The 45,371-nt window shown below is 58.7% G+C and carries 38 protein-coding genes; 23 read left to right on the top strand and 15 right to left on the bottom strand.

Annotated elements, in window-relative coordinates; all coding sequences use genetic code 11:
* Positions 1–248 precede the first annotated feature (248 nt).
* Both VEH04_19430 and VEH04_19425 read right to left on the bottom strand, forming a co-directional pair.
* Positions 249–1,610, bottom strand: a complete 1,362-nt coding sequence (locus VEH04_19430) for a putative oxidoreductase C-terminal domain-containing protein (protein ID HYG24947.1) — start codon at positions 1,608–1,610, stop codon at positions 249–251.
* Positions 1,607–3,007: a Gfo/Idh/MocA family oxidoreductase gene (locus VEH04_19425; protein HYG24946.1), complete on the bottom strand. Its 1,401-nt coding sequence runs from the start codon at positions 3,005–3,007 to the stop codon at positions 1,607–1,609. The genes VEH04_19430 and VEH04_19425 overlap by 4 nt, the downstream gene beginning before the upstream one ends.
* 122 nt (positions 3,008–3,129) lie before the next feature.
* Here VEH04_19425 and VEH04_19420 point away from each other — a divergent pair, with 122 nt between their 5' ends.
* The gene (locus VEH04_19420) at positions 3,130–4,080 is read left to right on the top strand and encodes a DUF6807 family protein (GenBank protein ID HYG24945.1); all 951 of its coding nucleotides are present in this window, start codon (positions 3,130–3,132) and stop codon (positions 4,078–4,080) included.
* Between the two features lie 219 nt (positions 4,081–4,299).
* Here VEH04_19420 and VEH04_19415 read toward each other — a convergent pair whose 3' ends face one another.
* On the bottom strand, positions 4,300–6,261 hold the full coding sequence (locus VEH04_19415; protein HYG24944.1) for an endo-1,4-beta-xylanase: 1,962 nt from the start codon (positions 6,259–6,261) through the stop codon (positions 4,300–4,302).
* Positions 6,262–6,485: 224 nt separating this feature from the next.
* Here VEH04_19415 and VEH04_19410 point away from each other — a divergent pair, with 224 nt between their 5' ends.
* Together VEH04_19410 and VEH04_19405 are read left to right on the top strand one after the other, a co-directional pair.
* Positions 6,486–11,291 (top strand): 2-oxoacid:acceptor oxidoreductase family protein, encoded by a 4,806-nt coding sequence (locus VEH04_19410; protein ID HYG24943.1) that lies wholly within the window; start codon positions 6,486–6,488, stop codon positions 11,289–11,291.
* A gap of 86 nt (positions 11,292–11,377) precedes the next feature.
* Positions 11,378–12,337 (top strand): MBL fold metallo-hydrolase, encoded by a 960-nt coding sequence (locus tag VEH04_19405; GenBank protein HYG24942.1) that lies wholly within the window; start codon positions 11,378–11,380, stop codon positions 12,335–12,337.
* Positions 12,338–12,375: 38 nt separating this feature from the next.
* On the opposite strand, the gene VEH04_19400 is transcribed toward VEH04_19405, so the two are convergent.
* A complete protein-coding gene (locus VEH04_19400; protein ID HYG24941.1) occupies positions 12,376–13,749 on the bottom strand; it encodes a dipeptidase in 1,374 nt (457 codons plus the stop codon).
* A 63-nt stretch (positions 13,750–13,812) separates the two neighbouring features.
* On the opposite strand from VEH04_19400, the gene ispF reads away from it, so the two are divergent.
* A complete protein-coding gene (ispF, locus tag VEH04_19395) occupies positions 13,813–14,316 on the top strand; it encodes a 2-C-methyl-D-erythritol 2,4-cyclodiphosphate synthase (GenBank protein HYG24940.1) in 504 nt (167 codons plus the stop codon).
* 8 nt (positions 14,317–14,324) lie between these two features.
* The gene (locus tag VEH04_19390) at positions 14,325–14,594 is read left to right on the top strand and encodes a hypothetical protein (protein HYG24939.1); all 270 of its coding nucleotides are present in this window, start codon (positions 14,325–14,327) and stop codon (positions 14,592–14,594) included.
* 140 nt (positions 14,595–14,734) lie between these two features.
* Here VEH04_19390 and VEH04_19385 read toward each other — a convergent pair whose 3' ends face one another.
* Positions 14,735–15,139 (bottom strand): hypothetical protein, encoded by a 405-nt coding sequence (locus VEH04_19385; GenBank protein HYG24938.1) that lies wholly within the window; start codon positions 15,137–15,139, stop codon positions 14,735–14,737.
* 151 nt (positions 15,140–15,290) lie between these two features.
* Here VEH04_19385 and VEH04_19380 point away from each other — a divergent pair, with 151 nt between their 5' ends.
* Positions 15,291–16,763: a right-handed parallel beta-helix repeat-containing protein gene (locus VEH04_19380; GenBank protein HYG24937.1), complete on the top strand. Its 1,473-nt coding sequence runs from the start codon at positions 15,291–15,293 to the stop codon at positions 16,761–16,763.
* A 21-nt stretch (positions 16,764–16,784) separates the two neighbouring features.
* Here the strand turns inward: VEH04_19380 and VEH04_19375 are convergent, their stop codons facing one another.
* The 4 genes from VEH04_19375 to VEH04_19360 all read right to left on the bottom strand — a co-directional run bounded on the left by VEH04_19375 (position 16,785) and on the right by VEH04_19360 (position 20,537).
* Positions 16,785–18,023 carry a DEAD/DEAH box helicase gene (locus tag VEH04_19375; GenBank protein HYG24936.1) on the bottom strand — a complete coding sequence of 413 codons (1,239 nt, stop codon included), beginning with the start codon at positions 18,021–18,023 and terminating at the stop codon, positions 16,785–16,787.
* A gap of 237 nt (positions 18,024–18,260) precedes the next feature.
* On the bottom strand, positions 18,261–19,001 hold the full coding sequence (locus VEH04_19370; protein ID HYG24935.1) for a LysE family transporter: 741 nt from the start codon (positions 18,999–19,001) through the stop codon (positions 18,261–18,263).
* Positions 18,967–19,839: a CDP-diacylglycerol--serine O-phosphatidyltransferase gene (gene pssA, locus VEH04_19365; GenBank protein ID HYG24934.1), complete on the bottom strand. Its 873-nt coding sequence runs from the start codon at positions 19,837–19,839 to the stop codon at positions 18,967–18,969. The genes VEH04_19370 and pssA overlap by 35 nt, the downstream gene beginning before the upstream one ends.
* A gap of 11 nt (positions 19,840–19,850) precedes the next feature.
* A complete protein-coding gene (locus tag VEH04_19360) occupies positions 19,851–20,537 on the bottom strand; it encodes a phosphatidylserine decarboxylase (protein HYG24933.1) in 687 nt (228 codons plus the stop codon).
* A 129-nt stretch (positions 20,538–20,666) separates the two neighbouring features.
* Between VEH04_19360 and pgsA the strand changes: the two genes are divergently transcribed.
* The gene (gene pgsA / locus VEH04_19355; protein HYG24932.1) at positions 20,667–21,260 is read left to right on the top strand and encodes a CDP-diacylglycerol--glycerol-3-phosphate 3-phosphatidyltransferase; all 594 of its coding nucleotides are present in this window, start codon (positions 20,667–20,669) and stop codon (positions 21,258–21,260) included.
* Positions 21,261–21,454: 194 nt separating this feature from the next.
* Positions 21,455–22,084 carry a superoxide dismutase gene (locus VEH04_19350; protein HYG24931.1) on the top strand — a complete coding sequence of 210 codons (630 nt, stop codon included), beginning with the start codon at positions 21,455–21,457 and terminating at the stop codon, positions 22,082–22,084.
* A gap of 50 nt (positions 22,085–22,134) precedes the next feature.
* Here VEH04_19350 and glnD read toward each other — a convergent pair whose 3' ends face one another.
* Positions 22,135–24,927 (bottom strand): [protein-PII] uridylyltransferase, encoded by a 2,793-nt coding sequence (gene glnD, locus VEH04_19345; protein HYG24930.1) that lies wholly within the window; start codon positions 24,925–24,927, stop codon positions 22,135–22,137.
* A 224-nt stretch (positions 24,928–25,151) separates the two neighbouring features.
* On the opposite strand from glnD, the gene VEH04_19340 reads away from it, so the two are divergent.
* The 5 genes from VEH04_19340 to miaA all read left to right on the top strand — a co-directional run bounded on the left by VEH04_19340 (position 25,152) and on the right by miaA (position 29,096).
* Positions 25,152–25,763 (top strand): sigma-70 family RNA polymerase sigma factor, encoded by a 612-nt coding sequence (locus VEH04_19340; protein HYG24929.1) that lies wholly within the window; start codon positions 25,152–25,154, stop codon positions 25,761–25,763.
* A 39-nt stretch (positions 25,764–25,802) separates the two neighbouring features.
* On the top strand, positions 25,803–26,294 hold the full coding sequence (locus VEH04_19335; protein HYG24928.1) for a hypothetical protein: 492 nt from the start codon (positions 25,803–25,805) through the stop codon (positions 26,292–26,294).
* Positions 26,291–27,283, top strand: a complete 993-nt coding sequence (locus VEH04_19330; GenBank protein ID HYG24927.1) for a DUF3106 domain-containing protein — start codon at positions 26,291–26,293, stop codon at positions 27,281–27,283. The genes VEH04_19335 and VEH04_19330 overlap by 4 nt, the downstream gene beginning before the upstream one ends.
* Before the next feature lie 80 nt (positions 27,284–27,363).
* Entirely contained in the window at positions 27,364–28,152 is a 789-nt protein-coding gene (lgt, locus tag VEH04_19325; protein ID HYG24926.1) for a prolipoprotein diacylglyceryl transferase, read from the top strand.
* A gap of 5 nt (positions 28,153–28,157) precedes the next feature.
* Positions 28,158–29,096: a tRNA (adenosine(37)-N6)-dimethylallyltransferase MiaA gene (gene miaA / locus VEH04_19320; GenBank protein HYG24925.1), complete on the top strand. Its 939-nt coding sequence runs from the start codon at positions 28,158–28,160 to the stop codon at positions 29,094–29,096.
* Here the strand turns inward: miaA and VEH04_19315 are convergent.
* Both VEH04_19315 and VEH04_19310 read right to left on the bottom strand, forming a co-directional pair.
* Positions 29,086–30,255: an aminotransferase class I/II-fold pyridoxal phosphate-dependent enzyme gene (locus VEH04_19315; GenBank protein HYG24924.1), complete on the bottom strand. Its 1,170-nt coding sequence runs from the start codon at positions 30,253–30,255 to the stop codon at positions 29,086–29,088. The two genes, miaA and VEH04_19315, sit on opposite strands and share 11 nt — an antisense overlap.
* A gap of 36 nt (positions 30,256–30,291) precedes the next feature.
* On the bottom strand, positions 30,292–30,774 hold the full coding sequence (locus VEH04_19310; protein HYG24923.1) for an Lrp/AsnC family transcriptional regulator: 483 nt from the start codon (positions 30,772–30,774) through the stop codon (positions 30,292–30,294).
* A gap of 190 nt (positions 30,775–30,964) precedes the next feature.
* On the opposite strand from VEH04_19310, the gene hflX reads away from it, so the two are divergent.
* The 4 genes from hflX (at position 30,965) to VEH04_19290 (ending at position 35,147) form a co-directional block, all read left to right on the top strand.
* On the top strand, positions 30,965–32,263 hold the full coding sequence (gene hflX / locus VEH04_19305) for a GTPase HflX (GenBank protein ID HYG24922.1): 1,299 nt from the start codon (positions 30,965–30,967) through the stop codon (positions 32,261–32,263).
* Positions 32,264–32,419: 156 nt separating this feature from the next.
* Positions 32,420–33,127: a DNA repair protein RadC gene (gene radC / locus VEH04_19300; protein HYG24921.1), complete on the top strand. Its 708-nt coding sequence runs from the start codon at positions 32,420–32,422 to the stop codon at positions 33,125–33,127.
* Between the two features lie 165 nt (positions 33,128–33,292).
* Positions 33,293–34,363, top strand: a complete 1,071-nt coding sequence (locus tag VEH04_19295) for an alpha/beta hydrolase (protein HYG24920.1) — start codon at positions 33,293–33,295, stop codon at positions 34,361–34,363.
* A gap of 49 nt (positions 34,364–34,412) precedes the next feature.
* Entirely contained in the window at positions 34,413–35,147 is a 735-nt protein-coding gene (locus VEH04_19290; protein ID HYG24919.1) for a sulfite exporter TauE/SafE family protein, read from the top strand.
* A 10-nt stretch (positions 35,148–35,157) separates the two neighbouring features.
* On the opposite strand, the gene VEH04_19285 is transcribed toward VEH04_19290, so the two are convergent.
* The gene (locus VEH04_19285) at positions 35,158–36,024 is read right to left on the bottom strand and encodes a helix-turn-helix domain-containing protein (GenBank protein ID HYG24918.1); all 867 of its coding nucleotides are present in this window, start codon (positions 36,022–36,024) and stop codon (positions 35,158–35,160) included.
* A 207-nt stretch (positions 36,025–36,231) separates the two neighbouring features.
* Here VEH04_19285 and VEH04_19280 point away from each other — a divergent pair, with 207 nt between their 5' ends.
* From VEH04_19280 to VEH04_19260, 5 genes are all read left to right on the top strand, one after another.
* Positions 36,232–37,509 carry an L-rhamnose isomerase gene (locus tag VEH04_19280; GenBank protein HYG24917.1) on the top strand — a complete coding sequence of 426 codons (1,278 nt, stop codon included), beginning with the start codon at positions 36,232–36,234 and terminating at the stop codon, positions 37,507–37,509.
* Between the two features lie 57 nt (positions 37,510–37,566).
* On the top strand, positions 37,567–38,748 hold the full coding sequence (gene rhaT / locus VEH04_19275) for an L-rhamnose/proton symporter RhaT (GenBank protein HYG24916.1): 1,182 nt from the start codon (positions 37,567–37,569) through the stop codon (positions 38,746–38,748).
* A gap of 157 nt (positions 38,749–38,905) precedes the next feature.
* Positions 38,906–40,138, top strand: a complete 1,233-nt coding sequence (locus VEH04_19270; GenBank protein ID HYG24915.1) for a hemolysin family protein — start codon at positions 38,906–38,908, stop codon at positions 40,136–40,138.
* Entirely contained in the window at positions 40,135–41,124 is a 990-nt protein-coding gene (locus tag VEH04_19265; protein HYG24914.1) for a CNNM domain-containing protein, read from the top strand. The genes VEH04_19270 and VEH04_19265 overlap by 4 nt, the downstream gene beginning before the upstream one ends.
* Entirely contained in the window at positions 41,124–42,461 is a 1,338-nt protein-coding gene (locus VEH04_19260) for a hemolysin family protein (GenBank protein ID HYG24913.1), read from the top strand. Before VEH04_19265 ends, VEH04_19260 begins: the two co-directional genes overlap by 1 nt.
* Before the next feature lie 3 nt (positions 42,462–42,464).
* On the opposite strand, the gene VEH04_19255 is transcribed toward VEH04_19260, so the two are convergent.
* Positions 42,465–43,331, bottom strand: coding sequence for a carotenoid biosynthesis protein (locus tag VEH04_19255; protein HYG24912.1), 867 nt, complete (start codon positions 43,329–43,331; stop codon positions 42,465–42,467).
* A gap of 199 nt (positions 43,332–43,530) precedes the next feature.
* Between VEH04_19255 and VEH04_19250 the strand changes: the two genes are divergently transcribed.
* Positions 43,531–43,956 carry a hypothetical protein gene (locus tag VEH04_19250; GenBank protein ID HYG24911.1) on the top strand — a complete coding sequence of 142 codons (426 nt, stop codon included), beginning with the start codon at positions 43,531–43,533 and terminating at the stop codon, positions 43,954–43,956.
* Between the two features lie 3 nt (positions 43,957–43,959).
* Here VEH04_19250 and VEH04_19245 read toward each other — a convergent pair whose 3' ends face one another.
* Positions 43,960–44,961 (bottom strand): sodium/calcium exchanger protein, encoded by a 1,002-nt coding sequence (locus VEH04_19245; GenBank protein ID HYG24910.1) that lies wholly within the window; start codon positions 44,959–44,961, stop codon positions 43,960–43,962.
* Positions 44,962–45,371 lie beyond the last annotated feature (410 nt).

Raw genomic sequence — 45,371 nt, 5'->3', positions numbered from 1 at the left:
TGGTTGCGAATCATTTTCCGCTGTTGGAAAGAAAACACCCCTTACGACGAGGCTAGATACCTGCGGAGCTTGCAGCGCCGCGGAGTCACACTCTACGAGAGCCTTTACGCTGCCCTTCTTCCACACCAACCCGCTGCATGAAATGCGTGTGAACATCTTTCAACTCCATGATTGACGGACTACCTCAGAGGTCTCTCCCGCTCCTGCGTCGCAGGCGAGGGGAGAAAGGAGTGGTCCGAGAGGAGAGATCAGCGGCTCAGTTCGTAGGCCTGCATGATCGTGGCGTATTTCGTGAGCATGTTCGGCCGCTCCCACGACGGCAATTGGCCTGCGCGCACGTAGTTCAGGAAGTTCTGCGTGACCTGCGCGAAGTGTGCTTCGTGTCCGGCGTTATAGTGCTCGGGAACGACAATTCGCCACGTCGCGCCGTCGCGCTTGAATGAGATGGCGCGAAAGGGAATCGCTGCGAGCGCGCTTTGCAGGGCGGCTTCGAACTCCGCCGCCGGCGCGCCGCCAGCGTTTTCAACGTGGAGCACGGGTTTGAATTGTTCGTTCGCGCCTTGTCGAATAACGAGGTTGGCGCGGGTGCCGCGCATGATTGACGCGTGCGTGTCTCCTGTTCCAGGGGGAGCCTCGAAATTCCAAATCACCGAAACCTTCGCATGGACTCCGCGCAGCGTGTAGGTGAACTCGCCATTTGAATACACGTGCAACAGGTCATCCTTCACGTCCTTGCGCAGAAAATTAGGAAAGGTTTCGGCGCCCGTGACTTTGCGGAACTGCTCGCGCGTGAGCGGAGTGCTCCAGCGGCGCGCTTTCATGACCTTGACGTCGCGGGGTTGCAGCGCCTGGTCAGGAAACGCTTCCCATTGAACCAGGTCCACAAGGTGCGTCGTGACGTCCACAATGCCTTCACCTTCTTGCTGCACATCGAAGAACCATTGCGGCCGCTTGAGCGGCATGCCAGCGACCGTCTTTGAAAAGTGATGAACGCTCTCCTTGGTGATCGCCGGGTTTTCGGCTGTTCCCCGGACAAGCGTTCCAAACAACGCTTGGTTCCGGGAAAGCTCCCGCTGCAAAGCCGTGGTGATCTCGAATCGCTCCGTCATGATGTCGTAGAGCAGGACGCCCTTTGCTTCCGCGACGATGAAGGCTTCCTGCAGTTTTGTAAAATCTGCTGTCGTAATGGCCATCGGTTTGTCTGCGAGCACGTGCAGTCCCGCCTGCACGCACTTCAAGATGTACTCAGTTTTCCTGGCGTTGTTTCCAGCCAGCACCACGATGTTTCCCGGCTTGGTTGTCAGGGCTTTTTCGAGGAAATCGTCGCCCGTATAAAGCTCCTGCTGCCAGGCAGTCGGTTCGTTGGTCCGGCTGTTGAATTGCTCGATGCGCTTGAGGTGTTGCTGCAGATCATCGCCCGCCGGAGCGTACACCTGCACGCGCGGATCGACATCGGCGTACATGAACTTTTGAATCAGCGCGGCATGGAAATGGCCGGGATCAATGGTCATCAGCCGAAAACGCACCTTTGGTTCGCTTCCTTGACCCGCGGCGGAAAGTGTCATCGCGATGATGGATCCGATGAGCATCATTGTGAGGGTGTGTTTCATGCCTGCGCTTTTGATAGTCGCACTGCGCCATAGGGAGCGCGTTCCACACGAGAGAGCATTGCATTGGCCTCAACGTCGTTCACGAAGTTTTCCGCCTTTGCATCCCAATTCAGCGGACGCCCAAGTTTCATCGCAATCCAAGCCACAATGCACGCGGTGTTCGCGTGGTGCGCGACGGGCGCGGGCACCAGCGTTGTCTTGCGTGACTTCACACACTCGAGCCAGTTCTTGTGGTGCGAAGTGCTGTGCTGGAACTCGACTGCGAGCCCGCGAGGATCGAGCAGCTTCTCGTTGCTGGCGTCCAGAGGCTTCAGTGGAGTTGCGCGCGACGTGGGATCACTCGCCGTTGCGGCCTGCGCATCGCGCGAAACGAAGATCCAACCTTCGCCGCCTATGAAACGGATGCCGTTGGGGAATTTGTCCGACACCACCATTTGAACGTTGTTGGGATAGGTCAGCTCGATGCGATACGCGCCGTGCACGTTCCAGATTTTGTTTTTCGGAAATTCGCCCGTTCCTTCGACCTTCGACGGTCCGCTGAGTTCCGCATTCATGCCCCAATGCGCGGTGTCAAAATGATGCGAACCCCAGCCGGTGATCATGCCGAGGCAATAGGCGTCGTTGCGCAGCCAGCCGGGTCGCGATCCAATGTCGGTCTGCGAATGCACGCGCTGCTCGGTGTAATAAACCTTTGGCGTCGGTCCCAGCCACATGTCGTAATTCAGGTTTTCCGGGACGGGCTGCTCGGGACTGTCTGGCGCGGTGGGATCAGTGGGTAATCCAATTTCCACCCGCTTCAACTGGCCCACGCGGCCGCTGCGGACAAGTTCACAGGCTTTGCGGAATTGTTCGTTGGGACCCCATGACCGTTGCTGGCTGCCGAGTTGAAAAACCCGGCCCGACTTAACCACTGCGTCGCGGAGCAGGACGCTTTCCTCGTGAGTCATTGTCATGGGCTTTTGCAGGTAGATATCCTTCCCGGCGCGCACCGCCGCGAGGGCGATTTCCGCGTGCCAATGGTCTGGCGTGCTGATGACGACGGCGTCAATGTTCGACGCCGCAAGCAGCTCACGATAGTCGCGAAAAACCTGCACCTCGGGTTGTGGCGCTCCGCTGCTGGCTCCCAACTCGCGGGCCTTTTCGCGACCTGCAGTTCCGCGGCGGGTGTCGAGATCACAAACGGCAACGATGTCCGCAAGGCCGGAACGCGCGACGCCCGGCATGTCGTGCGAGAGCGCGATGCGGCCGCAGCCGACGTGTCCCACGCGGATGCGGTTACTCGGCGCATCGGCACCCAGCAATCGTGCGGGAATGATGAGGGGCGCGGCGACTGCGGTGGTCGCGAGCGCGGTTGCCTGGACGAAACGGCGGCGGGACAACGGGCGATTCGAAGTCATGCAAACGTTATGCCTTTCGAACGGTTGCAATCCAAGGGCAAACGGTGAAAACAGAGGATCTTCCATGGAATTCAGCGCTGGCATGGCTTGATCGCCTTCCCGTTGTGAGTAGCCTGTAGCCCATGAGAAATCCCGCGCCGGAAATTCGTGGTGTCCTCACCAGCTTTGCGTTTCTTCTCTTCGCCACAATGGTCCCGCACCTTCAAGCCGAATGGGAGCGCGATGACAAATCCATCGCGTGGCGGCAAGGAACGAATGTCATCTGGCGCTTTAGCTTTGATCCGTCCAAGGGCAAGACGTTCTTCGATCCGCTCGCGATCGGGGGCACGACATTGACGAACTTCAAGCCTGAAGATCATCCCTGGCATTACGGTTTGTGGTTCTCCTGGAAATACATCAACAAGGCGAACTATTGGGAAGAGAACCGGCAGACCGGAAAGGCGGAAGGTGCAACGCGGTGGACGGCGCCTGAAATTCGAGCCAACCCGGACGGCTCTGCTGTGATCAAACTGGAAGTGACCTGCGTTCATCCAAGTGGACGCGTTGATTTAACCGAGCAGCGCGAACTCGAGATTTCGGCCCCGGACGCGAATGGCGGCTACTCGATCGGCTGGCGCGCGAATTTTACTGCGGGAAAGGATGGCGCCGTGCTCGAACGCACGCCCATGCCGGGCGAACCTGATGGGCGTGTGAATGGCGGGTACGCGGGACTCGGCTTGCGTTTGGCGGGATCGCCACTGGGCTTTTCCGTGGTATCGAGTTCAGGGCCGGTGGATCAGTTCGCAAGCGATCGCGCCCGCCCGAGGGCATCAGCCCTTGCGTGCAACTTCACCGACGGTTCTCGGGACGTCGGCGGAATTGCAATCTTCAGTGATCCGGTCAATGCGGGCAAGGAAGCGCCGTGGTACGTTGTCAATTCAAAGGAAATGCGTTTCGTGTGCGCGGCAATATTGGCGCCTGCAATTCGAACGTTGAAACCTGCCGAGGAAATGAATCTGCGCTATCGCATCGTGATTCGTCCGCAGGCGTGGACGACGGAAGCACTGAAGCGCGAAGACGACCGCCGCCCGTAGCGCAGGTGTCGCAACCCCAAATTGAAGGGATGAGGAACGTAACCACGGATGGACACGGATTCGGAAACAGCCTCCTCTGCCTTTTCTCTGCTGCCTCTGCGTGCTCCTGTTAAACATCTTCTCTTCGCGCTGTTTGTGGCCTTCGCATGGCGTGGTTCCGCAGTCCCCTTTTTTCCGCGCGCCGGGGCGAGAGACCAGAGCACCCATCACACTCAAAGGTTAGTCCAGGACCTTCGCCCGGAAATAAACCGGCCCAGCCGCGGCTGCGTGGGTGAATGAAATGGTTCCGTGAGCGTTGAGCACATTCGTCAGGGGCGTCCAGGTTGCGAGGTTCGTCGACATCAGGATCTGAATCAGGCCGCCCGCGTTTCCGCTTACCTGAAACGAGAACTGTCCCGGCATGGGCGCATGGTTGACGGAATGCAGGACGGGCGCGGGATTTCCCGGGTTCACCACAATCGTCTGCGCGCTCACCCCGCTCCCAGGCTCAAGCGCAATTTTTCGCAATGTGGATTGCCCTCCAACCGTGATCGCGACGTCATAATTGCCGTGAAAACCGCGAAACGAATACTCGCCGCTTGCTAATGTCCCCCCATTCGTCCGTGTCGTCCATTCGGCGAGCAGCGCTTGATAACGCCTGCCCGCTTCATTCAAGGTCCAGTTCAGGTTCACGATGGCCGCATTGCTGCCGCGCCAATGGGAACCCGCCCAGAAACCCCACATGATCACGCCGTCGACAGATGGTTTGCTAAACGCAATCCGGTAAAGCTTCTCCAGGTTGTCCGCGCGCACAAATTCGTCCTCGTTCACCGAATCATATTCCGTGATCCAGATCGGCAGGCCGAGTTCCGCCAGGCTGTCGAGACGGCTCTCTGTCGTCGTTGTGTTGATCACGGACCCGAAATGTCCCTGCGCTCCGATTCCATGGATCGGGGCGTTCGAGGCAAGGAGGGATTGGATCTGTTGCTTGTAGGCATCGGTTTCATTTGCGGAAACCACATTGTAATCATTCACGAAGAGCCGAACGCTGGGATCCAGCGCGTGCGCATGCTTGAACATCCATGAATTAACCCAGGTTCCCAGCCGATCTCCGAAAAAGTCCCCGTGCAACATCTCGTTGTTCACGTCCCAATGCACAAATGTTCCCTTGAAATGATTCACAGCACTGTTCAAGCGATTGGTGAGAGCGATGAGAAGGTTTGCGTTGGAAAGGTTTGTCACCCAGGGCTGAACCCATCGGTCGACTGCCCAGAAAATGGTGTGTCCGCGCAGCGTGATTCCGTTCAAGTGACAAAAGTTCGTGATGGCGTTGGCAGAGTTATACGTGACCGAACCCTGGGACGGTTCGTTGGCATACCATTTCGCCTCGTTCTCCATGACCGCCCATTGAAAGTTCGTCCGGAAAAATGCGGCATACTGCGGATTGGAGATGTTGCCATTGATCGCCGAACCGAATCCAAACCGGTGGCGAGTCTGCGCCACCGACACCGTTGCGCCAGACACCGGTTTGCCCGTGGCATCGATCACATGCAGAAGCACGTCGCGTTTCCGAATCGATTCAATGCGATCGTTCGCAGCCGCTTTCCAGTCATGCCCTTCCACCGCGAAATCGTCCGCATAAAAGTCCACGCCTCCCTCGGGACCCTCCATGTAAAGGTTCAGGGCGGTCAGCGTTCCGGAGGCAGCATGAGTGTAACTGCCGCCAAGTTGCGTCCAGGTGTTGGGCGTTGCGGTGGCGCTGGCAACGCCATGGTACGAAGTGCCGCTTCCGTCCGTCCGTTGGATCGTAAGCCTCACTGGCTGGGGGCTGGCGGCAACCACGCGAACAGAAGCCCGAACGCTGTATTGTTTCCCGGGTTCCAACATGCCGGCCAGCGATTGCGCAACGCCGTTCCAGCTGTCGGACCGATTTTGAATCCGGGCAGCGTTGCCGCCTGAATTCACAGGGCTTGCGACCGTGGTGAAGTTCACGGGACCGAAGCCAAACCAGGCGGCTGTGCCTTGTTCGAAGCCGGGATTCTGGAGCAGGTTTGGGCCCTGTGCGCGGGCATGAAGGATCAACACGAAACAGAGGAGCACAACAATCGCGAGCGCTCGCTGGGGGAAACAGGGCTGCATTGCGGCGAGGATATCCCTCCAGGACCGATCGGGGCAACCGGGTTTGCCGATTAGTTTTCTCATTTGTTTGGCCGCAGTTTCGCGGGACGATTGCATGCGCTCGTGCAATGAGGCAGCTGAGCACGGTCGCATGGTGCCTCCGTCCCAGTCTTCGGTGAAATCTGCGCCACTATTTCGTTTGTGTCCTTGGTGGGGAGGCGTATGCTCTGACCACATTTTGTTTTCGGCTCGGGAACTCTTGGGGAGTCGGGACGTGCCGGGCCGGATTCAGTTTCAATCAAGCAAACATGAATCAGCCATCCTCCACACCCTCCGCCACCCACCACACACCGCAGGCAGCGCCAGCCGCCGCACCTCGCTATCCCGGCGTCCGTGTCACGTGCAACGGGAACCAGCTGGTCGCGCAATATGTTGAAACGCGGATTACCCAGGGCGGCATTTTTTATCCGATCACGCCATCCACGGAAGGAGGCGAGATTTACCAGGGTTCGTACGCGCAGGGGGAACTTAATGTCTGGGGAGAGGCGAAGATCGCAGTGGAAACCGAGGGCGAGCACGCCGCGCAGGGCGGGGCGACCGCCTTCGCTGTGAGCGGCAAGCGGGCCGTGAACTTCACGTCGGGGCAGGGGATCGTCTACGCGATGGAGCAGTATTACCACGCGCCCGGCAAACTCTCCACCATGGTGCTGGAGGTCGGCGCGCGCGCGTTGACCAAGCACGCTCTGAACGTGCACTGCGGGCACGATGACTTCTATGCCGCTCTCGATACAGGCTGGACCATGCTGGTTGCCAAGGACGCGCAGCAGGCGGCCGATCAGGCCATCGTCCTGCGCAAGGTGTGCGAGCTGTCGCTGAACCCAGGAATGAACATCCAGGACGGCATGCTGACGACGCATTCCGAACGCACCTATTTCGCGCCCGAGGCTGAATTGCTTCGCGAGTTTCTTGGGGCGGCGGGGGACGTCATCGATTGCCCAACGCCGGCGCAGCGAGAATTGTTTGGGCCCAAGCGGCGGCGCGTGCCCGAGATGATGGACCTGAAAAACCCGCTCCTGCTCGGGCCCGTCCAGAATCAGGAGCATCACATGAACGGCGTGATTGCCCGCCGGAACAATTTCAACGAACACATCCTGCCGATGCTCGAGGCGGCTCTCGAGGAGTTTGGGAACCTGACGGGCCGCCGCTACGGCCTGTTGCATCAATACCGATGCGAGGATGCGGACACCGTATTTGTCTCGCTGGGCTGCGCGGCCGACAACATCGAGGCTGCCTGCGATTACCTGCGCGACCAGCGGAATGCGAAAGTGGGTTCGATTCACGTCAACGTGATCCGTCCATTTCCCGAGGCGGCGATCGTCAATGCGCTGCGCGGCAAAAAGAACGTCATCGTGCTGGAGCGCACGGACGAGGGGTTGTCGGGTGACAATCCGCTGGCGCGGGAAATTCGCGTGGCGCTCGGCAAGGCGAATGAACACTACCGCGCAATGCCAGCCTCCGAGGCAAGTCCCAATGCGGTTGTGAATCCAGGATCCAACGCTTCGGCGCGCGTGTCCGCACTTTCGCCTGAGGAGACGCCTCGCATGTTCCGCGGTTCCTATGGAATCGGCTCGCGCGATTTCCGTCCCGAGCATTCGCTGGGCGCCTATGAATTCGCGATCGGGCAGACGCGGCGCAAGGACGGGAGAGGGCCTGCCGACGGCGAGACCTACTTCACGGTCGGCATTGATCATCCTTATTCCGTCATTTCGAAGGACACGCCGTCGTTGCTGCCGGACAAGTCGATTGCGGTGCGCTTCCATTCCATCGGCGGATGGGGAATGATCACAACGGGCAAGAACCTCGGGGAGATTATTGGCGAATTCGGCGACCTGATTTCCCATCAGAATCCCGAGTATGAAGCGGATGGGCGGCTGAAGGAGAAGCTGTTCATCATGGCCAATCCGAAATACGGATCCGAGAAGAAGGGCGCGCCGACGAACTATTACCTGACCGTGGCGCCGCAGCGCATCAAGGTGAACTGCGAATTGAACCACGTGGATGTCGTGCTCTGCTGCGATCCGAAGGCGTTCACGCATACCAATCCGCTGGAAGGAATCAAGAAGGGCGGCTGCATCGTGTGGGAATCGAGCGACACGCCCGAGACGGCGTGGCAGCGCATCCCGGCGCATCACCGCCGATTCGTTGTGGAAAACAACATCCGCGTTTACATCCTTCCCGGATTTGAAATTGCGCGAAAGGCGACGAGCAAGGGCGAACTGCAGTTGCGCATGCAGGGCAATTCGTTCCTGGGCGCGTTCTTCCGGGTATCGCCGTTCCTGAAGATCAACGGCATTTCTGACGAGGCGTATCTCGCCACGGTGAAGAAGCAGTATCAAAAGAAGTTTGGCCGTTTCGGCGAGGACGTGGTGGCTTCGAACATGACCGTGATGGAGCAGGGCTTCTCGCGCGTGCAGGAGATCAAGTATGGCGAAGCTGCGGACCCGGATCGTTCTTCGATGCGCAATCCGCCGCTGAAGCCTGTGGCGGGGGACACGCCCATCATTCCGACGGCGGGCTGCGGCACTGCGTGCGGAAGCGGGGTTCCCACTCCTGCGCAGCAAACGCCCCGCTACGCGTTTCAATCATTGTCCAAGTTCGATTCCGAATATCGCAGCGGCCTTGGGTATCACCAACCCGCGGGCGCGCTGGCATCGCTCGGTGTCATGGGCGCGGGCACGGGTGCGACGCAATCGAAGTATGTCGCGCGCCGCGAAACGCCGGTTTACATCGCGGAAAATTGCACGCAATGCATGGAATGCATCACGGCATGTCCCGACACTGCGCTGCCGAACATGGCGCAGGACGTCAGCACGGTGCTGCGCACCGCGGCGCATTACTATGTGACTGATCCCACGGACCGGCAGAAGCTGACGGCGGAGTTGAAAGGCGTGGAGGAGCGGGCGCGCGTGAAGATGAATGAAGCGGTCAAGACCCGCGCCAAGCTGCCGTTCAAGGACATCATCCGCGACGAAATCAATGCGCTTGCCACGGTTCGCGATGTGGCGAAGGCGGAGTTCACGGGCATCATCGACCTTTTGCCGCTGGCCTATTCCAACGTGCCCGCGATTTTCCGTTCCGTTGAGCAGAAGACGCCTGGCGCGGGCGGTTTGTTTTCGATCTTTGTTTCCGATCTTTGCAAGGGTTGTGGCGAATGCGTGCAGGTCTGCGGCGACCATGATGCCTTGCGCATGACGACCGAAACGGAGGATCTCAATTCGCACCTGACGACTGCGCAAATCTTTTCGCGGCTGTTGCCGGACACGCCCCAGAAATATCTGGGCCTTTACCAGGACAACGACGCAGCCAGTTCGCGGGAGGCAGCGTTGCGGAATCACCTGATGGTGCGGCGCAATTACGAGGCGCTCGTTTCAGGAGACGGCGCGTGCGCGGGTTGCGGGGAAAAGAGCGTGCTGCGCGCGCTGGCTTCCGTGACCGAGGCGTATATGCGCCCGATGTATCACAGAAAAGCCGACCGCTTGCGCGGCAAGGCAACGCGGCTTGAGAACGAAGGCGTGGCAAAGCTGCAGGCGTTGAAACTGCGCGATGAAAAGGAATATCAACTCTTCCGCCGCGCGGTCCTGCACATCATTCATGGGCTGGGCGGAGAGAACGAAGCCGACACAGCCCGCAGGATTGCTGCGTATGAGACTGCCAATGGTGCAGTGACCGACGCGCAGTTGGTCTCGGCAATTTCCGCCGTGATGCGCCAGGATGCATTCAATCATCGCGACCTGCAGGCGGTGGACGGCCGCAACGCGAACGGCATGAGCGTCATGTTCATGGGCGCAAGCACGGGATGTAACACCGTTTACGGCTCCACGCCGCCGTCCAATCCTCATCCGTATCCCTGGATGAACTCGCTGTTCCAGGACGGCGCCACGATCAGCTGGCTTTTGGGCGAATCGCTGATCCTGAACCACGCGCGCAGGTCGGTTGTCCCTGAGCGCCTGACCGACGCGCTGCTCGACTCAACGGACGACGTCATGACCGAGGCGGGTTATTTCACGCTTACGCACCTGGACGACGCATTGATGACGGACCAGGAAATTCGCGAACTGCCGAAGGTTTGGGTCGTAGGCGGTGACGGCGCGCTGGGCGACATTGGATTCCAGAACGTTTCCAAGGTCATCCTGCAGAATCGTCCGAACGTGAAGATGCTGATGCTCGACACGCAGGTTTATTCGAACACGGGCGGACAGAATTCGGATTCGTCCACGATGCTTGGCGGCTATGACATGAACCAGTTTGGCGTGGCGTCGCAGGGCAAGTTGATCGAGAAGAAGAACGTTGCTGAAGCATTTACCAGCGGGCACGGCTCCCCATTCGTTGCGCAGGTCTCGATGGCGAATGCAGCAAAGCTGTATCGGGCGATGCTCGACGGCCTGGAGTATCGGGGCACTGCGTTTTTCCAAGCCTACACGACCTGCCAGCCCGAGCATGGCGTTGCGGACAACATGAGCGCAGACCAGGCGAAGCTGGTGCGCGATGCGCGCGGCATGCCGGAATTCGTGTTCAACCCGCGGCGCGGCGAGACGTCGCAGGAAGCGTTCGATCTCAAGGGTAATCCTTCCACGGATCGCGACTGGTGGCGGACGAAATATGCGAGCACGGGCGAGGAATACAATTACACGGTCGCGCACTGGGCGCTGACGGAAGGGCGCTTCCGCAAACACGTGAAAGCGATCAAGGAGGAGGACATCTCCGAGATGATCCACTTTGACGACATGCTTGTGTTCATCACGCAGGACGACGTCATCAACCGCCGCGTGTTCAACTCGGCGCATCGCAGTTACGTCCCGAACTTCGGCGTTTACATCAAGGCTGAGATTGGCGGCAAGATGAAGTACTTCGCCGTGTCGCGGCAGATGGTGTTGTTTGCGGTGGAACGGCGGAAAGCCTGGCGCATGCTGCAGAGCAAGGCGGGGGTTGTGAACAAGGATTACCTCGCCCAGAAGGCGTTGATCGCGAAGCTCGACAAAGGCGAGCTGCAACTGGCGGAACTTCAGGCGAAGACGCGCGAGTTGTTTGCCGCAGAGCGGGCCGTGCTGAACTGATTGGGATTCTCATCAGTGCGGGGCGCCGCGGGCGTCACGCACTTTCCATTTGCGGAACGCAGAGTCCGCATCGCGCGGTTGCGGCTATGAAGAACTACATCCTGATCGCCGGGGTCGTAACTCTCATCAGTGCGATTGTCCCGCTGCTCCACGCGGCGTCGCCTGAATTCACGAGCATTCGGCAGCTCACGAACCGGGAGGTGGCGTTTACGCTGGCTGCTCCCGCTGGGAGCGCGCGCCGGGTTGAGGTGAGCACGAACGTGTCTGACTGGAGTTCGCTCGTGACGTTTTCCTCGACGGGAACGACGCTGCAGCACACGGATTCTGCCGCGCCCTTCCTGCCCGAGCGGGCCTATCGCGCCTATGCGTTTTCGGGAACTAATGTGCTGGATGGGGATCACTTGGCCACCACGAATGGCGACGTTGTCATTCGACCAGTGAACCACGCTTCTTTCGTGATGCAGTGGGAAGGCAAGTGGATCTTCAATGATCCCGCAGTGTCAGCGGCATCAACCTTTCCAGATGCGGACCTCGTGTTGATCAGCCACAGCCACGGCGATCACTTGAACCTCACGGTTCTTGCGGGGGTGACAAAGACAAATTCAATAATTGTTATTCCACCTTCGCTGCACTCAGGAATGGGCGGATTCCAGAATCGCACGGTGATTCTGCCGAATGGCGCGACGACCAATGTGCTCGGGATTGGAATCGAGGCGGTGCCCGCCTACAACGCGAATCACTCGCCGGGGACGGGAAACGGGTATGTCCTGAACATCGGCGGAAAGCGGATCTACATCAGCGGCGACACCGGCGACCAGCCAGAGATCCGCGCTCTCGAGAACATTGACGTCGCCTTTCTCTGCATGAACGTGCCGTTCACGATGACGCCGCAGCAGGCGACGAACTCAGTGCGCGCATTTCGTCCGGGGGTGGTTTATCCCTATCACTATCGAAACCAGAACGGCACCACCACGAACGCAGCGTACTTCAAGCAGATCCTCGGGACAGACTCGGGCATCGAGGTGCGGCTCCGGAATTGGTATTAAGCGCGCGGCGCCGCTGTTCACGATGGCGTGAGCTGCCATCAGAGCGGCACGCTCGACAGCTCCCGCCACAGGTGTGCAGACATCACGCGGCCTTTCTCAAAACAATCCAGGCTGAACTTTTCGTTTGGCGAGTGCGCGTTGTCGTCGGGCAGCGCCAGCCCGAGCAGCAACGTTTCGGCTCCCAGGATTTTCTTGAAGTCATTCACGATGGGGATTGATCCCCCTTCGCGCATCAGGATGGGTTCCTGTCCAAACGCCGACTTCAGCGCGCGCAACGCAGCTTGCGCCTGCGGACCTGTCGGAGAAACGAGGTAAGGCTCCGCTCCGTGCCCGGCTTCGATCTCGATGCGAACAGTGCGCGGGCAGATTTTTTGGAGGTGCTTCCGGAGGAGTTCAATAATCTTGTCCGGGTTTTGCCGAGGGACGAGACGTGTGGTGATTTTCGCACGCGCCCAGGATGGCACGATGGTTTTGCTGCCCTCGCCCTGGTATCCGCTGGTCAGGCCGTTGATCTCCAGTGTGGGTCGTGCGGAACGTTGTTCGAATGGAGTGAAGCCTGATTCGCCGAACAATTCCGGGACGCCAAGCATTGCCTTGTATTGATCGTTCGTGAACGGCAGCCGGCCGAACTGTTCCCGTTCATAATCGGAAAGCGGATCGACGTCGTCGTAGAACCCCGGAATGTCGACCCGCCCCTGGTCGTCTCGCAACTGCGCGAGCAGCTGGCAGAGCGCCATGGCGGGATTGTCAACCGTGCCGCCGAAAATTCCGGAATGCAAATCGCGCGCGGGTCCATGCAGCGTGACCTCGAACGCCGCAATGCCGCGCAGGGCGTAGGTGAGGGCGGGGCAATCGGGCGCGGGCATTCCCGTATCCGAAATCACGACGCCATCGCACTGCAGTTGCTCACGGCGATTCACAAGGAATCCGGCGAGGCTCTTGCTGCCAATCTCCTCTTCGCCTTCGATGATAAACGTAAGGTCGCAGGGATGTTCCGTTCCTGTCTTGAGAAACGATTCCACGGCCTGAATGTGGGCAAGGTTCTGGCCCTTGTTGTCGCTGGACCCGCGGCCGAACAGCGAGCGGCCTTGGACGCGGGGTTCGAAAGGCGCCGTGGTCCAGAGTTCAAACGGTTCCGGCGGCTGGACGTCGTAGTGCCCATAGACAAGAAAGTGCGGACGCCGGGCGCCGCTCCGTGGGGTGCGTGCGAGCACAATCGGATGGCCTGAAGTTCGGCAAAGTTCCGCTTCCATGCCGGCAGCACGGCAGCGATCCACCACCCATTCGGCACAGCGCATCATGTCGGGGACGTGCTTTGGCTGGGCGGAGACGCTGGGAAACCGGACGTAGTCGCAGAGTTCATCCAGAAATCGCGATTGGTTCTGCCTGAGATAATCGAGCGCGGCTTGCATCGGGGTTCTCTAGCATGTTTTCCATTCGATGAAAAGGGAACGTCCCCGAGCGTTGCGCTTTGGGTGTTTCCGTTTACCCTGCGGCGCATGTTGCATGTAGGCATTGGTTACGACGTCCACGCCTTTGCGGAGGGACGAAAGACAATTCTTGGCGGCGTGGAAATTCCACATACAAAGGGTCTCGCGGGTCATTCCGATGCGGATGTCCTGATGCATGCCGTGTGCGATGCCATCCTCGGCGCGCTGGGCGAGGTCGACATCGGACATTTCTTTCCGAATACAGATCCTCGCTGGAAGGATGCACCAAGCCGGGTGTTTCTCGAGGAAGCTGCGCGGCAGGTCACGCTTCGGAAAGGCCGGCTGGTGAACGTCGATGCAACCCTCATCGCGGAGGCGCCTAAAATTTACCCTTTCATCGCGGCCATGAAAGCGAACCTCGCGGCGGCGCTGGGCGTGCCTGATCGGCGGATCGGTGTGAAGGCGACAACGAATGAACGCATGGGTTTCGTAGGTCGCGAAGAGGGAATTGCTGCGATGGCCGTGGCGGGCGTTGAGTTGCCGGAATAGGATTTGATATGGCGAAGGCTGAAATCAGTTGGAAACGGACGACGGACGAGGGCGAGAAGATCCAGGTCTACGCGCGCCATATTGGACGCGAGTGGCTGTTCTACCATCGCAGCAAGCGATTCGACCAATGGCAGCAGGTCGCGGAACCGCCGCTAGAAGATTGGATGCTGCTGTTGGACGCGGTGCAGCGCTACATTACACGGCGCCGCTACCAGCCTGCTGATGAGGCTGATATTCGCCGCATGATCAAGGAGCGATTTCCGGACGCGGATGTCTGACTGGCGTTAACTGGCAGCGCCCTTTCAGAACCAGATGGACGCGTTCAAGCGCGCATGGCGAATCCGCACACAGACGGGCCTGGAAGCGCGGCGATACGGCATGTTTGGTATCCTGCGCTACGGAGCGCGGCGAGAGAAGGCTATGGCTGGCTCGTGATCTTGGACCACTCCAGATCCTGGCTCGCGGCGTAAATTGCAAATGCCTTCTCGTTCTGGATGAGAACGGCACGAACCACGCTGGAATCGTCCGCACGGCCGAGATTCAACACGGCGTCGGGAATAATGCCGACCTTCTTGTGCGCATAAATCAGCGCAAAGGCGGCCTGCGCAATCGCGAAATAGGGAAGTTCCTTGTAAGCGCCTTCCGATGAATCTTCGAGGGCGTTAGCCAGAAAATCCAGCTGCGCTCCCAGGTGCGGGAAGAGAGGTTCGTAAATTTGCGTGAATTCAAGCTTCCACTGCGGCAGCGCCCGCACGAGTTTCTCCACAACACCCGGCGTGATCGAGGCAGCCCCGCGATTCACAAACTCTGCGATTTCAGCCATGCGCGAACTTTATCTTGGCTGATTCCGCCAACGCAAGGCAGTTCGACTGGCGAATACGCCCTATTGGTACTGGGGCGGCAGGTCCGGGAAACCTGCGCGCACGGCCGCGCGTCTCATCCGCAGCGGCGTCGCCGCAACTTTCTTTGATCGAATGAAAAAACTTCTTTGGACGACGATGTTCTGCTGCTCCGCCGTGGCTGCCGCGGCGGCAACGTATCATTTGGACTCCGAACTCGGGGATGACAGCCACAATGGGACTGAATCGGGGCGCGCGTGGAAGTCGCTAGCGCGGGCGAACAGCAATCAATTTCAGCCGGGCGATCGGCTTCTCCTTAAGGCGGGAACGCGTTACGCGGGACAGTTGAAGCCGTCAGGCTCGGGTGCGGTGGTCGACGGCAAAACCAATACGATCAGGATTGGTGTTTATGGCGAGGGCGCGCGGCCACGCATCGATGGTGAAGGCAAGGTCCTCGACACTTTGCTGCTGCGCAACGTTGAGTTCTGGGAGGTTGAAGGGCTTGAGATTACCAATGAGGGCGAGCAGCGTGAGCCGTGGCGGACCGGCGTGCGCATTCAATCAGACGGCTTCGGGAAAATGCGCCATATAAGCCTGAACAATCTTTTCGTGCATGACGTAAACGGCGACTTGCGCAAGGAACAGGAAGGATGCGGCGTTTATTTCGAAGCACGCGGCGGCAACAACTCGCACTTCGACGGATTGATCATCGAGAATTGTCACGTCGTGCGCACTGATCGCAATGGCATCTGCCAGCGCACGTCAGGCCGCGGCCGCAGCGTGGGTGTGGTGATTCGGCGGAACCTGCTTGAAGACATCGGCGGCGACGGCATCAAGATCTGGGGAAGCAATGGGGCGCTTGTTGAACACAATGTGATTCGTGGCGGGCGCACTCGCTGCCAGGACTACGCCGCAGGCATCTGGCCCTTCGCAAGCGATGACACATTGATCCAGTTCAACGAAGTTTCGGGCTACAAGGGAACGAAGGACGGCCAGGGATTTGATTCAGATTACCTCTGCCGCCGCACGACAATCCAATACAACTACAGCCACGACAACGAAGGCGGCTTCATCCTGATTTGTTCGCCCGGCAATTCATACAACGAGGGGACGATCGTGCGCTACAACGTGAGCCAGAACGATGGAATCAATTCTGCACGCGTGTTTCATTTCGGCGGCGGGGCAAGCAATACGCTGGTGTACAACAACACGATCTATGTCGGGACAAACCAGAATTTGCCCCTGATTCTCTGCACGGAATGGGATCGCGGAAATGCGAAGGACACGAAGTTCTTCAACAACATCTTCTATGTTGATGGGCGCGTAACGTATGACTTTGGGAAGAGCACGAACATGGTCTTCGAAAACAACGTGTTCTGCGGAACGCACATCGCGCCGCCTGCCGATGTGAAAGGGATTACCCATTGTCCGCCGCTGCTTCAACCGGGACATGCGGCCTCTGGGCTGGAGACTCTGCGGGTGTATGGTTTTGCGCGCTTTGCGCCGGAATTTTTGGGGCAGCGCGCTGGCGTCCCTGCGGCGCACGACATTCTGGGAAACCCGCTGCCGGGCAATCGGCAGCCGCGCGTGGGTGCCGTGCAGCGTTGAATCTGGAAGTCGAACCGATGATCAGCGCTTGCGGCGCTTCGCGGGGCCAAAGTAATAACCGCCGTGAACGCGCACTGCTGAAACGCGGCGCTCCGCGCCTTTCGGTTGCCCGGGTTTTTCCTCTTCGAACAACGCGGTGTACCGATAATCGAAGCCTTCCATCTTGACGCGCTGCACCTTGCTCCCAATGAAACGTTCAATCGCGGCGACGTGCTTCGAATCCTCCGCAACCATCAGCGTGAACGCATCGCCCAGCGCTTCAGCACGGCCGGTTCGGCCGATTCGATGGATGTAATCCTCGGGATGATGAGGAACGTCGTAGTTGATAACGTGACTGACATCCGCGATGTCCAGGCCGCGCGCCGCGATGTCTGTCGCGACCAGGAGTTCGAATCGTCCGTCTCGAAATCCCTTCAACGCCTGTTCACGCTCGCGTTGGGTCCGGTTGGAGTGCAGGACAGCGACAGCGTGATTGTTGCGCTTCAATAGCTGGGCGATGCGATCCGCGCCATGCTTGGTGCGGCAGAAGATGATGACGGACTCATAGTTCACACGTTCGAGCAACGCGAGCAGCAGGTCCGTTTTCTGTGCTTCCGAAACCGGGTAGATGACGTGCTTGACGTTTTCGGCGGGCGTGCGGCGCATTCCGATTTCGATCGTCTCCGGGTTCCGCATTGCCCATTTAATAAGCGTCTCAATCTGAATTGGAATCGTGGCCGAGAAGAGCATCGTCTGCCGTTCGCGCGGAACCTTTTGAACGATCCTCCGCACGTCCGGCAAGAATCCCATGTCGAGCATGCGATCGGCTTCGTCGAGAACCAGGTGCTGCACGTGGTCGAGCCTGCAGGTGCCGCGTTCCATGTGGTCCAGGAGCCGGCCGGGTGTTGCGATGATGATGTCGATCCCGGTCTTCAGGGCATCCATCTGGCGGCCGTAACCCACGCCGCCGAACAGGACAGCGGTTTTAAGATCGGTGAAACGCGAGAAGTCGCGAATGGCGGTCTCGACTTGCGCGGCGAGTTCGCGCGTGGGTTCGAGGACCAGCACCCTGGGGCGCGGATCATGGCTTCCCAATTTTGTAAGGATCGGCAATGCGAACGCGGCTGTTTTGCCGGTGCCCGTTTGAGCGCTGCCGATGACATCCTGCCCGTCGAGAATCAGGGGAATGGCTCGCAGCTGGATGGGGGTTGGATCGACATAACCCATGGCTTTGACGCCCTCCACCAGCGGGGCCGACAAACCAAGTTGAGTAAAAGGCATGGCGTAATGTGTGGAAAAACTGCGCAAATGTCCACGCGTGAATGGCGCGCGCGCGGACGCTGGAGCGCCAGCTTGCCGCTTCAATCCTGCCGGCCCGGCCTAAATCGTGCAGCACTGGGCCCATTTTTCGGCATTGGGAGAAATCTGAATGTGAGCAGGATGGATATTCAATCATCGCAACCCATTTGCGAGCCGGCGTCCCGGCGGCCGATCACGCATGCGCAAGTCCGATGGGCATTAAGCAGAAGGCCCGACGCGACGGGCGAGTTGCCAGATGATGTACATGCCGTGCAGCGCGGCGATCACGAGCAGTGTGATGCCCGAAATGTGCTCCATGCGCAGAAGAGTCTTTTCACTGAAACGGCCGTAACCTCGTGACGAGCCGAAGCTGAGGACCAGAAACCATGAACCCGTGCCCAAGGCCACGCCTGCGACGCACGCCAGCTTGCCGGTCCAGTCGGGCGTCACCCATTCCCGCGAGATGAAATTCGCGGCCAGGATAATCCAGAACACCAGCACGCCCACGTTCGCCATCACCCGAACATAACCCGTCCAGAATGCGGAATGCGGATGAAATTTTTCTTCGATCCGTTCCTCGATCCGATGTGTTAGCGGCCCCAATTCCACAGGCGATTCAACGGATTTGGCGCGAAGAAACTTGATTCCGAGGAAGAGCATGAACACAAAGCTGGTCAGCTCCATCGCGGCTTTGATGATGCCTTTGGTGAAGAAGGATGCGAACCCCGTGAACGCGATGAAGCAGTAGGTGATTTCCATCAGCGTCGCGCCCAGGCTGATCATCAGCGCCCATTTGAAACCGCGGCGCGCTCCCTCGTTGATGATCGTGAGATTGACCGGGCCTACTGGAATTGAGAGGAGCAGCCCGCTGATGAATCCGGTCAACCCTGCGCGTAAGATGACGTCCAGATCATCCATTCCGCCTTCAAGCTTGTCCGCTTCCCGCTTCCGCGGCGTCATCGTCCTCTTCCTCTATCTCGTGGCGAATACGGCGCGAGATGCGCGGCCGGATGAAGCCATAGACCAGATAAGCGGTGAAGAGCGCGGGGAGAACGTAGTAGAGGATCTTTTCCCGCAGCACCAGGATCAGCCCCAAGAACATCGCCGCCACGATCGCCTTCAGGAACGTGCTCGTTGAACGCAGCCCGAGAGACTTGAAGCTGGGATAGCGCACCTTGCTCACCATCATGGCCGACAGGAAAACGAGGACCACTGCGAGCAGATATTTCCAGTTTCCAAGTGTTCGTTCCTTTTCGTTCAACTGGATGATCAGCAGCGTCAGAGACGCGACCAGGCCGGCCGCTGATGGAATGGGGAATCCGAGGAACTCCTTGCTCCCGCCGCCGCCTGGCATCGTTGCAAGGCAATTGAACCGCGCGAGCCGGAATGCTCCGCACAGGAGATAAATGGAAGCAATGAACCAGCCGATCTCAGGATGATTGCCAAAGGGCGCCCCCTGGAAGACGTCGCGCAGAACGACGCGATGGACGAGGAATGCAGGCGCCACGCCAAAGGAGACAAGGTCCGCAAGCGAATCGAACTCGCGTCCAAACGGGCTCTCCACGCCGCCCATGCGGGCAACGCGGCCGTCAAACAAGTCGAAGATGCAGGCAAGCAGAATGAAGCCAAGCGCCTGCTTGATCTTGATGAAATCGTAGGGGAGATCGGCCTCGACAATTTTGGTCAGTGCAACAAAGCCGCAGAACAGATTTCCTGCCGTGAGCAGGTTGGGCAGGAAATAAATCTTCAGCCTGCTCTCAACTGCGTCGCTGGTTGGTTTCAAATCCGGCGAGGCCATGTAAATCCTGGTTATTCAAGGTTCGCTATGATTGATTCGCCGCCCACCACCCGGTCCCCGAGCTTCACGTTGATTCGGGCCGAGAGCGGCAGGTAGACATCGCAGCGGGAACCAAATTGAATCAGGCTGATGCGATCGCCCCGCATCACTTCGTCGCCGCTCTCAACCCAGGGAACGATGCGGCGGGCGATGACCCCCGCGATCAGGCGCAGTCCGATCTTGACTCCAGCCGGCTCCGCCGTTTCAAAACCGATCAGCACGTTCTCATTGCATGTGGCGCATTCCGTCTTCATGGCATTCATGAATTCGCCTTCGGTGTGCTTCAGGTATGCCACCTTGCCCGTGACGGGAGCGTTTTGAACGTGGACGTCGACGACTGAAAGAAAGATGGAGACCCGCTTGCATTCGCCTCCCATGAACTTCGATTCAGAGGTGGTGTCGATCACGTCCACTTTTCCATGGCCAGGGGAAAGGACGAGATTCGAGCCCGCGGGAATGGTCGGATTGGGATCGCGAAAAAAATAGAGGACGAAGAGTGCGAACGCGAGCCAGACAACAAACAGAAAGATGGCGATCCCGATCATGGCGGCTCCCGCCACGGTCGCAAGGAATCCGATGATCGGCACGAGCGCGACCAGGATCAGCGTGACGATGAGCATTTTCCACGCGGCTTTTCTTGCCTTTCCCGAATGTTTCATCGGTGCAAGGTAAGGCGGGATGGCCGCGGGTCAAAGCGCAAAGTTCCCTGCCGGCGTGTGGGGTGTACCGCCAGTCAATTGTGAGTTGAACCCTGCTCCTTCCCGCATCATGATTTTGCGCGTCCCGGCATGACAACCGCCAATAAAGTAACCATCGTTCGAATCCTGCTGATTCCATTCTTCGTAGTGGAGGTGTTGTATTATCAGAACACGGGCGAGGAATTGCATCGGCTCTTTGCCGTGCTGGCCTTTGCTCTCGCCGCCGTTTGTGATGGTGTCGATGGCTACATCGCGCGGCGGTACAACCAGAAGAGCGAGCTGGGCGCCATGCTGGATCCACTTGCAGACAAGCTGTTGCTCGTTTCGGGCATCATTCTCCTGAGCATCGACAAGCCGCATTTGGGAGCAATCCCGATGTGGTTGACTGGAATCATCATTGGCCGCGACCTGCTCCTGCTGGTCGGGCTGGCAGTCATTCAAATGACAGTCGGCAAAGTCACTGTGCGCCCTCGCATCACGGGCAAGGTGGCAACGGTTTTGCAAATCATCTGCATTGCCTGGCTGTTGCTGAAATGGGACGCGGCCGCGGGCGCAATTTGGTTTCGCGTCTGGACCTACGCCGCGGCGTTCTGCACGGGTCTTTCAGGCTTGCTGTACGTGCGCGATGGCATGAAGCAGTTGAGTTCGCATCCCGCCAGTTCGCCCACGCCTTCAGGGAAATAGCTGCACCTCGAGCAACCTCGAAGTTTTCGGGATCGCAGAATTTCCCGCCTGCGTCGCCTTGCTCCGCGCCTGCGTTCTGACACGTTCCTTTCTTCAGCGCGGCTTGACTCTTGGACGTTGTTGGCTAGGTTTCCGCCCGTTACCCAAGAATGAAACGAGGCGAATCGTCGCTTCGAAAATAAGACAGGAATACTATGGCACACGAATTGGCTCCGCTTCCGTATCCGAACAACGCGCTCGAACCGCACATTGACGCGCAGACCATGGAGATCCACCACGATCGCCATCACAAGGCATACGTCGACAACCTCAACAAGGCCATTGCGGGCAACGCCGCGCTCGAGGCGAAATCGATCGATGCGCTGATGAAGGAAATTTCCTCGGTTCCCGACGCCATCAAGGGACCCGTGCGCAACAACGGCGGGGGTCATTGGAATCACACCTTCTTCTGGCGCATTCTATCCGGCGGCGCGGGCGGCGCGCCGTCAGGCAAGCTCGCGGAAGCGATCAACTCAACCTTCGGCAGCTTTGAAGAATTCAAAACCAAGTTTGAAGCGGCTGGCGTTGGCCGGTTCGGCAGCGGCTGGGCATGGCTCGTTGCCAACGGCGGCAAGCTGGAAATCGTTTCGACCGCGAACCAGGACAATCCGCTGATGGGCAAGTCCGTCGCAGGTGCGGAAGGCACGCCTGTTCTCGGCGTTGACGTCTGGGAGCACGCCTATTACCTGAAATACCAGAACAAGCGCGCGGATTACCTGAAGGCTTTCTGGAACGTCGTGAACTGGAACGAAGTTTCCAAGAATTACGAATCAGCGAGCCGCTGATCCGTTGGAGTTCATCACGGGCACGCTGCTCGAGCGGCGTGCCCGTGGTTTTATTTTGCGTCCAGCGCGTCGATCGCGTTGCGCAGCGTTTGCTGGATCGTTTTCTGCCGCGCTTCGCCCATCACCTTGCCCCCATCCAGCTCGCGCACGTAGAACGTGTCAATCGCTGCGCCTTTTTCGGTCAGGATCTTCGCCGCTGAAATGTCGAGATTCACTTCGCTGAGAGCGTGCGAAATCCCATACAACAGCCCGACGCGGTCCTCCGTTTCAATTTCAATCATCGTCCGATGAGCGGATGACTCGTTGTCGAACCGGATTTCCGTGGGAATGCGTTCTCCTGTGTAGGCCTGGTAAACGGGCCGCACGTTTTTTTGTCGAGCGATCAAGGCCGGCAATTCGGCCTCGCCTTCCATCAGCACGCGATTCAGCCGCTTCTCAAATTCCTCACGCTGCTCGCGGCTGGCCAGGTTTCCTGTCTTGGCATCGATCGCAAAGAATGTGTCGAGGACGATCCCGTCTGCCCGCGTGAAAATCTGGGCGCTCAGGATGTTCATTCCAGCCGCGCTGAATGATCCTGCGATTTTGCTGAACAACCCGGCGCGATCCCATGTGCAGATCTTCACCGCGCTGTAGCCGCGGTCGGGTTCGTTGTGCCAGCTGACCACGGGCGCCAGCGGCGTGTCCTCCTCCGCGATCTGCAGTCGCATGAATCGATGGGCAATGATGAGGTCGTCGAAAATTTCACGCGCAGTGTGAATCTGGAAGTAGCGCGTGGGCAGCGCCACAAAATGTGCCTCCAGCTCGTCAGGGCTGAGATGCCCGTCCATCATGCGTTCCACCTCTGCCATCAAGAGTTCGCGCTGCTTCTCTTCGGCCCGCAGGAATTCCGTCGCGCCCGCCAGAAGCATCGCAGCACGGTTATAGAGCGACCACAACAGCGAGTCCTTGAAGCCATTCCAAAGCTTGTCGCTGGTGGCCATTGAATCAGCAAAGGTCAGGATGGTCAGCAGCGAGAGGTTTTCCTGCGTCTGGATTTCCTTCGCAAATTTCTGGATCTCCATCGGGTCATCCAGATCTCGTCGTTGAGACGTGATGGCCATCAGCAGGTGATGTTCGATGACGAGCCGCAGTGTGTGCGTGGCAGAGCCGTCCAGCTTGAGTCGCCGCGCAACGCGCAACGCGATGCGTCCGCTCTCGTGCGAGTGATTTCCGTGCCCCTTGGGCTTGCCAGTGTCGTGAAGGAGCAGGGCCAGGTACAGCAGGAACGGTCGTTCGAGCTTCTGGAACAAGGGTGAATAGGCGCTGGCCGGCGGCTGGTGCGCATCCCAGATCCGGTCCGCCTGCTCCAGGCACATCAGCGTGTGTTCGTCGGCGGTGTATTGATGATAAAACTCATGCTGCACGAGGCACGTCAGCTTGCCGAAGTCAGGAATGTATTTGCCGAGAAGGCCCACCTCGTGCATGGCGCGGAGAATGGGCGCTACGTTTCCGCGCTGGTTCAGGATCTCGAGGAATGTCTCGCGCACATGCTCATCGTTCAGGAACTCGCGATTCGCCAGGGAACGCTGATTGCGGATCAATTGAGCAAGGTCGGGGTGCAGCGTCAGGCCGCGCTGTTGCGCATAGAGAAACACGCGCATGAGCCGGCGCGGCTGATCGCGGAACACGCGATTCGAAACGGCGTGGATTTCGCCATTCACAAACCTGAAGCCGTCGACCGGTTCAGGCGGAGCGGTTTTTTTGCGCTGGGGAATCAATGCCGTCAGGCGCGACAGCCCCGGAATCCGCCCTTTTTGCTTGGGCACCAGCGCCATTCGCTGTTCGAGAGTGCGCGTGATCAGGTAAATGTTTCGCGAATGCGAGTATACATCGCGCATAAATTTTTCGATGCGCCGGCTGGGCGAACGGTCGGTGTAGCCGAGATTGTGGGCGATCGCGGGCTGCAGCGCCTTGCTCAAAACATCGGTCGCGCGCGCCGTGTGATAATGCATCTCTGACCGTATGCGCAGGAGGAAATCATAGGCAGACTCCAGCTGTTTGCGCTCGCCAGGGCTGACGAATTCCAGTTCCTGAAGATCCTTGAGGGAGCGGGTGCGATGCTTGAAGAACGTCATCCACAGCAGGTTTTGAAAATCGCGAAGCCCGCCACACCCATTCTTCACGTTCGGCTCCTGCATCGAGGCCGAGTTGCCGAACTTTGCGCGGCGCGTCGCCTGGTCCTCAAGCCGCGCGGCAATGTATTCGTCCTCGTGCCCTTCGACGCATTTCGCCACCAGCGCCTTTTGGAATTTGCGGAAAAGATTCTCGTCGCCCACGATCAGTCGCGCCTCGATCATCGAGGTTTTTGATTGCATGTCGGTGTTGGCGACCTTGACGCAATCGTCAACGCTCCTCACGGAATGGCCGACCTTCATCCCAAGATCCCAAAGCGGGTAGAGAATGCCGTCGATCAGCTTCGAAAGGTGCGGCAGCGGTTTTCCTGCGGCCACGACCTGGCCGTCGTGGAGGAACATGAAATCAATGTCGCTGAACGGATTCAGTTCGGCGCGGCCGTATCCGCCGATGCCGACCAATGCCAGGGCGGGAAATTCTTTCTGCGCCTGCGGTGAGAGGCTGTTTTTGGCGGATTGCCAGAGATAACGCAGCAGCACATCGAGCATGAAGGCGCGGGCCTCGCACACCTCCCGGCCCGTGCGTCCGGAGCGATGGTGAAGTTTGAGGCGATGCGATTCAACCTTGAGGAAGGTCTTGTAACGGGCCAGTTCCTGCGCTGGCATTCGGCCGGCTGGCAACTGCAATTTGGCCAAAGCGTTGGCCTCTATCTTTTCCTTCAGGGACTGCATGGGCCTTGAATCTGGTAGAAAGCTGCAAATGCGCAAAGGGAAAAGCGGCGTGGACCGCAGCTTCAGCCTGCTTCACCGTTAAACTCGCCATAGTCGTGGAACTTGCCCCCGCGTCTTTCAGTCCCTGTGCTGAACCGGCGTAAACGCCGCGGTCTTCGACGGTTTCTTCGCAACCTTGTTGCCTGTTCGGTGTTCGCCTAGATTGCCGCGGTTTGACTGAGCGCATGCCCGACGAGCTTGATCCCGATGCCGCCCTGATGCTTCGCGTGAAGCAGGGCGATCGGGACGCTTTCACCCGGCTTGTCGAGAAATACCAGCAACCCATCACCAACCTGATCTACCGCATTCTGCGCGATCCCACCGAGGCGGAAGACCTGGCTCAGAATGTTTTCCTGCAGGTTTACAAATCCGCGGATCGCTACCGCATCTCAGCCAAGTTTTCGACCTGGATTTTCACGATCGCACGCAACCTTTGCCTGAACGAAATCCGCCGCCGATCCCGCCATCCCGCGGAATCGCTGGACGCGCCGAATCCGAATCTCGACGACCAGCCTCTGCACCAGGTGGAGGACAGGAAAGCCTTTGTCCCGCCGGAATCGTTGTTGCACGGCGAACTGGAGCAGAAGATCGATGAAGCCCTGGCGGAGTTGCCGGAAACCCAGCGCACCGCGGTGCTGCTATGCCGTCAGGAAGACATGAGCTACGAGGAGATTGCGAGCGTGCTCGGATGCTCCGTCTCGGCGACCAAATCGCTGATTCACCGCGGGCGCGAGGCGCTCAAGCAAAAGCTGAAGCCATACCTTCGCAGCGGAGTGTGGACAGAACCAAAATCGTGAAACTTTTTCGAAATCCTGGTTTTTGAAAGGAAAGAAAACATGAACGACCCGGAGCAATTGCGCGAACTCGCCTGGCGCCGCCGCCTGACCCCGGCCGAGGAGGCCGCCTGGCGCGCATCGGTTGAAGATGGTGATTCAGCTGCCGAGGTTGATACAGAACTGGCATTGACGGAAAGTCTTTCGCGACTTCCCAACGCGCCGCTATCAAGCAACTTTACAGCGCGGGTTCTCGACGCCGTTGACCGCGAGGGGAAAATGCGCGCACGCGCGACATCCGCAAATAGTTGGTCCTGGCGCCGCCTCCTGCCTCGCCTTGCATTTGCTGTCAGCGGTGTGCTTACCTTGCTCGCAGCGGCCAGCCTCATCTCGCATCATCAACAGGTCCAGGCTCGCGAAATGGCCCGCAGCCTGACGGCGGTTTCGGGGGTCGTATCGCTGCCCAGCCCGGAGGTGTTGCAGGATTTTGAAGCCATTCGCCACTTGAACGCCAATCCCGAGCCCGATGAGCGATTGCTCGCGTTGTTTGAATGATCCCGCGCGGCATATCACGGGACGGGCAGGGCAGCCTCCGGCGCAGTGCCCAACGCATCGTGGCAGCATTGAGCGTGTTGGTGCTGATGTTTGCCGTTGAAGCGCAGGATAAGGGCGGCGTCACTCGATCCGTGGAATCGCTAAAGCGGATCGCGGGAACCGAGGGCGGGTCGGGCAAATCTCCCGTCGAACAATTTCGGGATTTGCTGGCGATGCCTGTATCGGAGCGGCGCCAATCGTTGAGCAACCGGCCGCCGGAACTCAGGCGGCAGATCCTGGCGAAGGTTCGCGAGTATGAATCCCTGAAACCCGCAGAGCGTGAGCTGCGGCTGCAGGCGACAGAATTGCGCTGGTACCTGCTGCCATTGATGAGCGAGCCAAGAACCAATCGTGCGGCGCGGCTCGCGGTGATTCCATTGCCGCAGCGGGAACTGGTTGAGCGCCGTCTGGAACAATGGGACTTGCTGCCGCCGACGTTCCAGGAGGAGTTGCTGAACAGCGAGACGACCGCGCGTTACTTCAGTCAGCTTCAATCCGCGACGCGCGAGCAACGGAGGCGCGTGTTGAACCAGATGTCACCCGAGCGAAGGGCGCGCCTTGAAGCGGGCCTCGATACATGGCGGGTCCTGCCAGAGGCGCAGCGCCAGAAAATGCTGGCGAGCTTCAGCGCCTTCTTTGAATTGCAGCCTGAAGAAAAAGCGCGGGCCTTGGACAAACTCACCGACGCTGAGAAACAGCAGATGGAAAAAACGCTGGCCGCGTATGAGAAGCTGACACCCCAGCAGCGGGCGGAGTGCATCCGCTCCTTCCAGAAATTTGCCAGCCTGAGCCTTCCCGAGCGGCAGGCGTTTCTGAAGAATGCGGAACGTTGGAAGTTGATGTCAGCCGAGGAACGCGAAGAGTGGCGCAGCCTGGTGGAGGTCGCGCCCATCCAGCCCCCGCTGCCCATCGGTTTCGAGCCAGCTCCGCCTCCTCCGCCGATTCCGTGATGCTCAGGTGCGGGCATTGCGGATTGAACCTACCCGCAATTTTCTTCTCAACTGCGGACGTTTGCCCCTAGATTGCCGCCGTGGATCCAGTTGCATTCCAGATCGGGTCGTTTTCTGTTCATTGGTACGGCGTGATGATGGCCATCGCGTTCCTCCTGGGCCTGTGGACTGCCAGCCGCCGAGGGATTCGCGACGGCTTGAATCCCGAACGTGTGCTGGATATCGGCCCCTGGATTATCATCGGCACGATCGTCGGCGCCCGCACGTTGCATGTCGTCAGCTATTGGAAGGAGAAGTTTGCGGACGAACCCGTCTGGGAAATTTTCATGGTGCATCACGGCGGCCTCGTTTTTTACGGCGGCCTGATTGGAGCTTCGCTCGCATGCATCCTTTACGTTCGCTTCCGGAAATTGCCCCTTTGGAAAATGGCCGATGCCCTCGCGCCAAGCATCGCCTTGGGCTACATCTTCGGGCGGATCGGATGTTTCCTGAATGGCTGCTGTTACGGCAAAGTCTGCACACTTCCCTGGGCGGCGCGTTACCCTGCCGGCCACGAGACTCATCCGCTGAACGGAGTTGCCGCCGCCGTTCATCCATCGCAACTGTATGATTCACTGCTGAGCCTTGGATTGTATCTCGGCCTCGCGTGGTTGTATCGGCGCAAACGGTTCGACGGGCAGGTCTTCGCGGCATACCTGATCGGCTACTCCATCACGCGGTCGATTGTGGAGGCCTTCCGCGGCGATTACACGGAGGCGCATCTTTACGGGCCATTAACGCCCGCGCATCTGATCAGCATTGGTATCCTGCTGGCGGGAATAGCCCTTTTCGTGGTCTTGCGCCGGCCCGCGATTCCCAAATCCAGTTGAGGTCCATGGCAACGCCTGCACAGGCTCCACCCGCCGCGGTTTACATCGCTGGGCCGACTGCGGTCGGGAAATCCGAGATTGCCATCCTCCTCGCTGAACGCATTAACGGCGAAATCATTTCGGTCGACTCAATGCAGGTGTATCGCGGATTGGACATAGGAACCGCCAAGCCTTCGCTCGCCGAGCAACAACGCGTGCGACATCACCTGATCGATGTTGTCGGTCTGGAGGAATCATTCGACGCGGCGCAATTCGTGAGGCTCGCGCGCGCGGCTGAGGCCGGCATTCGAGCGCGGGGTCGCGTGCCGATCTTCTGCGGCGGCACGGGGTTGTATATCCAGGCGTTTCTTGGCGGGCTGGGTGAAGCTCCGCCGGCCGATCCTGAGTTGCGCGCGCAGCTCGAAGCTGCGGAACCGGAAACGTTGCTCGCCGAGTTAAAGGAGCGCGATCCGATTACCCACGAGCAAATCGACCGCAAGAATCTGCGCCGTGTTGTGCGGGCGCTCGAAGTCATACGCCTGACCGGCAAGCCGTTTTCATCCCAGCGCGCGGCGTGGGACGCCTCCGCGTCGTCCGTGCCGAACTTTTTCGGCATTGCGCGCTTGCCAGCTGACCTGAGGGATCGCATCAACCGGCGTGTGGATCGGATGTTCGACCTGGGGTTGGTGGAGGAGACGCGCGGGTTGATTGAACGTGGTTTGACCACGAATCCAACACCCATGCAGGCGATCGGATACCGGCAGGTGGTTGAATACCTGCAGGGTGACCGGTCCTTGGCCGATACGATCGAACTTGTGAAGGTCAAAACCCGGCAGTTTGCGAAACGTCAGATGACGTGGTTTCGCAAAGCCCCCGGAGTCCAGTGGATCGAACTGGATGCGACGACCAATTTCGCTGGCGTTGTGGAAACCTTGGCGAACCGGCGAAGTCGTCTTAGCGCTTGATCGATTGCACGTAGCGTTCGATGCGATCGCCCGCCTCGATGAGTTGCTCGTAGCTCGTCGCGAAGCAGGCGCGACAAAAGCCCGCGCCATTTTCTCCAAAAGCCGATCCCGGCACCATCGCAACGCGTTCCGCCTGCAGCAGGCCCACGGCAAATTCCTTCTCCGACATTCCTGTGACGCTGATATCGGGGAACGCGTAAAAGGAACCACGTGGCATGTGGCACTTCAGGCCGGTTTCATTCAGCCTGCGCACGATGAAATCGCGGCGACGGTGATACTGCTCGCGCATGGCTTTCATCGGCTCTTCGCCGTGCCGCAAGGCCTCCACTGCGCCTTCCTGGCTGATGATGGAAGCGCACATCATCGAATATTGATGCACCTTCATCATCGCTTCGATGAGGGGCGCGGGGCCGCATCCGTACCCGATGCGCCAGCCTGTCATAGCAAACGCCTTCGAGAAGCCATGCAGGAATATTGTCCGTTCCTTCATCCCTGGAAGGCTCGCAATGCTGACGTGTTCGCCCTCGAAGGTCAGCTCGGAATAAATCTCATCGCTCAAGACGAGCAGGTCCTTCTCAATCGCAAACTTCGCGATCGCTTCCAGTTGCTGCCGATTGCACGTGCCGCCCGTTGGATTGCAGGGCAGGTTCAGCATCAACAGTTTGCATCCCGGTTGCCACGCCGCGCGCAATGCTTCGGCTGTCAGGGCAAAGTTGTCCTTCGCGAACGTCGGAACGGGCGCCGCAGTCCCGTGGGCAAGCGTGATGCTCGGGTGATAGCTCACATAGCACGGCTGATGAAACATCACCTTGTCCCCGGGGTTGATCAGCGCCCGGGTCGCAATATCGATCGCTTCGGAAACCCCAACGGTAACGAGAATCTCGTTCTCAGGATTGTAGCTCACCGCGAACCGCTGGCCGACGTAGCGGGATATTTCCCGGCGCAATTCAATCAGGCCCAGATTCGAAGTGTAATGCGTGCGGCCCTTTTCGAGGGCGTAGATCGCAGCCTCGCGAATGTGCCAGGGCGTGTCGAAATCCGGTTCGCCGATGCCGAGTGAAATGACGTCCTGCATCTTCGCAACGACCTCGAAGAAGTCGCGAATGCCCGATCTGGGCAGGTCAATGACATGCTTGGCAATGAAACGCGTGGTGTCCATGTGAGGATCAAATTTGAGATTTCAAATTTGAGCGGGTCAGGGCGCGACCTTCAGGCGCTCGTTCTCCTCAGTCTTAACATCCAGGAGAAATCCCTGTTCCTTGTAGGAGCGCAGCATGAAATGCGTGGCCGTTGAAAGGACGCCTTCGATCGACGAAAGTTTTTCGGAAACAAACGCTGCGACGCGCTGGAGCGTGGCGCCATTGACGAACACCAGGAGATCGTAGCCGCCTGACATGAGATAGCAGGATTCAACCTCATCGAAGCGGCTGATGCGTTCGGCGAGGCGGTTGAATCCGCCGCCCCGCTCGGGCGTGATCCGGACCTCGATGACGGCGCGGACTGTTCCGGCGGCCTCGTTGCTGACGTTGAGCACAGGGCGCCAGCCCAGGAGGATACGATCCTTTTTAAGTTGCTCCAATTCGCGATTCACGTCGGCTTCGGACAGCTTGAGCACCTGCGCCATTTGCGCGGTGCTGAGGCTGCCACCCTCGAGCAATAGTTTGATCACCGGATTCATTTGCGGGGCGGAGTGTGTCAAAATCCCGGGCTAAAGCCACTCCATTTATGATTCAATCCCAGGTGTTTTTGTGCGGGGCAGGGACAGCACAGCGGAGAAACCTGAAAATCAAATATCCATCCCCCTCTTTTCTATTTCCAGGGACATGGTATGGTGCTGCAGCGATTTACATTAGGACCAGCGCAACTCGTTGAAAGCTTTAATTGATACAAGGAACACGAAGACCGAGCGCGTCTTCCTCATCGGCATTGAACTCAAGTCCCGGAAAAGCTGGGAGCACCGGGAATCGCTGGAGGAACTTTCCGAGCTTGCGGCCACCGCTGGAGGCGAAGTGATCGGGGAAGGGGTTCAAAAGCTGGAGAATCCGAACGCCACGACATTCATCGGCAAGGGGAAAGCAGAGGAGTTTGCCGCCTTCTGCCGGACGCATCAGGTAGACACGGTTGTTTTCGACGACGAACTTTCCCCGGCGCAAAGCCGAAACCTCGAGAAGGTTTTCAATTGCAAGGTCCTGGATCGCACAGCGCTGATTCTCGACATCTTTGCGCAACGCGCCCGCACGCGTGAAGGCAAGCTCCAGATTGAGCTCGCGCAATTGCAACACCTGCTGCCGAGGCTCACCCGCTTCTGGGGCCACTTGTCGCGGCAAAAAGGCGGCATCGGCATGCGTGGCGGTGAAGGTGAATCGCAGTTGGAAGCGGATCGCCGCAAGGTGCAGGAACGCATCGATCGCCTCGAGCGCGATCTTGGCGTCGTTCGAAACCAGCGCAACATCCAGCGCTCGGCGCGGCAGCGGAACAACTGGCCGCTCGCTTCGATCGTCGGTTATACGAACGCGGGCAAATCCACGTTGCTCAACCGGCTGACGGGCGCGGCAGTTCTCGCTGAAAATAAATTGTTCGCAACGCTGGATCCCACGACGCGGAGACTTCGACTTCCGACGAACCAGAATGTCCTGCTCACCGATACCGTCGGTTTCATTCGCAAGCTGCCGCACGGGCTGGTCGAAGCTTTCAAGGCGACGCTCGAGGAAGTCGTTGAAGCCGACCTGCTGTTGCATGTTGTAGATGTCAGTCATCCGCAAGCCGATGAACAGATCAGGGCTGTCGAATCCGTGCTGCAGGAGATCGGAGCTGATGGCAAACCGGTCCTGATGGTTTTCAACAAGATCGATGCGCTGAACGGAAGTGGGGAGAAGTTGCACGCGTTCATGGAGCGATACCCGAATGGCGTGCCGATTTCCGCAGCGAGCGGCGAAAACATGACGGCGCTTTTGGCGGAGCTGGGATCGCAGCTGCGTCCGATCCGGGAGTTTGTGGAACTGGCGGTGCCGCACGATCGGTCGGATGTAATTGCGCGGCTGCATGAAGTTGCGCAGGTGGTGGAACGGCATTACGAAGGTGACTCTGCGCGATTCAAGGCGCGCATCCCGCCGAATTGCCATCGCGAGTTCGAACGCTTCCTGGTGCGCGAGTTGCAGACGGCTTGAAGAAGGCGCGCAGCCTTCAGGCTGCTTCAGTGTCGAGATTGCGAAGATTGTGGCACTTGATTGCGCGCCCTTCACCCGCGATTTGAAGCCGCGGCAACTTGGCGGCTCTCCAGCCTGGCATTGACGCGATCGCGTGGTTGCCGTTTAATCCGGCGCATGCATGAGGGGCTTCGAATCAGGGACATGCCAGACAGTGAACGGCCACGCGAACGGCTCGCACAATGCGGCGCTGACGCTCTCCGAAATTCTGAACTGATCGCCATTTTGCTTCGCACAGGACTGAAGGGCGTTTCAGCCATCCAGGTTGCGGAGCAGTTGCTGCACAAGTTCAACACGCTCGACAACCTCTCGCGCGCCGCCATCGAAGACCTGCGCCAGATCAAGGGCATCGGCCGCGACAAGGCGATCGCACTGAAGAGCGCGTTCACGCTGGCACGGAGAATGGCAGCGGAAATCCGCCAGGAATCTCCAACGCTGGATAATCCCGAACGCATCGCGGACCTCCTGCGCGAAGAGAATCGATCCTACACGGTGGAAAATTTCCAGGTCATTCTGCTGAACACGCGGCGTCGATTGATCCGCGTGGAACGCATTTCGCAGGGCACACTCGATACAATCCTTGTGCATGCGCGCGAAGTTTTCAAACCCGCCATTGCTGCAAACGCGTCCGCAATAGTTCTCGCGCACAATCATCCGAGCGGCGATCCAACACCATCCGAAGCAGACGTGAAGGTCACGCGAGATTTGATCCGCGCCGGCCAGTTGCTCAAGATTGAAGTGCTCGATCATGTGATTCTGGGGCGCGCCACGCAGGATCGGCCGAAGGATTACGTCAGCCTGCGGGAATTGGGGTATTTTTACTGAACGCAGGTGCGGGTAGCGGCCCGACACTGAATGGTTCCGCCGCAAAGAAAAGAACTCATGAATGCCCGTGCCAATCAGCTGTTGGTAGCGGGAGGCGTCGCATGCTTGATTCTGGGTAGCATTCTTTCCCGGGTTGTCGAGCAAGGTGTCCGTGTTGAAAAAATAATGCTGACGCCAAACACACCCGCAATTCGATTCGTTCGTGAAACTCCGGGGCTCCATCCTGTGGTGCTGCTGGCCCATGGAGCAACCGGCTCAAAAGAAAACTTCTTTCGTTTTGGCGAGGCGCTGGCTGCCGCTGGCTTTGATTGCTATTCAGTGGATCAAGCGGGACATGGTGCGTCTCCCCAACCTTGTTCCCTCACAAACCTGTTGCTGAAACCACAGGCGCTTCTGGGGACACTGCGAGCTGTGGATGTTTACATTGGCCATTCGATGGGGGGAAGTGTCGGCGCCTGGAACGTGCGGGAAGCCGGGTTTCGCCCGAGGCTCTTTATCGGCGTCGGTGCAGCAGACCCGCTGGGCGAGGACGGTCCCCCGGAGCTTTTGCTGGCCGGCTTCTTTGACGAATTCATTCGGCCCGCTTTTTTACGAGCCCGCACGAATGCGACAGTGGTCATTTCTCCCTGGTCCGACCATGCCCTCGAGCCCTTCGATCCGTTGCTCGTGCGGGCGGCTGTTAAAGCGTCGTGCGCTGCTGTTGGAAAGCCCCCTCCCGCTGCTGTCACAGCGTGGCGATGGCGCCTTGTGGGGTTGATCCTCGGCATGACGGGCGCGTTTGTCCTGATGTTTCGCCTGCCAGAACTTCATCCGCGACTCGCACAAACGCGGAAATGGATGGTGCCCTCGATCCTTCTTACCACAGGCATTTTGACGCTCAACTCCTGGATTGGCGTGATGCCCCAGTGGCGTCGCGTTCCCTATCAGCTTCTTGTATTCGCTGTCATCTGGCTGATGCTCACCGGTGTCCGACGATTGCGCCTGCCAAGGTGGAGCCTTGCTGCCGTTACAGCGCTCTTGGCGTTCGTGTGCCTTGCGCTGCGGAACGCGTATTCCGCAAACTTTTTCGTTCTGGCGATGTTGATGTGCACATTCGCAGTGAGCACTGTGTTGTTGGTGGGCGGAGGAGTTGTTGGCTGGATCGCCGCTCGTGGCGGGTCGCTGCGGGACGGGGATGTTGCGATGGCGATCTTTGCGGGTTATGGGATCGGGCAATTTATACCGCTGTCCTTTTGAAGAGAGGGAACTTGCGGCCAGGCAGGTGCGCGCTTAAAAGACAGGCGCAATGTCCCACGACCAGCTGGCCTTTATGTCCCTTGCCATTCTCCTGGTCGCGTTTCTTTATTCTTCCGTGGGTCACGCCGGGGCATCCGGGTATATCGCGATCATGTCGCTGTTCGGCGTGGCCGCAACCGTGATTCGGCCGGCGGCGCTCGTGCTCAACATTCTTGTGGCGACCATCGCGAGCTGGCAATTTTGGCGCGCTGGGCATTTCCAGTTCCGTCTCTTCTGGCCGTTCGCAGTGCTCGCGATTCCGTGCGCCTTTCTTGGCGGATATATTCATCTTCCCACACGGATGTTCCAGGTGTTGGTTGGAGCCGTATTGCTGTTCTCGGCTGCCCGGTTTTTTGCGAAGCCTTCTGATGACACAGTGCGAAAGGAACCGTCACCGTGGCATGCCGTTCCAATTGGCGCAGGGTTGGGATTGTTGTCGGGGTTGACGGGAACAGGCGGTGGAATTTTTCTCACGCCGCTCCTGCTGTTCATGCGATGGGCGCGCGCGCGACAGGCGGCCGCCGTGTCCGCAGTCTTCATCCTTGCCAATTCCAGTGCGGGACTGCTGGGAAATGTCGTCAGTACATCCTCGTTCCCGGCCTTTGTCGTTCCATTTGCCGTTGCGGCCGTCCTGGGCGGAATTGCCGGGTCGTATCTCGGCAGCCGGCGCCTCCCTCATCAGGCGATCAAGCGGTTGCTGGCCGTGGTGCTCCTGATCGCAGGTTTGAAACTGCTCCTCACGTGACCGCGTGACGTTACTCCCGCAATTGTTGCTGATTGCGATACTCACGCGGGCTCAGCCCTATCACGGCGCGGAATTGCCTTGTGAAGTAATTGCTGTCGTTGAACCCCACCTGAAATGCAATGTCCGTCACCGACTCATTCGTCTGGCGCAGCAGCCGCGCCGCGTGCCGAATGCGCAACTCAATGAGGTAGGCGATCGGTGAGTTCCCCGTGGCAGCCTGGAAGCAGCGGATGAAGGTCCGCTTCGGCATGTGCGCAATGTCAGCAAGGCGGTTCAGGTTCAGCGGTTCGGCGAAATTGGATTCAAGGTGCGCAATGGCTTCAGCGCTTCGCAGCAGTGCACGCGAGTCGGAACCTTTGAATCGCGAATAACAACGCGACAGGTAACAGACAATCTGCATGAAGAGCGCCGTGGATTGAAAGCCGAACCCTGGCAGCCTCGCTTTCAATTCACTTTCCAGTTGGTCCACAAATCCCAGGACCGCCGACAATTCCGCAGGCGAAAGGCGCAAGCGGCTGGTGAATTGCCCGCGCCGCCGCCACACCGGCTCAAGCGTGAACAGCGCGTGATATCCTGGAATCGATGGGAGGTCGCCCGGTTGGACGCGCAGTTTCCCTGCATCGAAGAGGATGTTGATCAACGCAAGCTTCTCCAATTCGCGGTATTCGTGAACCCGGGGTCCGCCAATGACGAACACCTCGCCCGCCGAGAGGCGCCAGGAATCGTGGCCCGTGACATGCAGGGCGGTGCCGGCAGTCACCAGGACGATCTCGGAAAATTCGTGCTTATGGGGAGGGAACGCGGGTTGCGGTTCGCGCCGCTCGACCGACAGGGGAAACGCGTCCGTGAACCAGTCTTTGGCCTTTAATGTCAGCATTTCTGTCGATTTTCAGCGTTGCACTTTCATGGCGATGAGTGTGGCTTCGCTGCGCTGCGCAACGTGGCAGGATCGTGCTGAAGTCTGGCCACTTTGTGAAGGAGAAATCTGGTGCGTTTCACAATCATTGCGTCCGTCCAATACGCGCAGCGCCGTTGCAATCAGGTTCGAACCTTGGCCCGCGCGTGGCGGCGAATCACGAAACCTATGCATTCCTTCAAGCTGAACAAATCCAGCGTGGAAAAATCCTACAAGCTCGCATCCGAACGTTACGCGGCGCTTGGGGTGGACACGGAGAAGGCGCTCAAGGCGCTGGCGGGGATTCCGATTTCCATCCATTGCTGGCAGGGCGACGACGTTGGCGGCTTTGAAAACAAGGGGATGGAACTGGGCGGCGGGCTCGCCGTCACGGGAAATTATCCCGGAAAAGCGCGGACGCCTGACGAACTGCGCGCGGATTTTGAGAAAGCCATCTCGCTCATTCCAGGGAAGCATCGCTTTAATCTGCACGCATGCTATGCCGAAATGAACGGCCGCAAAGTGGATCGAGATGAATTGGGTGCCGACCAGTTCCGCAATTGGATCGCGTGGGCAAAAGCAGAAGGGTTCGGCCTCGATTTCAATCCCACGTATTTCGCGCATCCGAAGTCCGCCGACGGTTTCACCCTGTCTCATCCCGACAAGGAAACCCGGCAGTTCTGGATTGAGCATGGCATTCGATGCCGCGAGATCGGGGCCGCCATTGGCAAGGCATTGGGCAGTTCCTGCCTGACAAACCTTTGGATTCCCGACGGCATGAAGGACACGCCCGCAGATCGAAAAAGCTATCGCGCGCGCCTCGCTGAATCGCTCGACGCGGTGTTCGCGAAACGCATCGATCCCAGGCTCAACGTGGATGCAGTCGAACCCAAGCTGTTCGGCATTGGATCGGAAAGTTATGTCGTGGGTTCGCATGAGTTCTACCTCGGATACGCCGTGAGCAGGAAGAAATTGCTGACGCTGGACGCGGGTCATTACCATCCGACGGAAGGCATCGCCGACAAGATTTCCGCAGTGCTGCAGTATCTGCCCGAGATTGCGTTGCACGTCAGCCGCGGCGTGCGGTGGGACAGTGACCATGTGGTGACGCTGACAGACGATTTGAACGCGACGGCGCAGGAAATCGTGTGGGGCGGCTACACTGGCCGCGTGCGGATCGGCCTGGATTATTTCGATGCCTCCATCAATCGCGTGGCGGCATGGGTCATTGGCACGCGCAATATGTGCCGCGCGTTGCTGGGAGCGCTGCTGGCGCCGGTTGAGGAATTGCGCGTGGCCGAGCTGGCCGGCGATTACACGTCGCGCCTCGCGTTCATGGAAGAAACCAAGACGCTGCCTGTGGGAGCGGTCTGGGATTATTACTGCATGAAGCAGGGTGTGCCTGCAGGCGGCGCGTGGATGGCGGAAGTGAAGAGCTACGAAACGAATGTTCTGTCCAAGCGCTGAAACAGAACGCAATCTGGCGCGGAACCCGAAACCCGAATGTAACGCAGCAACCTGACTATGAATCCGTCTCCATTCCTTGGCGTCGTCCTGCACTGGCTGGGAGGCCTTGCTTCCGGCAGTTTTTACGTTCCTTACAAAGCGGTGAGGAAATGGTCGTGGGAAACGTACTGGCTCGTGGGCGGCATCTTTTCCTGGGTGCTTTGTCCCTGGGCGTTTGCCTATTTCATGACCAACGACCTGTTTGGCGTCATTGGGCAACAGTCGGCGCGAACGCTGGCATGGACATATTTGTTTGGCCTGCTCTGGGGATTTGGCGGATTAACTTACGGACTGACCATGCGATACCTCGGACTATCGCTGGGGACGGGTGTTGCGCTCGGATTCTGCGCAGCGTTCGGCACGCTTGTGCCGCCAGTTTTTAAATGGCTCACCCCTAACTTTTTTGTGTTCGCGGAAAGCCCGAGCATCCTGGAAGTTGTGCAGGATAAGTCGGGTATCATCACCCTGGGCGGTGTTGCCACCTGCTTGCTGGGCATTGGGATTGCCGCGCTTGCGGGCTACACGAAGGAATCGGAAATGCCGGCCGCGCAGAAGAAGGAGTCGATCAAAGAATTCGATTTCAAAAAAGGAATCCTGGTGGCGACCTTCTGCGGAATCATGAGCGCATGCTTTGCGTTTGCACTGCAGGCGGGGAAGAGCATGGACGCCGCATCGCTGGCCGCAGGCACCGACAAGATCTGGACCGGCCTCCCCACATTGCCCATCCTGCTGCTTGGCGGCTTCACCACCAACTTCATCTGGTGCACCTACCTGAACATCAAGAATCGCAGCGGCTATCAATACCTTGCGCAGCAGGTGCGTCCCGAACATGCCGGGCTGCAGGCGGCGGGCGGCGAACACAGCACGGGAGCGCAGGTGACAGCAACAACGAACGACCTTCGCGTGCCGCGCGCGTCGAATTATTTCTTCTCGGCACTCGCGGGCACCACGTGGTACTTCCAGTTCTTTTTCTACACCATGGGCGCAACACAAATGGGCAAGTTTGACTTCGCCTCATGGACGTTGCACATGGCGAGCATCATCATCTTCGCAACGATCTGGGGCTGGATCTTTAAGGAGTGGAAGGGCTCAAGCAAGAAGGCGCACGGACTGATCGCCGCCGGCGTCGTGACCCTGATTCTTTCGACGATCATCATCGGCTGGGGCACGTATCTCAAGGGGCAGGCAGGCGGTCATTGAACGCCTGCGCAGCTATACAGGTTTCCAAATTGTCCTGTTCTCCGCAGTAGGCTGCTGCGAAGGACGGCGATTCAACAGACTCGGAGGCCTGCGCTGCGAAAAGCCTCGCGGGTTTTTGCCTTTTGCGTTGGCCAATCCTTTTCTCCATTCTGGCGGCGTGCAGTCAGCCCCAGTCATTGCGACGGTCCTGGTGCTGTTTTTCGCAGGCGCCAGTTTCTTTTTTGCGCTCGCGGAAACAGCCCTGTTCTCGCTCAGCAACTGGCAGGTGCGCCAGCTCGCCGATCGCAAGAAGCACCTCGGCGGCATCGTCGCCCGCTTGCTGTCCGAGCCGCAGGACCTTCTTGCAACCATGGTCCTCGGCAATACCTTCGCCAGTGCCGCGATGCTCGCGACGGCGTTCTGGATGGCTCTAAGCGGACACTGGCCGCTCTGGACTACGATCCTGCTGTTGTTTGTGCTGATCCTTTTCGGCTGCGAAGTGTTGCCAAAAACGCTGGCTGTCCGGCGCCCTGAGTTGTGGGCGCTGCGAGTCGCTCGACCGCTGCTGTTGCTGGAAAAGCTCGCGTGGGTTTTTCGCGTCACCGCCCAGAAGCTTAACAGCGCGATTCTGCGCTCCATCATTCCCGAATCCGTTCAGCCGCAGGTGGCCTTCAGCGACGATGAATATCGCGAACTCGTCGAGCTCGCCTATCAGCAGGGATCGTTGCGACAGTCCGAGAAGGAAATCATTCTGCAGATCATCAGCCTCGATCGGCGCACCGCCCGCGAAGTGATGAAGCCGCGCTCGCAGATCGCCTGCATTTCTGACGATTTGTCGATCGAGGAAATGGTGGCCGCTGCCAAGAAATTCAAGCATCGCCGCCTGCCGCTCTATGACGAAACGCCGGATACCATCGTGGGCATTCTGAACACGCGGGCGCTGCTGCTGGATCCGAATGTGGACCTTGCGGATGCGATTGAATTTCCATCGTTCGTGCCGGAATCGATGAACCTTCTCCAATTGTTGAAGAGCCTCCAGCGGCAGCAGCGCGGAATGGCGGTCGTGCTCGACGAATACGGCGGGACGGCCGGCTTGGTAACGACTGAAGACATCCTGGAGGAGATGATCGGCCGCATCCGGCCGGAAATGGAAACTGAACGCTTCATCATGGAGAAGCTGGGCAAGGGCCGCTGGCGCGTCAGCGGAACCATGCGGCTCGATGATTTTCGGCGTGAACATCCGCCCCTCGGGAACGTCGCCGAAGTTGAAACAATGGGAGGATTGCTGGCGATGCTGTTGCATGTGGTTCCGTCACCGGGAGATTCGGCATTGTTTCACGGGCTGAAGCTTACCGCGGTTCTCACAGACGAGCGCCGCGTCAGGGAATTACTGGTGGAGGTCGTTCGATGACGGACAATCCCTTGATCTGGGCCTTGCTCCTGGTGGCATTGGGGTGGTCGTTCCTGCTGTCTGGCATGGAAGCGGGAGTATTCGCTCTCAGCCGCGTTCGCATTCGGCAGCAGATGCGTGCGGGACGTGCTTCGGCACAATTGCTTTACCGATATCTGGAGAATCCAGAAAACTTTCTGTGGACGATCTTCGTCGGCAACACGGCCGCGAATTTCTTCATCTTCGGCTGGGCCATCTATTTATTGCATCGTGCACTTCCGCAACAGCGGGTCGCCTTTATTCTCCTGTTCGCGAGCGTCGTGTTCCTGTTTTACACGCTGTTCGACCTGCTGCCGAAGATGCTGTTCCGCACGTTTCCCAATCGCCTGTGCCTGGCGATGGCGCAGCCGTTCCGGATTTTGCATCTTGTGTTATGGCCGCTCGTTGCAATCGTCGAAGGCGCTTCTTCCGTGATGCTGCGCGTGAGCGGTGGTCGCGCTTTCAAGCGTCACCTCTTCGGAAATCGCGAGGAGTTGCGCCACATCATGCAGGAATCCGCACAGGCCTTCAGCAGCGAGGAACGCACGATGATCAATCGCGTGCTGGATCTGCAAAGCGCCACGGTGCGGCAGATCGTTCGTCCGTTGGAGCAGGTGGTCACCGCGGAAGCCGAATGGCCTGTCAGCCGCGTCCTGGAGGAATGCCGCGAACACCAGTTCACCCGCGTGCCTGTTTGGGGAAGCCGCGATGGGCAGCGTCGAATCGTTGGCCTCGTCAGCCTGAACGCCTTGCTGTTTGAACCCGCCATTGACCCGTTAAAGCCCATGGCCCGTTTCATTCGTCCCGCAATTTACCTGGATGAAGACTTGCGATTGGAAATCGCCCTGCGTCAGATGCAGCGCAGCGGCCAGCGAATGGGAATCGTGTTGTCGCGCGATAGACGCGAGATTGGAATTGTAACGCTCGAGGACATCCTGAAACCGGTGTTCGGGGAGGTAAAACTCTGATGGATTGGCCCGCGATCGTGGCGGTCAGCTGGAAGATCCTCGCTGTGATCTTCCTGGTGCTCCTGAACGGATTCTTCGTTGCCGCGGAATTCGCGCTCGTGAAGGTGCGCGATACGCAGCTCGAAAGCTTTGTTGTCAAAGGACAGCGACGCGCCAAGGTCGCCCGCAAGATTTTGCGCAACCTCGACGCGGCCCTCAGCTCCACCCAGCTCGGCATCACGCTCGCCAGTCTCGGACTCGGCTGGATTGGCGAACCCGTGTTCATTGTACTGCTGGAACCGGTCATCCGATTCTTCCAGGTCGAATCCCCTGAAGCGCAACATACCATCGCGGTGATCGTCGGATTCGCGACGATCACGTTTCTTCATATTGTGGCAGGCGAACTTGCGCCCAAGTCGCTGGCAATCCGCAAATCGCTCCAGACTTCCATGTGGGTGGCGATCCCGCTCGATGTCTTCTACAGGGTTTCATTTCCGTTGATCTGGATTCTGAATCAAACGGCGAACTGGCTGCTGCGGCGTTTCGGAATCGAGCCAGTGACGGAGGGTGAACTCGTGCATTCCGAGGAGGAGTTGCGCCTCATTGTGGGTGAGTCGCAGAAATATTCACAGGCTTTGCCCTTCGGAAGACTGATTGTTTTGAATGCCCTCGACCTGCGCCAGCGCACGGTTCGCGAGGTCATGCGCCCAAGACAGGAAATCACCGTTCTCGACACGGAAGCGACGATGGCTGAATGCATGGAGGTGGCGGAAAAGACCCGCTATTCACGATTCCCGCTGACTGAGGCCGGAGACATCGACAAGACACTGGGGGTTGTGCATTTCAAGGACCTTTTCGCGATGCGGCTGAAGGCGCGCTCAGCGGCGGAGCTGCTGCCCGTCACCCGCAAGCTGATTTACGTTCCCGAGACTGCGCGGCTCGAACGCGTGCTGCAGACATTTCTCGCACGCAAGTCGCACCTCGCAATTGTCGTGGATGAATATGGCGGCACGATGGGATTGGTGACGTTGGAAAACATCCTTGAAGAAATTGTGGGCCAGATTCAGGACGAGTTTGACCAGGAAAATCCGCTCCTCACGCGAATCAACGAAGGGATGTGGGACGTCGCGGGGGCGCTTCCATTGCACGACCTCGAGGAGATCGTGGGGGAAACACTTCGCGACGAGGGCATCACGACCGTGAGCGGCTGGATCACACAGCGGCTGGGCGGTTTTCCACGCGAGGGGAACACCGTGATCGTCGGGCAGTTCGAATTGCGGGTCGACGGAATGGACGGCACTCGCGTCTCCAAGGTGCGGCTGATCCGGTTGCCAGGTCCGCCGCCAGAACCGGAATAATTTTTACACGCGTCGATTGCTCTGAGTCGGCGGCGTTTTCCCAAGCAACATTGTTCCAAGACGGGGAACTGCGCAGGCGAAGGCTGCAGCGACAATGACCGCAGCGCCAAGCGTGAACTGCATCCGAAGGAGAAGTAGCGCAAACGTGGCATCCAAAGCCAGCCATACCATCGGGGAACCATAGTCGACGGGTTGCGCACCCGGCTTTTTGTGAATCAACATCGGGGTCACGAATGTCATGCAAACAATGCTTGTGGCAAACCATCCCGCAAACAGGGTGAGGGGAGTTCCGTGCCATGTGACGGGCAGGGTGCTTTTCCACATCCAAAAGCGCCGCGGCCCGCTCGCCCAGGGATCAATGGCGGCGATCGAAACAACGCTCAACAACGAAGCGATGCAAACGAGCCAAAAGCCATAGATGCGATGATTCCTGAAAGGGTGCAGTGCCCACTTCGCCATGCCGCGGGAGCTGAGGATCACGACCACCCAGATTGCAGGGATTGCTGCAGGGAGAACTCTGAAGAGCCGCGGCCCTGCGGCGTCGGTGAAAACAAAGGGTCCAAACACAATGCCCGTGAGCGCTCCAATTGCGTGGGCGCCGCCCGCTACAACCGAAATCACCAACGCCGCCCAGGCGACATTTTGAAGAGGCCAAGCGCGCGAAGCAGAAGCGATGGTTGCGATTACCCCGGTCAGAAGCAGCATGGCAATCATGCTGTTGTCGGAATCGTGCAACCCCTCACGCGCAACGCAGGCGGCGCTGATGACGAACGCGAGGAGGCAGCCCACGCGGAGGGCTTCGGCCCGCCACGGAATTCCTGCGCACTGCGATTGTTCCTGCATCGACTTCAAGTTATCTGGCTCGGTCATTTCCTACAGCTTGAAAAGTGTCTCGTTAAAAGGCGGTCAGTGTCTTATGGCCGATTTCGAATCGCACATCGCGTAAAGAAGGTTTCGAAACCTTCTGTCCTTCCGTGGTTGAACGGAATCGTTCCGGCTTGGTTGTTTACGGGCGCCGTTGCTGGCGTTGAACCTGCTCCGCTTTTCGCGAAGATCGTTGTTGAATCCTATGACTTTGCTCGAAATTCGGAATCAGGTGGAGAATTGTGCACGCCAGATGAACGACCGCTACGGCGCAGTGGTGTTCGACGAATGGGCCGTCGTTTCGGTCGCCCAACACAAGGCGCAAATCCTTTGGTATCAGGGCCCTCGCAATGACGCCTTTCTGGCCAGCTTCGTTAGCGACCTCGGCGCCTTGCGTGCCGAGTTGTTGAATGGCCGGTATTCAGCCGGCGATTTTGAATTCACCCGGCACGCAACAGGCACGCTCTTTGAAGCGTTCATCGTGCTTGGCAGGGGGCTCTACCTCATCTGCAATAACACGCGGGCTTCGATGAACGAGATCGCCCTCAATTCCCGATGGTTGAACGCGCAGGTGCCGTTCGCTGAACTGGCCGATCATTTGCGCGCCAGTCCCCTTGCTGACGCGGCCTGACCCTCAGTTCAGAAGACCCTTCCAGATGAAGACGCAGTAGGCTCCGACGCAAACCCATCCCACGATGCGCGGAAGCCCGCCGAACAGGGCAACGCACAGGACGTGGAGAATGGTCGCGCCGAACAGGAGCAGCATCCCGGTTTCGAACATTGCCGGGACGGCGACTGTTTGATGCAGCGCGAAAATTCCGACGCACAACGGAATGCAGATGTGTCCATCACCGACCTGCGAGGTGTAAACAATTTCCGGGTTTCCACGCCAGCCGTAGTACAGCGCGAGGAGGCCATTGGGCAGAACCATCAACCACCCGCTCAGCCACCCCAGGTTGTCTGCGTTGATGAACCCGCCAGTCTTAATTTGCCGGACCCACGTGACGAGCCACTCGATGCTGATGTAAGTGGCCCACGCTCCCAGTCCCAGCAGCAGCAGGTCAATGGGCAGCATCGCATCAAAGGACTTGTTCTGCCGCGCATTGGATTTCAGAACCTCGAAGACATGAAACATCTGCCAGAAGAAGAACAATCCAATCAGCACCAACCCGTCGTTGAAATCGAGTTTGCCATCGCGTGCCAATGCCCACACGGCGCCTGTGAACACGAACACGGCGGTGAGCGTGAGCAGGAGTGAGAGGCGATTCGTGCGATGCTCCGATGTGCCGGAGCGCTTTTTCTTTTTGCCGCCACTGCGCGGCGAGAGGCTCATCCGCCAGAAAATTGCAGGCAGCCCGAGCAGCAGCGTCATGTTGGTCACGTTGTTGACGAGCGAGTTCGTCATCACTTCGGATCCCGAGCTGCCGGCCCGAGCGACAACGAATGCGAACATGAGGTTTCCGATGCCTGAACAATACGGCATGATGAGCGTTCCCAGGACGGTTCCCTCCAGGCCCCCGGCGTTCATGCATTCCAGGCGCCAGATCATCAGCAGCGACGCGGCGATGAACAGCAGCACGAAGAGGAGCGGCGCCCAGGCGCCTGCGACTTCGATATGGCGGACGAGTGAATTCAACGGCTCGAAGCTTAAGCGACCCGTTCCTCGGTTGGCAATCGGCGCCCTCGGACAAGCAGGGAAGTTCCCCTCGATTTAAATAAATGCAGCTTGGCTGCTGCAGGCCCATTCGTCTTCCGCCGCCATCTCTGCGTCCTGCTGGTGAAGAATTCGTTTGCCCACGGGTCAAAGAATCGGAAAACCACGAATCACACCAATCACACGAAATCGGATTGGAAATTTACGGAAAGCAGCGTAATTGACGTAAAAACGTTTTCCGTTTCAATCCTTGTCCCTCTCCCCCTCTTCCGAGCGCAGCCGGAGGAGGGGGCCGGGGGGAGGAGGAACGTTTCATCTTTTCATCTGCCTCACCAACCATCTTCCTCCGCTATCTCTGCGTCCTCCTGTTCAAATCCCGTTTGCCAACGGGT

The sequence above is a fragment of the Verrucomicrobiia bacterium genome (assembly GCA_035629175.1).
Taxonomy (GTDB): Bacteria; Verrucomicrobiota; Verrucomicrobiia; order Limisphaerales; family DASXHY01; genus DASXHY01.
Note: the sequence above shows the minus strand (reverse complement) of the source record. Positions and strands in the feature narration are given on the sequence as shown.

Bases quoted from the DNA above. Each gene is read 5' to 3' on its own strand.
- VEH04_19390 (HYG24939.1), top strand. From the start codon at position 14,325: ATGGCGAAGGCTGAAATCAGTTGGAAACGGACGACGGACGAGGGCGAG.
- VEH04_19410 (HYG24943.1), top strand. From the start codon at position 6,486: ATGAATCAGCCATCCTCCACACCCTCCGCCACCCACCACACACCGCAG.
- VEH04_19310 (HYG24923.1), bottom strand. From the start codon at position 30,774: ATGAATCCGGTGATCAAACTATTGCTCGAGGGTGGCAGCCTCAGCACC.
- VEH04_19360 (HYG24933.1), bottom strand. From the start codon at position 20,537: ATGAAACATTCGGGAAAGGCAAGAAAAGCCGCGTGGAAAATGCTCATC.
- rhaT (HYG24916.1), top strand. From the start codon at position 37,567: ATGAATCCGTCTCCATTCCTTGGCGTCGTCCTGCACTGGCTGGGAGGC.
- VEH04_19340 (HYG24929.1), top strand. From the start codon at position 25,152: ATGCCCGACGAGCTTGATCCCGATGCCGCCCTGATGCTTCGCGTGAAG.
- VEH04_19260 (HYG24913.1), top strand. From the start codon at position 41,124: ATGGATTGGCCCGCGATCGTGGCGGTCAGCTGGAAGATCCTCGCTGTG.
- VEH04_19255 (HYG24912.1), bottom strand. From the start codon at position 43,331: ATGACCGAGCCAGATAACTTGAAGTCGATGCAGGAACAATCGCAGTGC.
- VEH04_19280 (HYG24917.1), top strand. From the start codon at position 36,232: ATGCATTCCTTCAAGCTGAACAAATCCAGCGTGGAAAAATCCTACAAG.
- VEH04_19385 (HYG24938.1), bottom strand. From the start codon at position 15,139: ATGGCTGAAATCGCAGAGTTTGTGAATCGCGGGGCTGCCTCGATCACG.
- VEH04_19375 (HYG24936.1), bottom strand. From the start codon at position 18,023: ATGCCTTTTACTCAACTTGGTTTGTCGGCCCCGCTGGTGGAGGGCGTC.
- VEH04_19285 (HYG24918.1), bottom strand. From the start codon at position 36,024: ATGCTGACATTAAAGGCCAAAGACTGGTTCACGGACGCGTTTCCCCTG.
- glnD (HYG24930.1), bottom strand. From the start codon at position 24,927: ATGCAGTCCCTGAAGGAAAAGATAGAGGCCAACGCTTTGGCCAAATTG.
- VEH04_19430 (HYG24947.1), bottom strand. From the start codon at position 1,610: ATGAAACACACCCTCACAATGATGCTCATCGGATCCATCATCGCGATG.
- VEH04_19415 (HYG24944.1), bottom strand. From the start codon at position 6,261: ATGAGAAAACTAATCGGCAAACCCGGTTGCCCCGATCGGTCCTGGAGG.
- VEH04_19315 (HYG24924.1), bottom strand. From the start codon at position 30,255: ATGGACACCACGCGTTTCATTGCCAAGCATGTCATTGACCTGCCCAGA.
- VEH04_19290 (HYG24919.1), top strand. From the start codon at position 34,413: ATGTCCCACGACCAGCTGGCCTTTATGTCCCTTGCCATTCTCCTGGTC.
- VEH04_19350 (HYG24931.1), top strand. From the start codon at position 21,455: ATGGCACACGAATTGGCTCCGCTTCCGTATCCGAACAACGCGCTCGAA.
- VEH04_19330 (HYG24927.1), top strand. From the start codon at position 26,291: ATGATCCCGCGCGGCATATCACGGGACGGGCAGGGCAGCCTCCGGCGC.
- VEH04_19265 (HYG24914.1), top strand. From the start codon at position 40,135: ATGACGGACAATCCCTTGATCTGGGCCTTGCTCCTGGTGGCATTGGGG.
- VEH04_19295 (HYG24920.1), top strand. From the start codon at position 33,293: ATGCTGACGCCAAACACACCCGCAATTCGATTCGTTCGTGAAACTCCG.
- VEH04_19405 (HYG24942.1), top strand. From the start codon at position 11,378: ATGAAGAACTACATCCTGATCGCCGGGGTCGTAACTCTCATCAGTGCG.
- VEH04_19420 (HYG24945.1), top strand. From the start codon at position 3,130: ATGAGAAATCCCGCGCCGGAAATTCGTGGTGTCCTCACCAGCTTTGCG.
- miaA (HYG24925.1), top strand. From the start codon at position 28,158: ATGGCAACGCCTGCACAGGCTCCACCCGCCGCGGTTTACATCGCTGGG.
- VEH04_19400 (HYG24941.1), bottom strand. From the start codon at position 13,749: ATGCAAGCCGCGCTCGATTATCTCAGGCAGAACCAATCGCGATTTCTG.
- radC (HYG24921.1), top strand. From the start codon at position 32,420: ATGCATGAGGGGCTTCGAATCAGGGACATGCCAGACAGTGAACGGCCA.
- pgsA (HYG24932.1), top strand. From the start codon at position 20,667: ATGACAACCGCCAATAAAGTAACCATCGTTCGAATCCTGCTGATTCCA.
- pssA (HYG24934.1), bottom strand. From the start codon at position 19,839: ATGGCCTCGCCGGATTTGAAACCAACCAGCGACGCAGTTGAGAGCAGG.
- VEH04_19250 (HYG24911.1), top strand. From the start codon at position 43,531: ATGACTTTGCTCGAAATTCGGAATCAGGTGGAGAATTGTGCACGCCAG.
- VEH04_19380 (HYG24937.1), top strand. From the start codon at position 15,291: ATGAAAAAACTTCTTTGGACGACGATGTTCTGCTGCTCCGCCGTGGCT.
- VEH04_19425 (HYG24946.1), bottom strand. From the start codon at position 3,007: ATGACTTCGAATCGCCCGTTGTCCCGCCGCCGTTTCGTCCAGGCAACC.
- VEH04_19335 (HYG24928.1), top strand. From the start codon at position 25,803: ATGAACGACCCGGAGCAATTGCGCGAACTCGCCTGGCGCCGCCGCCTG.
- VEH04_19370 (HYG24935.1), bottom strand. From the start codon at position 19,001: ATGACGCCGCGGAAGCGGGAAGCGGACAAGCTTGAAGGCGGAATGGAT.